This is a genomic window from Clostridium sp. (assembly GCF_050717535.1).
Taxonomy (GTDB): Bacteria; Bacillota; Clostridia; order Clostridiales; family Clostridiaceae; genus Clostridium_AD.
This window is the reverse complement of the sequence record NZ_JBOITM010000003.1, coordinates 1-53,421: the sequence shown is the minus strand read 5'-3', so window position 1 is coordinate 53,421 and position 53,421 is coordinate 1. Positions and strand designations below refer to the sequence as shown.

The 53,421-nt window shown below is 29.9% G+C and carries 48 protein-coding genes and 2 other annotated features; of the genes, 17 read left to right on the top strand and 31 right to left on the bottom strand.

The annotated features are described in order from the left end of the window. The first annotated feature begins 855 nt into the window (after positions 1-855). Complete coding sequence (locus tag ACREVU_RS00870) at positions 856-1,536, top strand: TetR/AcrR family transcriptional regulator (protein ID WP_431549749.1); 681 nt, start codon at positions 856-858, stop codon at positions 1,534-1,536. Positions 1,537-1,565: 29 nt separating this feature from the next. Further along, positions 1,566-2,348 carry an alpha/beta hydrolase family protein gene (locus ACREVU_RS00865; protein ID WP_431549748.1) on the top strand — a complete coding sequence of 261 codons (783 nt, stop codon included), beginning with the start codon at positions 1,566-1,568 and terminating at the stop codon, positions 2,346-2,348. A 387-nt stretch (positions 2,349-2,735) separates the two neighbouring features. Here the strand turns inward: ACREVU_RS00865 and ACREVU_RS00860 are convergent, their stop codons facing one another. The 5 genes from ACREVU_RS00860 to ACREVU_RS00840 all read right to left on the bottom strand — a co-directional run bounded on the left by ACREVU_RS00860 (position 2,736) and on the right by ACREVU_RS00840 (position 9,077). Beyond that, positions 2,736-3,053 carry a hypothetical protein gene (locus tag ACREVU_RS00860; RefSeq protein WP_431549747.1) on the bottom strand — a complete coding sequence of 106 codons (318 nt, stop codon included), beginning with the start codon at positions 3,051-3,053 and terminating at the stop codon, positions 2,736-2,738. Positions 3,054-3,618: 565 nt separating this feature from the next. Continuing rightward, positions 3,619-4,446, bottom strand: coding sequence for a Cof-type HAD-IIB family hydrolase (locus ACREVU_RS00855; protein ID WP_431549746.1), 828 nt, complete (start codon positions 4,444-4,446; stop codon positions 3,619-3,621). Between the two features lie 120 nt (positions 4,447-4,566). Further along, positions 4,567-6,330, bottom strand: coding sequence for a transglutaminase-like domain-containing protein (locus ACREVU_RS00850; protein WP_431549745.1), 1,764 nt, complete (start codon positions 6,328-6,330; stop codon positions 4,567-4,569). A 610-nt stretch (positions 6,331-6,940) separates the two neighbouring features. Continuing rightward, positions 6,941-8,134: a DUF58 domain-containing protein gene (locus ACREVU_RS00845; protein ID WP_431549744.1), complete on the bottom strand. Its 1,194-nt coding sequence runs from the start codon at positions 8,132-8,134 to the stop codon at positions 6,941-6,943. Position 8,135: 1 nt separating this feature from the next. After that, a complete protein-coding gene (locus tag ACREVU_RS00840; RefSeq protein ID WP_431549743.1) occupies positions 8,136-9,077 on the bottom strand; it encodes an AAA family ATPase in 942 nt (313 codons plus the stop codon). A 289-nt stretch (positions 9,078-9,366) separates the two neighbouring features. Here ACREVU_RS00840 and ACREVU_RS00835 point away from each other — a divergent pair, with 289 nt between their 5' ends. Beyond that, positions 9,367-9,978, top strand: a complete 612-nt coding sequence (locus ACREVU_RS00835) for a hypothetical protein (protein ID WP_431549742.1) — start codon at positions 9,367-9,369, stop codon at positions 9,976-9,978. Positions 9,979-10,382: 404 nt separating this feature from the next. Here the strand turns inward: ACREVU_RS00835 and ACREVU_RS00830 are convergent, their stop codons facing one another. Then, complete coding sequence (locus ACREVU_RS00830) at positions 10,383-11,828, bottom strand: VanW family protein (RefSeq protein WP_431549741.1); 1,446 nt, start codon at positions 11,826-11,828, stop codon at positions 10,383-10,385. 189 nt (positions 11,829-12,017) lie between these two features. On the opposite strand from ACREVU_RS00830, the gene ACREVU_RS00825 reads away from it, so the two are divergent. Continuing rightward, a complete protein-coding gene (locus tag ACREVU_RS00825; protein ID WP_431549740.1) occupies positions 12,018-13,058 on the top strand; it encodes a M42 family metallopeptidase in 1,041 nt (346 codons plus the stop codon). 54 nt (positions 13,059-13,112) lie between these two features. On the opposite strand, the gene ACREVU_RS00820 is transcribed toward ACREVU_RS00825, so the two are convergent. The 4 genes from ACREVU_RS00820 to ACREVU_RS00805 form a co-directional block, all read right to left on the bottom strand. Next, the gene (locus ACREVU_RS00820) at positions 13,113-14,537 is read right to left on the bottom strand and encodes a TolB family protein (RefSeq protein WP_431549739.1); all 1,425 of its coding nucleotides are present in this window, start codon (positions 14,535-14,537) and stop codon (positions 13,113-13,115) included. Next, entirely contained in the window at positions 14,530-15,036 is a 507-nt protein-coding gene (locus ACREVU_RS00815; RefSeq protein ID WP_431549738.1) for an RNA polymerase sigma factor, read from the bottom strand. The genes ACREVU_RS00820 and ACREVU_RS00815 overlap by 8 nt, the downstream gene beginning before the upstream one ends. A gap of 347 nt (positions 15,037-15,383) precedes the next feature. Continuing rightward, positions 15,384-16,094: a spore cortex-lytic enzyme gene (gene sleB / locus ACREVU_RS00810; RefSeq protein WP_431549751.1), complete on the bottom strand. Its 711-nt coding sequence runs from the start codon at positions 16,092-16,094 to the stop codon at positions 15,384-15,386. Positions 16,095-16,264: 170 nt separating this feature from the next. Next, positions 16,265-17,527, bottom strand: coding sequence for a magnesium transporter (locus tag ACREVU_RS00805; RefSeq protein WP_431549737.1), 1,263 nt, complete (start codon positions 17,525-17,527; stop codon positions 16,265-16,267). 874 nt (positions 17,528-18,401) lie between these two features. Here ACREVU_RS00805 and ACREVU_RS00800 point away from each other — a divergent pair. Beyond that, on the top strand, positions 18,402-20,243 hold the full coding sequence (locus ACREVU_RS00800) for a YgiQ family radical SAM protein (RefSeq protein WP_431549750.1): 1,842 nt from the start codon (positions 18,402-18,404) through the stop codon (positions 20,241-20,243). A gap of 369 nt (positions 20,244-20,612) precedes the next feature. Here ACREVU_RS00800 and ACREVU_RS00795 read toward each other — a convergent pair whose 3' ends face one another. The 3 genes from ACREVU_RS00795 to ACREVU_RS00785 all read right to left on the bottom strand — a co-directional run bounded on the left by ACREVU_RS00795 (position 20,613) and on the right by ACREVU_RS00785 (position 22,757). After that, positions 20,613-21,248 (bottom strand): hypothetical protein, encoded by a 636-nt coding sequence (locus ACREVU_RS00795; protein WP_431549736.1) that lies wholly within the window; start codon positions 21,246-21,248, stop codon positions 20,613-20,615. A gap of 91 nt (positions 21,249-21,339) precedes the next feature. Beyond that, positions 21,340-22,224 carry a YegS/Rv2252/BmrU family lipid kinase gene (locus ACREVU_RS00790; protein ID WP_431549735.1) on the bottom strand — a complete coding sequence of 295 codons (885 nt, stop codon included), beginning with the start codon at positions 22,222-22,224 and terminating at the stop codon, positions 21,340-21,342. A 104-nt stretch (positions 22,225-22,328) separates the two neighbouring features. After that, entirely contained in the window at positions 22,329-22,757 is a 429-nt protein-coding gene (locus ACREVU_RS00785; protein WP_431549734.1) for a CBS domain-containing protein, read from the bottom strand. Positions 22,758-22,979: 222 nt separating this feature from the next. On the opposite strand from ACREVU_RS00785, the gene pssA reads away from it, so the two are divergent. Next, a complete protein-coding gene (pssA, locus tag ACREVU_RS00780; RefSeq protein WP_431549733.1) occupies positions 22,980-23,492 on the top strand; it encodes a CDP-diacylglycerol--serine O-phosphatidyltransferase in 513 nt (170 codons plus the stop codon). A gap of 26 nt (positions 23,493-23,518) precedes the next feature. On the opposite strand, the gene ACREVU_RS00775 is transcribed toward pssA, so the two are convergent. The 7 genes from ACREVU_RS00775 to ACREVU_RS00745 all read right to left on the bottom strand — a co-directional run bounded on the left by ACREVU_RS00775 (position 23,519) and on the right by ACREVU_RS00745 (position 29,436). Beyond that, positions 23,519-23,848 (bottom strand): hypothetical protein, encoded by a 330-nt coding sequence (locus ACREVU_RS00775; protein ID WP_431549732.1) that lies wholly within the window; start codon positions 23,846-23,848, stop codon positions 23,519-23,521. Between the two features lie 102 nt (positions 23,849-23,950). Continuing rightward, positions 23,951-25,039, bottom strand: coding sequence for a calcium/proton exchanger (gene cax / locus ACREVU_RS00770; RefSeq protein WP_431549731.1), 1,089 nt, complete (start codon positions 25,037-25,039; stop codon positions 23,951-23,953). A 19-nt stretch (positions 25,040-25,058) separates the two neighbouring features. Beyond that, on the bottom strand, positions 25,059-25,367 hold the full coding sequence (locus tag ACREVU_RS00765) for a hypothetical protein (RefSeq protein ID WP_431549730.1): 309 nt from the start codon (positions 25,365-25,367) through the stop codon (positions 25,059-25,061). An 11-nt stretch (positions 25,368-25,378) separates the two neighbouring features. Further along, positions 25,379-25,918, bottom strand: a complete 540-nt coding sequence (gene rbr / locus ACREVU_RS00760) for a rubrerythrin (RefSeq protein ID WP_431549729.1) — start codon at positions 25,916-25,918, stop codon at positions 25,379-25,381. Positions 25,919-26,073: 155 nt separating this feature from the next. Beyond that, positions 26,074-26,949 carry an L-serine ammonia-lyase, iron-sulfur-dependent, subunit alpha gene (gene sdaAA / locus ACREVU_RS00755; RefSeq protein ID WP_431549728.1) on the bottom strand — a complete coding sequence of 292 codons (876 nt, stop codon included), beginning with the start codon at positions 26,947-26,949 and terminating at the stop codon, positions 26,074-26,076. 43 nt (positions 26,950-26,992) lie between these two features. Continuing rightward, positions 26,993-27,670 carry an L-serine ammonia-lyase, iron-sulfur-dependent subunit beta gene (gene sdaAB, locus ACREVU_RS00750; protein ID WP_431549727.1) on the bottom strand — a complete coding sequence of 226 codons (678 nt, stop codon included), beginning with the start codon at positions 27,668-27,670 and terminating at the stop codon, positions 26,993-26,995. A 107-nt stretch (positions 27,671-27,777) separates the two neighbouring features. Further along, positions 27,778-29,436 (bottom strand): nucleoside kinase, encoded by a 1,659-nt coding sequence (locus ACREVU_RS00745; RefSeq protein WP_431549726.1) that lies wholly within the window; start codon positions 29,434-29,436, stop codon positions 27,778-27,780. Between the two features lie 239 nt (positions 29,437-29,675). On the opposite strand from ACREVU_RS00745, the gene ACREVU_RS00740 reads away from it, so the two are divergent. From ACREVU_RS00740 to ACREVU_RS00730, 3 genes are all read left to right on the top strand, one after another. Beyond that, on the top strand, positions 29,676-30,305 hold the full coding sequence (locus tag ACREVU_RS00740) for a DUF421 domain-containing protein (RefSeq protein ID WP_431549725.1): 630 nt from the start codon (positions 29,676-29,678) through the stop codon (positions 30,303-30,305). After that, positions 30,302-30,682: a DUF4363 family protein gene (locus ACREVU_RS00735; protein ID WP_431549724.1), complete on the top strand. Its 381-nt coding sequence runs from the start codon at positions 30,302-30,304 to the stop codon at positions 30,680-30,682. The genes ACREVU_RS00740 and ACREVU_RS00735 overlap by 4 nt, the downstream gene beginning before the upstream one ends. Before the next feature lie 137 nt (positions 30,683-30,819). Further along, positions 30,820-31,767, top strand: a complete 948-nt coding sequence (locus ACREVU_RS00730; protein ID WP_431549723.1) for a ketose-bisphosphate aldolase — start codon at positions 30,820-30,822, stop codon at positions 31,765-31,767. Between the two features lie 360 nt (positions 31,768-32,127). Here ACREVU_RS00730 and ACREVU_RS00725 read toward each other — a convergent pair whose 3' ends face one another. Next, a complete protein-coding gene (locus tag ACREVU_RS00725) occupies positions 32,128-33,195 on the bottom strand; it encodes a nucleoid-associated protein (protein WP_431549722.1) in 1,068 nt (355 codons plus the stop codon). Positions 33,196-33,484: 289 nt separating this feature from the next. Between ACREVU_RS00725 and ACREVU_RS00720 the strand changes: the two genes are divergently transcribed. The 5 genes from ACREVU_RS00720 (at position 33,485) to leuS (ending at position 39,015) form a co-directional block, all read left to right on the top strand. Continuing rightward, positions 33,485-34,033, top strand: a complete 549-nt coding sequence (locus tag ACREVU_RS00720) for a class IV adenylate cyclase (protein ID WP_431549721.1) — start codon at positions 33,485-33,487, stop codon at positions 34,031-34,033. Next, positions 34,033-34,950 (top strand): DUF5685 family protein, encoded by a 918-nt coding sequence (locus tag ACREVU_RS00715; protein ID WP_431549720.1) that lies wholly within the window; start codon positions 34,033-34,035, stop codon positions 34,948-34,950. Before ACREVU_RS00720 ends, ACREVU_RS00715 begins: the two co-directional genes overlap by 1 nt. Further along, positions 34,943-35,575, top strand: coding sequence for a J domain-containing protein (locus tag ACREVU_RS00710; RefSeq protein ID WP_431549719.1), 633 nt, complete (start codon positions 34,943-34,945; stop codon positions 35,573-35,575). The genes ACREVU_RS00715 and ACREVU_RS00710 overlap by 8 nt, the downstream gene beginning before the upstream one ends. 26 nt (positions 35,576-35,601) lie before the next feature. After that, entirely contained in the window at positions 35,602-36,114 is a 513-nt protein-coding gene (locus tag ACREVU_RS00705) for a hypothetical protein (protein ID WP_431549718.1), read from the top strand. Between the two features lie 117 nt (positions 36,115-36,231). Continuing rightward, positions 36,232-36,499: a binding site (T-box leader), on the top strand. Between the two features lie 53 nt (positions 36,500-36,552). Continuing rightward, the gene (gene leuS / locus ACREVU_RS00700; protein ID WP_431549717.1) at positions 36,553-39,015 is read left to right on the top strand and encodes a leucine--tRNA ligase; all 2,463 of its coding nucleotides are present in this window, start codon (positions 36,553-36,555) and stop codon (positions 39,013-39,015) included. Positions 39,016-39,125: 110 nt separating this feature from the next. Here leuS and yjbM read toward each other — a convergent pair whose 3' ends face one another. Beyond that, positions 39,126-39,920: a GTP diphosphokinase gene (yjbM, locus tag ACREVU_RS00695; protein WP_431549716.1), complete on the bottom strand. Its 795-nt coding sequence runs from the start codon at positions 39,918-39,920 to the stop codon at positions 39,126-39,128. Positions 39,921-40,139: 219 nt separating this feature from the next. Here yjbM and ACREVU_RS00690 point away from each other — a divergent pair, with 219 nt between their 5' ends. After that, entirely contained in the window at positions 40,140-40,937 is a 798-nt protein-coding gene (locus ACREVU_RS00690; RefSeq protein ID WP_431549715.1) for a DUF2225 domain-containing protein, read from the top strand. 338 nt (positions 40,938-41,275) lie between these two features. On the opposite strand, the gene ACREVU_RS00685 is transcribed toward ACREVU_RS00690, so the two are convergent. From ACREVU_RS00685 to ACREVU_RS00650, 8 genes are all read right to left on the bottom strand, one after another. Next, complete coding sequence (locus ACREVU_RS00685) at positions 41,276-41,965, bottom strand: metallophosphoesterase (protein ID WP_431549714.1); 690 nt, start codon at positions 41,963-41,965, stop codon at positions 41,276-41,278. Positions 41,966-42,021: 56 nt separating this feature from the next. Next, entirely contained in the window at positions 42,022-42,288 is a 267-nt protein-coding gene (locus ACREVU_RS00680; protein ID WP_431549713.1) for an EscU/YscU/HrcU family type III secretion system export apparatus switch protein, read from the bottom strand. 148 nt (positions 42,289-42,436) lie between these two features. Further along, the gene (locus ACREVU_RS00675) at positions 42,437-44,602 is read right to left on the bottom strand and encodes a hypothetical protein (RefSeq protein ID WP_431549712.1); all 2,166 of its coding nucleotides are present in this window, start codon (positions 44,600-44,602) and stop codon (positions 42,437-42,439) included. 167 nt (positions 44,603-44,769) lie between these two features. Then, positions 44,770-45,990: a tyrosine--tRNA ligase gene (gene tyrS / locus ACREVU_RS00670; protein WP_431549711.1), complete on the bottom strand. Its 1,221-nt coding sequence runs from the start codon at positions 45,988-45,990 to the stop codon at positions 44,770-44,772. A gap of 60 nt (positions 45,991-46,050) precedes the next feature. Beyond that, positions 46,051-46,268: a binding site (T-box leader), on the bottom strand. 244 nt (positions 46,269-46,512) lie between these two features. Then, positions 46,513-46,923: a hypothetical protein gene (locus ACREVU_RS00665; protein ID WP_431549710.1), complete on the bottom strand. Its 411-nt coding sequence runs from the start codon at positions 46,921-46,923 to the stop codon at positions 46,513-46,515. 117 nt (positions 46,924-47,040) lie between these two features. After that, positions 47,041-48,186, bottom strand: a complete 1,146-nt coding sequence (locus ACREVU_RS00660; protein WP_431549709.1) for an AlbA family DNA-binding domain-containing protein — start codon at positions 48,184-48,186, stop codon at positions 47,041-47,043. A gap of 200 nt (positions 48,187-48,386) precedes the next feature. Then, on the bottom strand, positions 48,387-49,505 hold the full coding sequence (locus ACREVU_RS00655) for a Ger(x)C family spore germination protein (RefSeq protein WP_431549708.1): 1,119 nt from the start codon (positions 49,503-49,505) through the stop codon (positions 48,387-48,389). Further along, positions 49,492-50,904: a spore germination protein gene (locus ACREVU_RS00650; protein ID WP_431549707.1), complete on the bottom strand. Its 1,413-nt coding sequence runs from the start codon at positions 50,902-50,904 to the stop codon at positions 49,492-49,494. The genes ACREVU_RS00655 and ACREVU_RS00650 overlap by 14 nt, the downstream gene beginning before the upstream one ends. A 151-nt stretch (positions 50,905-51,055) precedes the next feature. Between ACREVU_RS00650 and ACREVU_RS00645 the strand changes: the two genes are divergently transcribed. After that, on the top strand, positions 51,056-52,153 hold the full coding sequence (locus ACREVU_RS00645; RefSeq protein WP_431549706.1) for a GerAB/ArcD/ProY family transporter: 1,098 nt from the start codon (positions 51,056-51,058) through the stop codon (positions 52,151-52,153). Positions 52,154-52,213: 60 nt separating this feature from the next. Here the strand turns inward: ACREVU_RS00645 and ACREVU_RS00640 are convergent, their stop codons facing one another. Continuing rightward, entirely contained in the window at positions 52,214-52,759 is a 546-nt protein-coding gene (locus ACREVU_RS00640; RefSeq protein ID WP_431549705.1) for an ECF transporter S component, read from the bottom strand. Between the two features lie 309 nt (positions 52,760-53,068). Here ACREVU_RS00640 and ACREVU_RS00635 point away from each other — a divergent pair, with 309 nt between their 5' ends. Next, entirely contained in the window at positions 53,069-53,224 is a 156-nt protein-coding gene (locus ACREVU_RS00635; RefSeq protein ID WP_431549704.1) for a hypothetical protein, read from the top strand. Positions 53,225-53,421: the final 197 nt, after the last annotated feature.

The following is a 53,421-nucleotide window of genomic DNA, read 5'->3' as shown; positions in this document are numbered from 1 at the left end:
CCATAATTAAAGTATATCTCAAAACGTGTATGTTAACAATGCTTATATATCCTATAAACAAAATTAGTTTCTTATGCTATCCATCCCACACCTGAAGGAGTGGGCTTTACGCACAAATATTGTAATCAATCATATTATTTCTATTTTCTTTTGTAATACATGCTACGTTTATATATTTGGGTATCATTTTATCACCTCAATTGAATTAAGACATAAAAAATTATATCTTAATTATACTACTATTGCCTTATACAATGATGAAATGCATACATCATAATAAAATATTATCTCTAACAAAAAGAAAGAACTATCTAACTTTATTTAGATAGTTCTTTCTTTGTTCTATAAATGTATGTTTTTAGTCAAAATCATGCATTTGGTTAAGACGTAGTTAAATACGATTCCGACATAAATATATGGTTAATTATACTATTTTTACTACAAATTATATATAAAATAAAAATATTTTATAATCAAAAAAAATGACAATGCCGTGAAACCAAAAATTTCACGACATTTGTTATGTTCCTGAAACTAGCTTATATCCTCATTCATGCTTTAATATATGCATTAACCTACTATAATCACTGCATAAAACCTATCTAATTGAGAAAATCCCCACTATTTATGCATTATCCATTACTTTAAAATACATTTTTTATTACAATCTTGATCATAGAATTCTACAACATAACAAATGAAAATCGTATCTTGTAATTTATTTTTCAACTTACTATGGAAATGGGCTGATACACCAATTATATATTCTTTTTTTCTAAAACATGTTGAACTTTAATATTAATACGCATATAATGAATATGAATTCAAATTCATTATATTGAAATAGGAGGTATTATGAAGGGTATTGATTTTACTAAACCAGAAAGTAAAAAGGATTTAAAAAGAAAGACTATTATTAAAGCCGCTACAAAGGTCTTTTCACAGAAAGGATACATTGATTCTTCAATAAAAGATATTACTGATGAAGCCTCTGTAGCAGTAGGTACATTTTATTCGTACTTTAATAATAAAGAAGAAGTATTAGAGCAGATTTACGAAGAAATTTCCGATATGAGTCTGAAAATCGCTTCTGATGTTTCTATGGGCGAAAATGATAGTATTCCTAAAAAATTCACTTTAGCAATGACCTGTGCAATTTGCACATATGTAAGCAATAAAGAGCTGTCAAAGTTACTATTTGTAAAATCGATGGCAATTAATGAATCATTTGAAAAGAAACGTTGGGAGACATTAGACAAGACAAATAGTTATTTAAAAGGAATACTGGAACATTTAAATGAAGTCCACTCATTGGGTATCAATGATATCAATGTAACTTCGGTTTTACTTACTAGTAGCATATTTGGTGTTATAACCTACTGGATTGATGAAAGGCTTACAAGTAATTTGAAAGATACGATTTTCTCTTTGTGTACTTATCACCTTAGAGCATTGAATATTGATTTTACAGATAATGAGGTAAATCAGTATATCACTGAAGTGCTCATATCAGATTATGAAGAACTTTTGAAATAGAAGAATTTAAATTTATGGAGGTAATTATAATGCAAGAATATAGGACAAAGGAAACTTATGGTGATTTTTATGAAAATGAGGGAAAGCCACTAGTTGTTATTTTAGGCGGTAGTAGATCTGGCCTTCCATCTCCTTTAAGTGAAGACTTATTGGATTATTTAAAGCCAAATTATAATGTTTTACTACTAGCATATTTTGGTGTTGGGGATCTCCCTAAGACGTTAGAAAGGATTTCAATGGAATACTTTGTGAATGCTATTAGTTTTGTAAAAGAAAAGTATAAAATAGCTGATAATCAAGTAGTTCTTATTGGTCAATCTAAAGGAGGAGAAGCTGCTTTACTATTATCTAATTACATGAAATCAGCAATTACTATTGCTTGTGTCCCTAGTTGCTATGTATTTCAAGGTTTACCAGTTACTCCTTCTAACCTGAAATCTCCTAAATCTTCATGGTCATTTAATAATTATGATTTACCATATATTAAATTTTATTTAGATAAGAATGCTATGAAAGAAGCAGAAAAAAAGAATTATTGTAAATGTTATGAAATGTCTATAGAAAACAGTTTAAATAAAAATGCATTAATCAATATTAACAACTATAAAGGAAAAATATTATTGCTTTCAGCTGAAAATGACAATTATTGGCCAAGTAAAAAGATGTGTAATATACTAGTTAAAAATAGCACTAACAAAGATAATATAAATCATATTGTTTTAGACTTAGAGGGACATTACTTTTTAAGCTATAAACAATCAGTTAATGAAATAATTAACTTTTTAAAGACAAATGCACCCTTCTTAGCTTAATCTTTAAGCCGACTTTGAAAAACTATTTTTTTGTGTAACTGCTTAAAGTACCACATAAAATTAAAATAATAAAAAGAGGCATACAATATAATGAAAATTATATTGTATGTCTTCTAACTATAATATGCTTACATTTGATTTTCTTGTTGCACCTTCACAACACCTTTAATCCTTCTTTTGAAGTATTTAGCATTTAATGTTTTGGTGTGATTGTAATACCACCACTTTTGTTTTTGACTTGTGGGGCTAACATTTAATAAGCATTTTTACTATATCATGTTTAGGACAAATTCAAAAAATATTTTTATAACTTCACAACTTAACTAGTACCATAAAAAAATGTTTTTTCAACCTTTTAGTTAAAATAAGTGAAATATCCTTTTATTATTATCCAACCGAACTCTCAAAATACATTATCCAAGTCCAAATAAATAAAAGTGAATAAAACGATATCTCTTGAATCTTTCTAAATATTCCCTTCAGCCTTACAGAAAATAACATTCCTAAAATAACTGACACAAATATAAAAACAAAAAAATATTGATGATTAATAAATAACTGATCCCGAATTTGCCAATACACTACTATATGTAATGATGCTGTAGGATAATTAAATGGTATCCACTGTATACTCAGTGAAGTTAACAAAACAAAACTAATTATTGTAATAATCAAAAACCTTTTTAAATCAATTTTCTTCCTCATATTGAGAATCTCCTTTGCTTACCTCACAATACGATATTATATAGTCCCTGTTCCTATTTGTATTTTATATATTGTTTACTTCTACTTATTGGCCTTATCATATAATTTATTAATTGAAATAATATCGGATATGCTACTACATATGAATTTGGTAAATTATATATAATTACTATAATACCGAAAACACTCATGCACATTGAATTCAAAATTGAAATATACAACTGAAGTTTTAAAAATCCTTCTTTATTTACAATAATGAACTTTTCACTTCAATTAATAATATTCATTTTCAAACTTAGGTATTTTTTCTTGGATTATGCTAACAAAAGTATAGATTGCGCAGAATGCATTTGAATAAGCCTTAGTAATTCAAAATTTATTTTATTTGCAGATGCATATAGAAAAATGCATGTTTGAGCAAAGCGAGTTTGCATTTTTTAGCAGATGCAGATAAAATGAATTTTAGAATTACTTGGCGATATGAAAGCATTCTAGCAATCTATACTTTTCGTTATAGCATAATCTAAGAAAAAACTCTTAACTTGAATTTTTAGATTATCTCCTTTTATACCTCTAACACAAATTTCTGAATAACCTTTGCTACTCCATCGCAATTATTACTATCAGTAATATACTGCGCAGCCTCTTTCACAAGCTCACTCCCATTTGCCATAGCAACTCCAAGCCCCGCAAACTCAATCATAGACAAATCATTTTCGCTATCCCCAATACAAATAATCTGTTCACTTTTTATTCCATAATACTCTCCTAAAATTTTAACCGCACTTCCCTTAGATACGCCCCTATTCATTACTTCAAAATTGTTAAAACGAGAACTTACCACTTCAAACTCATCCATGGTTTTTAGCTCCATTTTTGCACACTGCAATCTATCTAAATCTTCCTCCACTGCTATACCCTTAAAAATTTCGCTTTCATATTCTTTAAATACCTCATCCCAATCTTCAACAAGTATTATTTTAACCTGCTTATCCTTTGGTAGTGTTTTATTAACTTCCTCATAAAAACGAGAAGAATATATTAGTTTTTCCGTAAAGACTATATCGCTAGTATAAAAGTGTGGATATAGACTGTACTTCTTAAAAACTTCTAAAAGTTTATTGCACTTTTCTATCCCCAATGTTGATTTGTAAACTATCTCATCTTTATCTTTTTCCCTAATGTAAGCACCATTAGATGCTATTACCGGTGACTTAACCCCCAAAAGTTCAGAGAAAAAATCTGCAGAAGTAAAAATTCTTCCCGTACACACTGCAATTCTTACACCCTTTTCACTGGCTAACTTTATAGCTTTATGATTTTCCTCACTAATAATTTTTTTATCATTTAACAAGGTACCATCCATATCTATACATATTAATTTATAATCCATATTTTTGCCTTCCTTCTTTGTTTTTTATTAATTTTTTCTTGATTATATAGGAGATATCTCTGTCCATTATTAATAGTGTATACTATAAAATATCTTTTACCTATACTAGTCTAATTGCTTTTATTTAAATGTTCCTAAGTACTTATTCAATAAATATTGAACCCTTCCTTCATAATCTTTCAAATATCTCTCCAAAAAATCATAGTATTCAACATTATTTAACGTCACCACTGAATGTTTACCATAAAATTCCTCATATGCTCCTGCAACTAAAATTTTCATTCTTTCTTTAAGCTTCCAATTTGTTATGCCCTCCGCAAACTCCAGATCACCTAAGTATTCTGGCTTAATTATCTGAATCACAGCTAATCTATAAAGATAATAATTATATATTGGTGCTACCTTTTTAGATTTTAATAGCCTTCTCCGCCTTTTAAACACTTTTATGATTCTCATCATCAAAAATAATATAATTACAGTTAATATGTTTATTGTCCTAAGCTGCACATCTGAAAATAAAACCACTTTACCTGCAGCTGATCCTCCTGTAGGTTCAATATCTCCTATAATATTTTGTGGTTTGCGAGTCATACTTATGTCAACTTCACCAGTATCTGCAGTATTTTTCTGATTTTCTTCAAGCTGCATTAGTTTTCTTTGTATGTCCTCTGAAGCAGTTGGTGATGCATCTGCTATTGTCCATAAATTTGAATATCCAGAAGCTCCAAGTAAAACTTCACACCATGCATGAGCATCTGAATTAGAAACACTATATAATCCACTAGAATCTTTTTTGTCAGGGGTTTTGAATCCCTCTACGTACCTTGCAGGGACCCCTGCCATCCTACACATCACAGTCATTGCTGTATTAAAATAAGTGCAGTACCCTTTTTTCTCCTTGAATAAGAAATAATCAATAAATTCACTATCCTTTGGTATCACTGAAACCTGTAAATCATATACATAGTTTTTAACTAAATAATTTTTAATTTTCAATACCTTTTCTATACTGGTATTAGAATCTTTTGTGATATCCACAACTAAATCATAAGTCCTTTTAGAAATGTTTTGGGGTACTTGAAGATATTCTGCATAATCATTCACTATTTTATAATCCTCATTGTTCCTAAATTTAAATTTATCTTCAATTAGAGTATTTTTATCAATAAATATATTTATATCCTTAGGCCTTAGCAAATAATCCATAGGAAAATCATATTTCACTACCACACTTATTGCAGAGTTCTTCTTCTGATTACTCTTCTCTAAAATTTTTGCTGTGGAGTCTCTTACATCTTCAATTGTATCAATTGCATCGTTATATCTATAAAATTCCACATTATAAGGTTTTGTAACTGCATCTTCACTTAAAACCGTTGGTGCCTTATCATAAAATAAAGCTCCCTCCATATCCACACTAAAAACATAGTTAGGTACGAATATTGTATTAGTTTTAAATTTTTTATCTGGATATATAGTTAGTGTATTTTTCATATCAATTGAGCTTTTCCCATAATTTAAAAACTCCATATCACTACCGTCAATTTTTCTATAATAATTTTCATTAGTTTTAGTCCACTTGTTTCCATCATAAAAATTCATAACTTTGCCCTTTAAATAATATGATCTATCACTTTTGACCTTAAAAACTTCCCTATAATTCAAGGAAATAGGTCCACCCAATCTTTTATCATTACTACTATACCCAGAAGCAGATAAACTATATCTATCTTTATTTAATGGGAAAGGTTCAGCAGTATCTGATCCAAACTTATTCTCAAAATAATTACCAAAACGGGTTAAGTCTTGCCCCTTAATCTCCTGTGGTAGCATAAGGGTTGTTTTAGAAATTGCTAGAGAGATTATAATTCCATAGATTAACATGGGAACAAATTTTAAAGATACTATCACTCCATCATTCTTATATTTCTCAATCCTTTTTATGTAACTAATAATAAAGAAAGTCATTAGGGAGATAAATAGATATAGGAACAAATACTGTTTAACCACAGCATAAGAATTAGAAAACCATAATGAAATAACCACTCCAAGAGATATAATTAAAATGAAACTCTTCATAAACCTAAATGTTATCCATAAAATTAGTGCAATAAATAAAGGTATAATTATAATTAATATATACTTATATTGATAAAAATAAGTAATAGCCCCTTCATATATAAGGTCATTTAGACTGATAATATTTTTAATAATATATCGATTTACTATGTCATTAACAAATTCAGTTTTTTTAAGATAAGAGGCACCGCATATCCCAAAAATAAATAATGTAAACAAGACTCTATACATTCTTTTTCTGAGAACATAATCATAAAACCAATAAATCAAAAGGCCTATTAAAAATAACAAGCTTGTAAATACATAATTAAAATTTATAACATATACACCCTTTTCTAAGAGTCTTAAAATGAAATTAAAGTTTATAATAATCAGAACTATATATGTGAACTTTTTTCTAATCCACTGCATTGCTTCACCTCTCTATGAGTTCCTTAAAATTAATGCATTCTATTCTTAAATTTTTAAGAAGGGTAATATTTTTATTAAAATCCTTATTTTTAACAATATTATTGTCTTTAAATTCCCGTAAGGATTTTGCATAATAAAACACACTAACTCTATATCCCATTTCTTTTAAATTCATAAGGGCATTTCTTAATTTATCATCAACAGATATACTTACAATTCCTATCCAATTACCTTTAGATATATATTTTAAATTTGATCTTATAAAGCTAGTAAATTCAAAATTCCCATCACTTTTAGTTTTTAAGAACAATTCCATTATCCCCAGAAAATCTTCCTTGCATTCCACTTGCATTTTTTTTTGCTCCTTTGCATTTATAAACAAAGCAGTTTTAATTCTATTATTCATCATATATTTAGTTAAAGATAAAGAAAAATCTACCATCTCTTCCTCAATAATTTCATTTAATCCTTCTTTCACGTTATCAATATGCATATTCATAAATAAATTGCATTCTTTTCCAGAAACCGAATCAAAATTCTTCACATACAGTTCTCCATGCTTAGCACTTAATTTCCAATGTACTTTTTTAAGATTATCCCCTGTATTATACTTTCTTATATCTTTAATCAATGTAAAATCATCAATTCCACTTTTGCTATTAATAAGATTTTCATAACTATCCTGCCCGCACAAATTTATATTACTTAAATCATATAACTTAGGATATACCTTAATATCCAGTTGCTTGTGAATATTTTTTATTGATTTAAAAATACAAAATAAATCACTTACTTCTAAATATATATCTCCGAAATCATAGATTCCCCTTTTTTTTAAAATCATCTTATTAACAATCCATTTACTCTTATCCATACCAATAAATATCAAATCTCCACAGTATCCTTGTACTAATGAACGTAACGCTTTACTTTCCACAAAAACATAGGGTGTGGGTATTATCCCTGAATTTTCTACTATTATTGTAATATTAGCATTGTCTCCAACATTATAAAATCTACTGTCATATTTTATTTTAGCATTCAAGCTCTTTTTAGTTGTATGCATATAAATTTTTCCTAAAATCATGGTAACTGATAATAAATAAAATATTGAATAGGGTAGATTACCCCCTGACATATAAGCAAAAACAAAAGCCCCTATACTAAGAAATATTATTTTTTTATCAACCTTAATCATGTTATTTCACCTTAGGAACTTGAATTGTTTTTAAAATATCTAAAATCACCTGCTGCGTTGTATAATTATTAGCTCTAGCGGATGAAGTCAATGTTATTCTATGACTTAAGACAATTAATACATTTACCCGTATATCTTCTGGTATAATATAATCTCGTCCATTTATAAGTGCAGTGGCTTGTGCAACTCTTTGAAGCGCTAAGGATGCTCTTATACTCCCACCTAACAATATCAAGCTATTATGCCTAGTTGCATTAACTATCTTCACTATATATTCATTTAACTCTTTTTCTACATGCACATCCCTAACTTTTTTTTGTAAATATAAAATATCCTCCTCTGTGGCAACAGATTCTAATTCTTCAAAAGGATTACTTTGCCTATATAAATCTAATATATTCACTTCAGAATCTGGCTGAGGGTAACCTATTTTTACCTTAATCATAAACCTATCTAGCTGCGCCTCGGGTAATGAAAATGTTCCTTCGTACTCTATAGGATTTTCAGTTGCTAAGACTAAAAACGGCTCTTTTAGTTTATATGTAACCCCATTTTCAGAAACCTGTTTTTCTTCCATTGCTTCAAGTAGTGCAGACTGTGTTTTAGGTGATGTCCTATTTATCTCATCTGCCAATATTATATTAGAAAAAATAGGTCCCTTTTTATATTCAAACTCCATGGTTTTTTGACTATATATAGAAACCCCAATAATATCTGAAGGTAAAAGATCTGGTGTAAATTGGATTCTATTATATGACAGATTTAATGATTTTGCCAAAGCTTTAATAAGTGTGGTTTTTCCTACCCCCGGAACATCTTCAATTAAAATATGACCATTGGCTAATATCCCTTTTAATATATTGTAAATTTCAAGTCTCTTTCCCAATATAACTTTTCCAATGTTATCTGCAATTTTTTGTACTAATTCCACATCATTTGTCATAACTTATCCTCCTCCCATGCTTTAGGCTATAAAACCTATAATATTATAATAATTATATAATATCATCATTTTCATGATATATCCATTAATTCAATTATTAAACTTAGATTTAATTCTGAATTTTCAATTTATATTATATTAAAAAAAGTAAGGATACATTTCCTTTTAATTTTTTCAAAATAACACAATATTCACATATTTTCTTGATAATTATGCAACAATTACAAGATACAATGAAGTTAGTGAAAAGTTAACAACAAATAAAAAATAAACTATAGGAGTGATATTAATGAAAAGTAAAAATATTAAAAGTAAGATTATGGCAGGACTCGTTTTAGCATGTATGACTATATCAACTGCTAGTGCAGCATTTGGTGCTACTACAGCACCTGTAAATACTAATATTGAAACTAAGTTAAGTGCGTTGGTAACGGCAGGAACAATAACATCATCACAACTAACTTCGATAGAAACAGCAATAATGCCTTCAGGTAATATCAGCGGAGAAAAGGGTTCTCATGGTTCTAATTTAGATGCTTTAGTAACAGACGGAACAATAACAGCAGCACAACAAACTGCAATAGAAACTGCTTTAATGCCTTCAGATAATGTCGATGGAGAAAAGGTTGGTCATGGCTCTAATTTAGATGCTTTAGTGACAGACGGAACAATAACAGCAGCACAACAGACTGCAATAGAAACTGCTTTAAAATCAGCAGATAAAACTGAAGCAGGAAGAAAAACCACACTAGATACCTTAGTAACATCTGGTACAATAACATCGGCTCAAGAAACCTCAATAATAGCAGCCCCTGCTAAAGAACTTAATGATGGTGGACAAAATGGTGGTAGACAAATGGGTGGTCATGGTGATAATCAACCACAAATGAAACAACAGTAACAAAAACTCAATCATGTTCAATAAATGCAGTTTTACATTCTAAATAATTTAAGTTGCATAAGAAGTTTTAAAAAATAACATACTAATATAATCTAAATATATTAACCCCCACATCATTAGATGTGGGGGTTAATTGTGACTATATATGATCACATTACTAAACAATGATAAAACCTGAGTCATTAACTATAGCCAGATTAGTTACGTTCACTTCTCTAAACTCAACATTCTTTAGAATTCACCTGAAGTGACTTGCAATATGAAACGTAGAAACTATTAAATTTGATTTAAAAATTCTTACTTAGCGAATGTAAGAACCTCGTATATTTCACGATTACTAACTATTAAGAATAATTACACGTTTTAAAAAAACACATTTCTCAAATGAGGAATTTTTTCTTATATTATTGAGGTGTTACAACGGGCGGTACCACTGGTGGCACTACTGGTGGTACTACTACTGGTGGTACTACTACTGGCGGTACTACTGGAGCTATTGTGGTCTTCTTCTTAGTACCAACTTTTATAACACCATTGATAACGTTAAATGTATCATTATTTATAACAGTAGTGTTAATTAGCTTACCATTTTCATAGGTTTTTCTAGATACCCTAACTTTATATCCATTATAACCTGTTTTAACAATTTCAGTTTCACCCTCATACATAGTTGAATCTTTTATTGTTTCAGTGGTAGGTTGAGTAACTTCCAATATTTCACTTACTATTTCATAAGATTTTTTAGTTAATGCTGAATTAGAATAAACATTAAAATATATATTTCTATCTGATACAAAGCCTTCAATATATACTGGATACTTAAAAGTATTTTTAAACTTATAATCAAGATTACCATAATCAACTGTGGCATCCTGTCCTTTTGGTATGTATCCTGAAGAAATTGTATGATGAGTTCTTTCTACAGAATTAAGTCCAGTACCCAGTATTGCATTATATAAAGTAGATGAAACCTGGCATATTCCTCCACCTAGACCTTGCTCTATTTTATCTCCAATAATTACACCCGCACTTTGATATCCTCTTTCTGAGGTTCTCTCACCTACAGTACCATTAAAGCTAAAGACATCACCAGGCATAAGTAACGTACCATTAATGCTTTTAGTAGATAGTCCTATGTTAGTTGATCTACCTTCTGCAGAGCTTGAAAAGTTCGTAGAATAGCTAGATATTTTTGTGTTTATTGGTTTTAAAACAGCTGCTGTTACTTTCGGCTTTAATTGTGTTACTGGGGCCTCAATACTTACAATATTTTCTGAAATAACACCATTGATTTTATTTTTAATATCTTTTTTTAATTTATCTTCTTCGAGTTTCCTTCCCATAATCTCATTCGCAACATTAAGTTTACCATTATTAGCAATAATTATAGTTGCATTTACAGCCTTTTTATTTGTATCTTTAGCTATTTCTCCTAACATTTTATCAACAATTTTATCATTATATTCTAAAGTCAGTTTTATTGACTTCTCTACAGGAAAAGTTATAGCTTTATATTTTTGAAACATATTCATGTCTCTTCCATAAGCATATGCCTTATCTATCGCTTCATTAATATCATACTTAGCATCTAACATTGCATAGTCTAAGATATATTTTTTCTCCTCAGTTTTTATCTCTATCTTTTTCTTACCCGCTTGACTTGAATACTTGTCCATCATTATCTTTTGGGCTTCTTCCTTGGTCTTACCTGTTAAATCTTCATCCTCTATTTTAACTGTAGGTAAAATTAGTAAATTCCAATGTTTTACTTTAACATAAGAATAGCTTGTAAAAACAATAGTACCTACCAAAATTAAAATTCCAATTATCATAATTTTTTTTTTCTTCATGTGAAATCTCCTTTTCTACTCCTTGACATTATACTACAAACATACTAATAAGCCTATACACTTTTATTATTTCTAAGTCTGTTTTTCCACGTATATTTATTATTTTCTATGCTTTATGTTTAAGTTTAAATTTAACATTTTTTATGGTAGTATTATCTCATACTAATTTCGTATCAAAGGAGTGATAATATGAACTATAACGAAGATAAAATTAAATATTATTTGAAGAACATTTTATCAATATCCAGCCCTTCAGGTTATACTGAAAAAATTATGGACTACATAAAGGAAGAGCTTGATACTCTAAATGTCCCACATTTCACCACAAATAAAGGTGCAGTTGTGGCTACCTTAAAGGGTAAAAACAATGATTATCAAAGAACTCTTTCTGCTCATGTAGATACCCTTGGAGCAATGGTTAAAAAAATCAATTCCAGCGGTTCATTGGCATTAGACCCTATAGGTGGGTACATGATGAATTCAATAGAAGGAGAAAACTGTACAATAGAGACTGTCCTTGGTAAAATTTTTACCGGCACTATTCAAAGCACAAAGCCTTCAGTACATATTAGCGGTAATGATGCACGTGAGCTTAAAAGAGATCCCGAAAATATGGAGGTTATTCTTGATGAAAAAATTTCTTCTAAAAAAGAAGTTGAAGAATTAGGAATAAGCGTTGGTGATTTCATTTGCTTTGATACAAGAACACGCTTTACTGAAAAGGGCTTTATAAAATCTAGACACCTAGATGACAAAGCTTCAGTTGCTATTCTACTTTATGCCATCAAATATATAGTGGACAATAGCATTGAGCTACCATATACAACCAATATATTCATTAGCAATTATGAAGAAGTTGGGCATGGTGCTTCTGCCGCATTACCCGAAAACACTAAAGAATTTTTATCTGTAGATATGGGTTGCCCAGGGCTTGATCAAAATTCTTCTGAATATAGTGTATGTATCTGTGCTAAAGACTCCAGTGGTCCTTATGATTTAGGACTTCGAAAAAAGCTAACAGAAATTTGTAAAAAAGAAAATATAGATTATAAAATAGATGTTTATCCACACTATGGTTCCGATGCTTCAGCTGCTCTAAGAGCTGGGTATGACATAAAAACGGCACTAATTGGAGCTGGTATTTTTGCGTCACATGGCTATGAGAGAACTCATATGGATTCCATATTATGTACTTTAAAATTAATAATTTCATACTGTTCACAAGAATAATAAGCAAAAAAAATTGGTAGTAGAAAAATTTCTACTACCAATTTTATATTCTCATTACTTACGCAATTCTACCTTAATAAGCTCAAATATTTTTAAATCATTGTTTTTTCTAATAACATAAATTTCTTTATTATCAGAAGACCAGACACTCTCAAAGTAGCTGTATTTACTATTTACTTCAAGGTCACTAGTAATCGTTCCATTTTTTACAGCAGTTGCCCAAGACTGAATATTTTTGTTATTGATGTTTACTTCATTATCCGTTAAACTATGTGTTTTTTCAGTTGCTAAATCAAAAACCCATAAACTTGAAAATGTCTTTTGAATATAAACATCTTTTTTACCAGTACTAGCATCATAGTTCTGAGTTTCTTTACCTTCTTTTACATAGCTTATTGTGTTACCATTATCAGAAAACGCAGGTTCTTTGCCTTCATCTACAAATCTTTTATCTCTTGATGCTAAATTCAGAATATATATTTTGCCATCAATTTCATAAACTAAATTCTTACCATCTTTAGATATCATAGGATTTTTCCCATCTACGATTTTACTAGACTCCTGGCCATTTTTATCAGTTAAGTAGATAGCTCCATTTTTTGCTACACTATCTCCATTATCTGCCGTTACCTTTTCTGCTTTATAATAGATTATTTCATTATTGGGTGTAAAATTAGGCTTTTCAACTATTTGAGTCTCCTCATTATAGGCTATTAATTTTTTTTCTTTTGAAGATTCTACATCCTTCACATATATAGCGCCTTCTTTAACATTAACTAGACTCTTTTCACCAAGTGAATAACTTGAGTCATAAATTTTCAAACTAGAACTTACATCCTCTTTAACATTTTCCATTTTTGGTATATTGGTTGAATTAGATACATTAGATGCCTTTATAGATACCATAACTTCTGTTAAAACACCATCATCTTTACCAGGTTTATCCACACTATTAGGTACAACAGCATTCTTATCTACAGGATTTACTTTGTCAGTGTCTTTATTTATTGTAGCATCATTTACTTTGCTATCTTTTTCCGAAGTATTAGCAATAGTGCTACTTTTACTGTCCTTTACTACAACTGGTATCTTATTCCCACTATTTTTACTTGCTAATGCTTCTTTAGATTTTAAAGCATCTGTTTTTTCACTTTCAATTTCAGCTAAAGTTTTTCCAGTAACTATTGGTGTAATAACATCTGGAGTTAATTTGTTCTTTGTAAATATACTCATGCTTGGAACATCTATAGCCTTAAATATTGTCCCACTTACAACTACGCAAATTACAAAACCTGAAGCAATTTTCAAATATTTATTTTTCTTAAATCTATTTTTGTATTTAGGTAGTTGTGTAACGTTGCTATGTTTTTCACCAAACATTATCTTATTTTTCAAATCACATTTGAATTCCTCATCAATAACAATCTTTTCTGCATCCTTACACAATAACTTTTCTACATAAAAATCATTGCTAACCACTTACATCACCTCTTAAACTATGTTCATAATTTTTTTTGATTTTCTTTATAGCTCTTGAAATAGTTGACTTAACAGTGTTTTCTGTTATATTTACTACTTCTGCGATTTCTCTAAATTTTAGGCCCCCATAAAATCTTAAATAAAGCATTTTTTTAGTTTCTTCTGGTAAGACATCAATTATTTTGCTTACTCCATTAAACTCATCTCTTATAACAATATCTTCATATCCAAAATCTTCATCCCCTATATCCAAAAAGTTTTCAATAGGAATTACTTTACTGTTTTTTCTATAAAAATCTATAATAGTGTTATGAGCTATACGAAAAATCCAATTTTTACTGTCTTCTACCTCAGTGATTTTATCCTTGTTTTCAAATATTTTAGTAAATACAGTGGCTATTATATCTTCTGCATTCCACTTATTTTTTACCGAAACAAAAATATATCTGTAAACACAATCATAGTACGTATCATAAAGCTGTTCGAACTTACTTTGCATTAAGCGGTACCCCCATTATAATTTGTTGTTCTAATACCACTGATTATTAAAAAAACATATCGATTAATATACGTGGTTTTTTATATTTAGTTGCATATTTTACTAAATTTTATGTAATTTATTTAGAAACATCTAAAATTATTATACCATATATTGAATAATACTAATTATATTCCCAAAATTTTTTTTTATTATAAAAAAATAAACAAAAATTCTACAATAAACATAAAATTTTGTAATTTCATATAAAAAACTACCTAGTAATCTTAATAAAATTACTGGGTAGTCCTTTATTATAAACTTGCAATGAAATAATGTGCAACATATTTTACTTTAGATATTTTTAACTAGCTACAAAATCTATGCTTACCAATTATTTTTATAAGTGGTCGTGACCATATCCACTTATTGGTGCTTGTTGCGGGATTAAAATAAAATACTGCTCCCCCGGAAGGATCCCATCCATTTATTGCATCCCTGGCAGCTCTTATAGAATTGGCTTCAATTTTTGCATTTATTTGTCCATCTACTATAGCCGTAAATGCCCCCGGTTGATAAATCACTCCTGCTATTGTGGATGGAAATCTTGCATCTGTGGTTCTATTTAAAATTACGGCTCCAACAGCCACTTGGCCTTCATAAGGCTCGCCTCTAGCCTCACCATTTATTAGTCTCGCTATTAAATCCACATCCTTATTGTTTGTTACGTTATTGCTAGATGCCGTTCCACTAGAAGATGCCGCACTAGGATTAATGCCTATTGCTGCTAGTGTTTGACTTCCTGCTATTCCATCTATCTTAAGTCCATTACTCTTTTGAAATGACTTAACAGAAAGATAGGTATTGTAGCCGTATATTCCATCAACACCATTATTATAATATCCCCAATTTTTTAATTTTGATTGTATTTGTTTAACTTGCTCTCCCCGTGACCCATACTTGTAAACTTCTGCTATAACTGCCTTACTAGAAATATTAAAATAAGCTTCATTTGCAAAATATGCAATTAAAATAATCATAGTTACAGCAATACATCTTTTGAGTATATGTTTATTAATCTTCAAAAGTATTCCTCCTCAAAATTAAGCATTTTCGAGTAAATAACACATTAGTATGCTATTTATTTTATATGCCTAATATCTACACTTTATAATGTTGTTAGTTTGTGCCTAATTTCAAAAAAAATACACTGTGCTACTTTAATCTAATTTAGCAGCACAATGTATTTTTATATGATTTTTTTAAGTTTTCTTTTTAATCTAGGTGACATTAATTCTTCAACTATATCATTCATAATTACTATTCCACATAATTTCTCGTCTAAGTCCACTACTGGCAGTGATATTAAATCATATTTTAATGCCACTTCAATAGCATCCTCAATATCTTGGCAATCTTTAATTTTAATAACTTTTTCATCCATAATGTCTTTCAATTTCTGCACTGGAGCTGAAAGCACTAAGTTTCTGAGTGAAATAAAACCTTGAAGTTTCTCATCTTCATCTACAATATAAATATAATGCATTACCTCATCATCTGGCTTAAGTTCCCTTAAAATTTCTATAGTTTCACTAGCTGTAATATTTACATTAAAAGATATAAAATCTTTATTCATTATGCTTCCCACAACTTCATCTGGATACTCCATAAGATTTCTAATTTCTTCTTCATCCTCTTTACTAAAATTCAGAAGAATTTTTTCTGCATCTACTTCCTTCATCTCATCTAAAATATCCGCAATTTCATCATTGGGCATCTCATCTAAAATCTCTTGTGCACGTATGTTGTTTATAGTGCTTAAAATATCTGCTTGAACCTCTGGTTGTAATTCCTCAAGGGTATCCGCCGCCAAATCTTTATCTAAGCTTTCAAAAATTTTATTACGAGCTTCAGTATCGAGTCCCTCTAAAATATCTGCAAGGTCTGCCGGATGGAGCTTAGTTAATTTCCCGTAAGGCTCAGTTAGTTTTAGGGAATCAGCTACCATTTCTAAAGATTGAACACTTTCCCAGGTTATACTATTCTCCCTAGGTTTTCTGCCTAATATATCATATAAGAATCTAATTATACCATCTAATTTGTATTTTCTAGCAGCTGCAATAATACCGGATTCTACGGTGACAACCCTTATTTCTCCACCAATCTTATTCATAGTTAAATCATTTACTTTAACAACTTTCTTCCCGTTAACATCAACTATTTGTTTGTTTAACAAGTTTTTAGACAAAAGGTAAGAGAATTTCCTAGGAATTATATCTTTAACTCCTCTTACTCTTATATTTATTCCTTTTTCTTCTTTATATATTTCAACATTTCTAAATTCATAATTATAAATTTCTCTTCCCTTTTTAATTTTATATCCTATAACTCTTGGATATCCCTGCTCCGTAGTAACATAAATATCATACAGCTTCCCAATATTATCCTCAAACTCATCATACACATTTTGATTTAATACTTTACTTAAAAAAAACACAGAAATTTTTTCCATAAAATATCCCTCCTATTTTGCAGAGAAATATTTAGTTATAATTAGTGACACTTTGATTATTAATCACTACTTACACTATATCATTAGCTATTATAACAATTCCTCTGCATTTTAGTATTAAATTTTGAATCAATTTTGACCTTCTACTCCGAGGGCCATTTTCCATTTAGCTTCACCACCTATAAAATTTTTATCTATATATGTACATTTTTACATGTTAATTTAAACTAAAAAAATTAATCTCTATATAATTATATTATATATACTTCAAAATGCAACTATAAAAGAGAAATTCAATTGAAATTGTCCATTATACTCTTTTAAATAGTCCTAGTGTATTATCTATCATTCTTTCTCATTATTACTTAGAAATACATGTATTTTTTTAATATTTCACTTCTGATAATCACATTTTATTATTTATAAATTTTTATAGTTCATATTTTTCAGTAGTTATGTTAATATTATTATGTACATTAAACTTAAGTTCACCTAATCTGTTGGGAGGATTATGTCAACTAACCCACGACTAAAGTCGTAGACATAGGGAAGAAATTTTCCAATGTCTTAGTTGATTAGACTAAGCGAAAGCTACGTTGTTTAGGTCATGATACCTACAAATATTTATCCTAGTTTGTAGCTCTATCGTATAATATTAAAAACTTCAAGGGTAAGAAGTGGTGTGTTATACCTAAAAAGCCTTTACAACATTGTCGAAGGGTAAATAACGGGTTTGGTAGTTCCTGACAAGAGGTTGCGACTATCTTGTTTAAAAATTACTATTTTAAAATAAGGAGGCAAACTGGATTTGAGTGTTTATGGCATTCCACTCATGATTGAAATCACGAGTGTCCAGCCACAAGAAATGACAATGATATTAAACAAGCAATTTTTACCTATTAGCATGGCCGATTTAAAAGAAAGAAATATATCTCAATTAGATTTTATAATAATCACAGGGGATGCATATATTGATCATCCATCCTTTGGAACTGCTATAATAGGAAGAACCTTAGAAAATCAAGGATTTTCAGTAGGCATTATAGCCCAGCCTAATTGGGAAAGCATAGATGATTTTAGAAAACTTGGAAAACCTAAATACGGTTTTCTTATAAATTCAGGTAATATAGATTCTATGGTTAATCACTATACCGCAGCAAAGAAAAAGAGGCATACTGACCTTTATTCACCAGGTGGAGAATCAGGTCACAGACCAGATAGAGCAGTTATTGTATATTGTAATAGAGCTAGGGAGGCTTTTAAAAATGTTCCCATTATAATTGGTGGCATAGAAGCAAGTCTTAGACGTTTTGCTCATTACGATTATTGGGACAATAAGGTGAGAAGAAGTCTATTAATCGATGCTAAAGCAGATTTACTAATCTATGGTATGGGAGAAAAAACTGTAGTTGAAATTGCTAATCTTTTTAGGTATGGCATGACCATAGATAAAATGACTTCTATAAAAGGTACAGTTTATGCCTCAAAAGAAATTGGAGAACTTAAAGATTTTATAGAAGTACCATCTTTTGAAATTGTTAAAACTGACAAAGAAGCTTATGGAGAAAGCTATAGATTACAGTCATTAGAGCAAGATGATATAAGGGGAAAGATTGTAGTTCAAAAGCATAACGATAGATATGTGGTGCAAAACCCACCCCAAATTTCACTAACTCAAAATGAAATGGATATAACTTATGGTCTCCCTTACACTAGAACCTATCATCCTATATATGAAGAAAAAGGCGGTATTCCCGCAATAACTGAAGTTGAATTTTCTATAACTAGCCACAGAGGTTGTTTTGGTAGTTGTTCATTTTGTGCACTAACCTATCATCAAGGAAGAGTTATTCAAAATAGAAGCCAGAATTCCATTATAGAGGAAGCAAAGCTTTTAACTACCTTAAAGAATTACAAAGGATACATTCACGATATTGGTGGCCCTACAGCTAACTTTAGACATAGGGCTTGCAAGATTCAAGAAAGTGTAGGTGTGTGCAAAGATAGGCAATGTATGTACCCAACTCCTTGTAAAAATCTTATTATCGATCACACGGAATATCTAGATTTATTAAGAAAAGTTAGAGCACTACCAAATATTAAAAAAGTCTTCATTCGTTCCGGAATAAGATACGATTATTTGATTTTTGATAAAAATACTACTTTTTTTGAAGAATTATGCCAGTATCATATTAGCGGACAATTAAAAGTAGCACCTGAACACATTAGTGATAAGGTACTCACTCAAATGGGCAAATCAAAAAAAGAAGTCTATGACCGTTTCGTTAAAAAATATTTTGAGATAGACAAAAAATTTAATAAAAATCAATTTTTGGTTCCCTACCTTATGTCAAGCCACCCTGGAAGTGACCTTACGGAATCAATTAAACTATCAGAATATATAAAAGAAATGGGATATACTCCAGAACAGGTGCAAGATTTTTACCCAACACCAGGTAGTTTATCTACTACAATCTACTACACAGGAATTAACCCCTACACTAAAGAGAAAGTTTATGTTCCAACTCAGCAAAAAGAAAAAAATATGCAAAGAGCACTGCTTCAATTTAAAAATCCTGCAAACTATAACCTGGTTAAAGAAGCTTTAATAGAGGCTCATAGAGAAGATTTAATTGGTTTTGATAGAAAATCTTTGATACCACCAAGACCTCTAAGATCAACTAGTAACATGAAATTTTCTCGAAATAAAAGATAAAAAAAAGATATATATTACTACTAATGCAGTCGCTTCGCTAAGAACTACTAATTTTATTTTTAATTAAGATGCTAAGAAACATAAACTCGCTTCGCTCAAACATATGTTTCTCTTAACGCATCTTAATTAAAAATAAAATAAGTAGTTCTAATGCTTGCTCCAATGCATTATACGTAATATATATCTTTTTTTTTGCGTAAAAGAAAAAAATAAAATAAGGAGTTCTAACGCTTATTCAAATGCACTATACGTAATATATACCTTTTTTTTGCGTAAAAGGAAAAAAATAAAATAACGAGTTCTAATGCTTATTCAAATGCACTATACGTAATATATATCTTTTTTTTACGTATAAATGAACTCAGGATTTTACCTTTTAAACTTTGAAAGACCATAATCCATTGTTGCAAGCCAAGAAATATCTCCTAATAATAGCCATGTAAAATTAGAATTTATTGAAGTTAGAAGTACTGATACTATAGTTATACTCGCAGATATTATAATTAATATAGCCCCAGGTTTACTAGAATAAATCATGCTATATAGCTTTATTGCCTTTATACCAAGAATTACATTAATTATAAGTAGCATAGTATTACAGTATGCTTCTAATTGTAATTCCATGGTGTAGCCACAATAATTTGATATATTAATATTTGTAGTGGATTTATATATAACAATAAAATAGGCTACAAATAATATAATACATCCCAAAAAAAGCTTTTTAAGTTTAATTTTATTATTCCTAGAAAAAATTAGAAATGAAAGAATACCACATAATGGTATACAAATTAAATTTGTATACACTAGTGGTTTTAATAAATACAAATAATTTTGATTTTTTATAATAAAAAGAATCATTAATGCTATCCATCTAAAGGTCATTAAAATTAAAGCCAGAATACTTATTAGCTTAATTTTTTTAGGTGAATAAACCAAACTAGAAATTATACCTTTGTATAATAAAAGAGCCATCACAAGCAGTAGTAAAAAATATATATTCACTGATATACTCTCCCTAAAATTGCTACTGTTAATATTTATTAATCTATTTTAAAAAATATGCACAAGGCAAATTAAAATAAATATTAAATGACTATATTTTAGCCCCTAATATGGATATACCACCTTTTTCACATTCTATAAGTAGTGGGAAATCGGGACCCCGTTCTCCATCTATATCTGTAACAATATCTTCGAAACATTCTATTTTTAATTTACTAGTCTTAAAATAAACGATACCCTCCACATTTTCCAGGTGCTCATTTCTTATCATCTTAATAAAAATATTCAAAATATTTTTTACGTTTCCAGCCTTTACTATAATTACGTCTAAAAGCCCATCATCTATTTTAGCCTTGTATGCAAATTTTAAATTCCCGGCTGTTTGTCCATTAAACACTAACATTAAATACATATAATCATCAAACGAAATCTCATCTGAATCAACTTTTATTTTCAACTTTCTAAAATTAGGCAATTGCTCTAACCCTTTTACATAATATGCTAATTTTCCGATAGTGTTTTTCAAATTCACATCCATTTTTTGTGATATATCTGTGAATAAACCTGTACTTGCTACATTTAAAAAATATTTATGATTTATCTTTCCTATATCAATCTTTTTTACTTTACCTTTTAATATTTGCTCACAAGCTTCTTCAACATCTTGAGGCATTCCTATGTAATTGGCAAAATCATTTGCAGTACCTACTGGGATGATTGCTATAGGTAAATTAACATTTCTTTTTTTCATTTCATTTACTACATTATCTACGGTTCCATCTCCACCGGCTATTAAAATGTATCTGTAGCTTCCATCTATATCAAAAAAAGCATTTGATATAGGATTTTCGTAGGATATTCTATGAGGCACTAATATATGGTCATATTTCTGATGAATCATTATTATAGTATCTAAATCTGATACTATTGTATTCCCTCCAGAATATGGATTGTAAATAAATTTTACCTTATGCATTGCATTCTCTCCTATTTTAACCTTAATTTTTACATATATTTATGTATATTATACCCCTTTAAAAATAAATCCACAAGATTCACCTTTTCCTGTGGACATCCATTCTAAATATTGTGTATGGAGGGTATAGAAATTTGAGATAAAGCATTCTCAGCTTCTCCTCTGAGATTTGGTTCTACTGCTAAATCCCCTAAGGCAACCATTCCAACTAATGTATTATTTTCAACTACTGGTAGTCTTCTTATTTGCCTTTCACTCATTATTCTAGCGGCATCATCCACACTTAGGCTCTCATTTGCTACTACTGGATTTGTTGTCATAATTTCTCTTACCTTTTGAACTTTCAAATCCTTTCCTTCAGCCACGCATCTAAGTATTATGTCCCTATCAGTTACAATACCAACTACTTTTTCCTCTGTACTTACAGGAAGGGAACCTATATTATGTTCCTTCATAAGCTCAGCTGCATGCTTAACTGTATCCTCTACAGACAAACACACAACATCTTTAGTCATTATTTCAGAAATTTTCATTTTATAATCCTCCTTACTATTTAGGTATATTACAATTAATATTATTTTAACCATAAAGAAAAATTAATATTAATATTCTTTTATAAAAAGAATAAATATATGGTTTTTCTACTTAAAAATTGCTGTAAAATGATGTATACTTAAAAAGATGATTTTTGTAAATGCTATATTAGTATAAAGCTATTTTATAATTCAATTTTATTATTTTAGGAGTGATGCGCAATGAAGAAATCCTCTATCCCAAATATCCTTACATTTGGAAATTTAGTTTTTGGTTTATTATCCTTACTGATGACTTTTCAAGCTAATTACAAGCTATCCATTATTTTTATATTATTAGCCGGACTTATGGATAGATACGACGGCCAACTAGCACGGTTTTTACAAGTATCTAGTGAACTAGGAAAACAATTAGATTCACTATCGGACCTAGTTTCTTTTGGTGTTGCGCCTTCTATGCTTATATTCAATTTATATAATTTCATATCACTTGGCTATTTCGCCTATGTTTGTTTCTTAGTTTTCCCTGTGGCTGGTGCATATAGACTTGCACGGTATAATAGTTGTAAATTTGATAATGTTTATACTGGAATTCCTATCACCCTGGCTGGAATGCTATTGGCACTTTATGCTTTAGTCACTTTAAACTCTCCAAATAATTTTCCACTTACTATCATTATAATGTTTATACTCTCTTATCTTATGGTAAGTAAATTTAAAATGAAGAAAGTGTGAGAAAAATTCTCTCACACTTTCACTATTTACTCTCGTAATTTTAACTCTTCATCGATTTCTGTTTCTATATACTCTATTTGAAGTTTACATTTCATAACTTCGGTTTTCATTGTACAATAAGACATATAACTATAACTGGCATTATCTAATACCTTTATTGTTTCATCAATAATGTCTCCCAAATTGTCTGCTCTTTTAAGGGCATCCTTAACCTCACTTTTTTTAGATAGTGCAATTTTATTTAATTCATCTGCTCCACCTATGAGTAACCTATAAGAACTAACTAGTTTTGTTAAAATGTCCGCCAAATTATTTATATCATTATAATAATTTTGAATTACTCTTCTATGTGCCAAATAATCACCTTTTAAGTTTTGATATTCATTAATTATACTGTTATAAAAATTAAATTATGCTAAGGCACTAGGAAATAAATATTTCTATTTATTTAAAGCTCCCTATACAATGTAATAATATGCTAAAGTAATTATGATATAGGAGGTGATTAAAATACTACCTTCTAGCCAATAGGTTTTACCATCTTGAAATACTAAAAAGGACATGCCTACTGCTATACCACACATTATTATGTGAAAAACGGGAAATAAAAGTGTCATATTTAGGCCCATAAAGCAAGAAAATATTACAAGCACAGGGGTAACAAAAAGTGAAATTTGAATACTTGACCCTATAGCCGTTTCTAGGCTCATATCTACTTTGTTTTTCATTGCACTCATTATGGTAGAAACATTTTCTCCTATGTTTCCTAAAAATGGAATTAAGATAATTCCTATGAATTCTTGGGATATATTGTAGTTTTTTATAAAATCTCTAATATTATAAATCAATTTATCACTTATAAAATAAAGTAATACAGATATACTAATTAAAGATATTGTACTTTCTATAACTCTTTTATTTATCGTAATTCTTTTTTCTTTTACAGTATTTATTTTGTTGCTTATGGTGATTTTCTCCTCTTCATTATCCTCACTAATAACAAATAAATTATTATGAGTATATAATGAAAAGACTAGCCCTAGGATGTAAATACCTATGAGTAAAAAAGCAACCTTCACACTTATGGATATCAGCACTGAATCCACAACTACAGAGTATCTATTTAATGTAGCTATAACTATCATAGAGGACATAGCTAGTAATAACATATTAAAATTTGTTCGTGCTATTATACTACTAAAGCTTTGCTGCCTAAACTTAAAACCTCCAAACACTACTGCAATACCAAGACCTAAAAGCATATTATTTATTATTGACCCAATTAAGGAAGCTTGAACCAGTGGTATCATCCCATACTTAATTGACCATATTCCCATCATAAGTTCTGGAACATTACCCACAGTAGCGGCGAGTAACCCACCTTTTTTTTGTCCTATATAATCTGATATTCTAGTGGTTTGGTCTCCTAGTAAAATAGCTAGTGGAACTATAGCTAATGAATATATTATTGTATTTACTAAACTTGATGAAGTACTTATAAACATTGTGATAATTACAACAATTATAAAAATGTAGGTTTTTTTCATTCAAAACACCAGACTATCATTATTTTGTACTTTCATTTACGTAATCTTCATCAACCTCTTCAAAAATATCTACATGACCTTGTATATTATGCACCCCTTTTTCCTCCGTGTTGTAGCGAAGGCAATATTCATTATTGTCCTGAAGACAGTATTCATCGTTATATCTATTGCTATATTCCTCATTACCATTTAAGCTATATTCATCATTGTACCTAGTGCCGTATTCATCATTACCTTGAATTCTATACTCATCATCGTATTCATCCTCGTCTATTGATATCACAGGTACTACTGGCACTAAATAATAGGTTGGATAATAAATTATCATATTCGCCCCTCCTATTTGTAGTCTTCGCAGTATATTTTAAAGTAAGCTCTTGGAAACTTGCATAGAGGACAAAAGGCTGGCGCTTCTTTTCCTATATGAATATACCCACAATTCATACATTGCCATTTAACCTCATTATTACGTTTAAACATCATATCAGCCACAAGATTTTCATATATTTTCATAAATCTCATTTCATGACTTTCTTCTACTTCTTGTATTTCCTTATAGAAATCTGCAATCTCTATAAAGCCTTCATCTCTGGCCTCTTTTTCAAATTGTTTATATAACCTGCTACTTTCTAAAGCTTCTCCCGCTGCAGCATCCATCAAGTTTTCTTCTGTATTTTTATTCATCTTTAAAAACTTATCAAAAACTACTCTTGCATGAGCTTTTTCATTGTTTGCAGTAGCTTCAAAAATAGAGGCTACATACTCATATCCCTCCTGCTCCGCTTTTTCAGCATAAAATGTATATTTATTTCTAGCCCTTGACTCTCCAGCAAAAGTTTTGAGAAGATTTTTCTCTGTTTTGCTACCCTTTAATTGCATTCTTATTCCTCCATATAATTGTTTATCTTCTTTATTATTCTATTCATTATGTTTTTAAAGGTTACTTAAAAAAAGAGGCACATCCCCTTGGGATATACCTCTCATATTTTAATATAGTTTATTATTCATTAAAAAGTTATTGTTAAAAATTTTATTTATTTACCTAAAATTTCTTTCGCCAGTCTAAGTCCTGTAGGTGTAGTTGCAAGCCCGCCCATAGCAGTTTCTCTTAATTCGCAAGGCATTTGCTTTCCAACCTTATACATAGCAATTACTGTGTCATCAAACGGTATTCTACTAGTTACACCACTCATAACCAAATCTGCAGTGGTTAGTGCACTTACTGTTCCCGCTATGTTTCGTTTTGCACAAGGAACCTCAACTAGCCCTGCCACGGGGTCGCATATTAGTCCTAATACATTCTTTATTACAATAGCAGCTGCGTCTAATGCCATTGAAGCACTACCACCCATCATTTCTACTACAGCCGCAGCTCCCATGGCTGCAGCAGATCCACACTCAGCTTGACATCCACCTTCTGCTCCTGATAATGTAGCATTTTTTGCAATTATAATACCTACACCAGAAGCCGTGAACAGAGCATTAATTAGCTCATCTTCAGTTTTATTTAATTTTTCTCCTGCTGTAATAATCACTGCTGGAATTATTCCACAAGAACCCGCTGTAGGTGCTGCAACTATTTTTCCCATAGCCGCGTTAACTTCTGAGCACGAAAGAGCTCTGGCCATTGCTTTTGTCATAAATTCCCCTGTCAGTGTATTTTTAGAACTGGAATACCTATTAAGTTTAATTGAATCTCCACCAATTAGACCACTTATAGACCTAGTTACATTTGTAAGCCCATATTCTGCAGCTTCCTTCATTATATTTAAATTTTTTCTCATCTTTTCAATAACTTCTTGGCGCGAAAGACCACTTTCTTCCTCTTCACACATTATGGTATATTCAGAAATTGTCATATTTTTTTCTTCACATATACTTACAAGGTTTATTCCTTTGTTTACAAACACAATTATTGCCTCCTCCAGGTTTTTCTTTGGTAAATAATAATCATTAAGACTGTTTTACTGGTGATATTTCTCTTATACTATAAATATTTCCTAAACATCTAATCTTGTCTAATACATTTTGAGGCACTATGCTATCTGTTTCAAACACCATAGCTGCCTTTAACCCTTTGCTATTTCTATACACATTCATAGTTGCTATATTAACATTATCATCAAATAATATGGTACTTACTCTTGAAATCATACCTGGAATATCTTTATGGCTAATTATTATTGTTGGATAATTACCCGTAAATTTAAGTGGCTGACCATCAACTTCAAAGATTAAAATATTTCCTCCGCCAACAGATGAACCAATAACTTCAACAACTTTACCACTTTCTTTTGTTATAATAAACTTCACTGTATTAGGATGAACATCTCCCAAATCTGCACAAGCAAACTCTATTTTGAGGCCTTTTTCTTTAGCTATGTCCATAGCTTTTTTAAGCCTATCATCCCAAGGATCCATCCCTAAAATTCCTGCCACCAATGCTCTATCTGTTCCGTGACCTTTATAAGTTTTAGCAAAAGAACCATGTAAAACAAATTTAACAGATGCAATATGCTCCCCCGCAATTATAGAAGCAATTTTACCAAGCCTTGCTGCCCCCGCCGTATGGGAACTTGATGGCCCTATCATAATTGGACCCAATATATCAAAAACACTATACTCTTTCATTATTTCCTCCTTATCCATCTTTGAGTAACAAAATAATTATAATTATTTTGCCACACATCAACATATGCTATTCTTTTGTGATAATAGTAAGTATAAATTTTTCCATCCTAATATTTATAGAAACAACTCCCCCCAGTGAATTCTCGAATTATTGAATTATCTGGTACTAAATCTTTGTCTACATCTACAAAGAAATTTAAAAAACTTCTTAACCTACTTGCCTCATAGTATACTGAACTTTCTGGTCCAATCTTATTAAGCTCCGCCAATGCAAATTTCTTAAGAACACAAAGCTCATAAACTAGATTTGAGTTAAACATTGCATCTGCCTGTTCTTGGAATACAAAAATATTTTTTTCTTCTCCACGTTTTACAGATGGCCACATTTTCAGTGTATCTTCGACTCCATACCCTCTAGATAAATAGTCTCTAACTATTCTCCTTGTCATTCTTACATCCGTTGTAGAAATTCTGTTATGGTCGTCTAAATTAATCTGAGTTAATGGACTTATATATATTTTAAACTTACTCTCCTTAGCAATTGAAGCAGTTAAAATTTCATTTAACCCATGTATTCCCTCTACAATCACAACTCCATTTTCAGGCATTTTAATCTTATTTTCTTGCCATTCCCTTTTTCCTGTCTTAAAATTAAAACTTGGTATATTAGCCTCATACCCCTGCATTAACAATTCTAAATCCTTGTTGAAAAGCTCTAAATCCAAAGCATATATTGATTCGAAATCATATTCTCCATTTTCATCCCTTGGAGTGAATTCTCTATCAACAAAATAATCATCTAAAGAAATAAATGTTGGTATTAAACCATTTACTCTTAATTGAATACCTAGCCTCTTTGAAAAAGTAGTTTTTCCTGAAGATGATGGTCCTGCTATAAGCACTAATTTCACCTTAGTATCCTGATGAATCATATCCGCAATGTAGGCTATTTTCTTTTCATGAAGAGCTTCTGCCACTCTAATTAAATTAACAATATCACCATTTACTACTTCATCATTTAAAGCCCCAACACTTCCAACACCTAATATTTCTCCACATTGCTCTGCTTCATAAAATATTTTAGCTAGTTTTTGGTGTTTTTGAAATTTAGGAATTTTATCTGGAGCCTCACTTGTAGGATATCTTAATATAAAACCTGGCTCATAATATATTAAATCAAAGGTTTTTAATATTCCTGTTGAATAAGCCATAGGTCCATAAAAATAGTCATATACCCCATCTAGTTCATAAAGTTTTACTCCTTCTGAGTTAACATATTTTAAAAGTTTAACTTTATCTTGCATATTATATCCTATAAAAATTTCTGCTGCTTTAACTTTTGATACCGTTATCTTTTTTATAGGAATATCGGCTTTTATTATTTCTCTCATTCTACCTTTAATTTCATATATATCATCAATATCTAATGCAATAGGTTTATGAATCTCTCCAAATAAGCCTTTACTTAAAGAATGCTCGATGGTAGTTTTAGCTTCAGGAAACAATTCGAGCACTGCTTTTATTAGCACAAATTGAAGGGTCCTAACATATGTCATCATTCCAATTTTACTTGTAATGTCTACAGTTTCAAAATTACCATCTTGCGTGATAATTTCACCTAACTCATAAAGTTTATTATTGAAATTACCTAAAACTATTGGTATATCATTAAATAAACTATTATCTTTAATAATATCATTTAATATAGCTCCCTCTTGTGCTAAAACCTTCCTACCATCTTTAAGGCCTATATTGAAATTATTCATACCATCATCCCCTATTTTTTAGTGCTTACTACTATTATACTGTAATTCTAAAAAAATGTATCATATACACCTTATAATTTTTGTATTTAACTTTTTCATATTAAAAGATAAACATATCTATATTTTTCATCTAAATTGCTTATACTAATAAACAGATAAAATAGCAATGAGGTGATAATACGTTTATTTTAATAATCAGAACTTGTTTCCTATACTTTGCGGTAATTTTCATTATGAGAATGATGGGGAAAAAACAAATAGGTGAACTGGAGCCTTTTGAACTAGTAATTGCATTGATGATTTCTGAACTTGCAACTTTTCCAATGCAAGATATAAGAATACCAATTATACATGCCATTGTTCCAATAGTTACTTTACTATTTCTACAAGTGTCTACTTCTCTTCTTGAACTCAAAAGCGAAAAGGCTAGGAGAATATTAACAGGCGCTCCAAGTATATTAATAAAAAATGGGAAAATCGATATTGCAGAACTAAGATATCAAAGATTTAATATTAATGATTTATTAGAAGAACTTAGATTAAAGGGATATTTTAATTTGTCAGATATTCAATATGCTATTTTAGAAACTAGTGGAGAACTTTCTATTTTACCAAAAACTGAAAAATCCAATACAACTAAGGAAGATTTATTAGTAAAAATAACTCAAGAGGCTTTACCTATACCACTAATTATGGATGGTAATATAAACTATAAAAATTTAAAACTTTTATCTAAAGACGAAACTTGGTTAAGTAGTATCCTGAAAAAAAATAAGATTTCCTCTGCAAAAGATGTTTTCATAGGAATGCTAGATTCTAAAAATAAGTTTTTTTATCAACTTAAGGAAGGGAAAGATAAAACCAAATGAAAAATGTTTACATAGCCTTTAGCCTATTCATTGCAATGATTATAGGAATATTTTTTTCTATAAATCTTATAAACCGAAGTTGCGATCATTTGCAAAGTTTGAATTGTACCCTAGAAAGTTATATACTTAAAGAGAATTATAAAGCTGCATATACCTTATCTCTAGATTATATAACTCAGTGGAAAAGTGACTCTAAATTTTTAACCATTTATATACATCATGAAGACTTAGACCATGTAGACAATGAGCTATTAAAATTAACTCAATATATAAAAATTAAAGATAAATCCGAATCTTTAGCCACTGTGCATGTTATGAAATATCTTGTAGATCATATAAAATGTCATGAAAAGGTTTCTATAAGCAATATCTTTTAATTCTTTATGTTTATAGAATCATTTATCATAAAAGGGTAGAAAATACTCAATTTATAGCTTATAATTAGATTATACAATAAAAAGTCCCACAGGGACAATATATGTCCCTGTTACAAAATTTGAAAGGTGGAATTAATATGGCTTTAGTTACTACTACAAAAATGTTTAAAAAAGCTTTAGAAGGAAAATACGCAATTGGTGCTTTCAACATCAATAATATGGAGATAATTCAAGGAGTTGTAGATGCATGCGCAACTCACAAATCAGCTGTTATACTTCAAGTATCCGGCGGAGCAATGAAATATGCTAGACCTACATATCTTAGAAAAATGGTTGAGGCAGCTGTAGAAGACACAGGTCTTGATATAGCACTTCACTTAGATCACGGTTCAGATTTAGCACAATGTAAACTTGCAATAGCTTCTGGATTTACTTCAGTAATGTATGATGGTTCTCATCTTGATTATGAAGAAAACGTAAGAACAACTAAAGAAGTAGTTGATTTTGCTCATTCTAAAGGTGTTGTAGTTGAAGCTGAACTTGGAAAACTTGCTGGAGTCGAAGATGCTGTTAATGTTTCTGCAGCTGACGCAACATATACTGACCCAGAACAAGCAGTAGATTATGTAAAGAGAACTGGTATTGATTCTTTAGCTGTAGCTATAGGAACAAGCCATGGTGCATATAAATTCAAAGGTGAAGCTAAACTCGATTTTGAAAGATTAGCTTTAATTACCAAAAAATTAGAAGAAGCAGGCTTCAATAATTTCCCAATAGTTCTTCACGGAGCATCTGCTGTAGATCAAAGTTTTGTTACTATGATCAATGAATTTGGCGGAGAAATGAAAGGTGCAAAAGGAATTCCACTAGAAATGCTTAGAAAAGCAGCTTCTATGGCTGTTTGTAAAATAAACATGGATACTGATTTAAGACTTGCTATGACAGGTTCAGTAAGAAAAGTATTAAATAAAAATCTTGGCGAAATAGATCCAAGAAAATATCTTGGAGAAGCAAGAACTAACATAACTAAATTAGTTGAAGGTAAAATCACTAATGTTTTAGGTTCTGCTAATTCATCTAAATAATTTAAATTAAATTATTTTAAACAAAAGACTCACAGTATATTATTATACTGTGAGTCTTTTTGTTTTATTTCTCATTATATGGGAAACTAGCAGAGGTTCTTATATTTTTCCACTTTTTTTATTATATAAGAAGCTATAATGTTCTTATATGCCAAAAAAGGTATATATTACGTATAATGCATTTGAATAAGCTTTAGAACTGCTTATTTTATTTTAAATTAAGCTGCGTTAAGAAAAAAATATGTTTGAGCGTAGCGAGTTTATTTTTTTTAGCAGCACAATTCAAAATATAATTAGCAGTTCTTAGCTAAATGAATGCATTAGTAGTATTGTAATACGCGTAATATATACTTTTTTCACCTACTTTTGCACATAATTACTTACATGTTTGATTACCATATTAATTGTTCCATCGCCATTCCTTTGTATTTCAAAGCGGCTATTATCATTATAGGTTTCTTCGTTTACATATAAATCTATATCTTTATCAATTTTAAGTCTAACTCTTTTTAGTTTTTTATCTATCCATTCTTTGTCAAGACTAATATTCTCTGAAATTCCTTGGTCCTTAATGAATTCCACAAATTTATCCTTAGTATCAGGATTTTCAGAAAACATTTCTTCGGATAATTCTTTAATATCGATATTATCTTCTTCTTTAAGCTTTCTTTTTACAGTACTTCTAACAGCCTCTGCTTTATCTGCGTTTTCCGGGAAGGTATTCTGAGTAAATTTTTCAGCAGCCTTCACAAAATTTTTAGTAATGTCTCTTTTATTATCAAACGTTGTACAACCTAAATAATCATTAATAAAATAATTTAGCCCGTATTCTTGGTCATCTTTACTACTTGATTGTTCAGTACTAGAATCTTTATTTTTTGTTATTTTATCAATAACCATTAAATCAAACCCATTCTCTTTTCTAATAGGTTTTAAAAAAGCACATTTTTGTATTTTTTGCGAACTACCTGGAAGACCTGTGAATTGTGGTACTATATCAATACCTAGTTTATTATCTACAAAATCAATAGTGTGTACATAATTCTTTATATAATCCATTTTAAATATACCCAGCATTGGTCCAAACTCCGTAGTAAAAGAAATTATTATCAAATCGCAGGAAGGAATATTTCCTTTAGTTCTCATCAAAATAAACATCTGTGTTGCTAATTCTTTAGATACAACTAAGAGATTGTTCTCACCATTTAAATATTCTTGTGATAAATCTTTTACTATGTTTTTCTCTTCATTAAATACTCCATATTTTAAATCTTCATCTTTCAAACATTTTTGAATATGTTTAAGTAAAAAATTATATTTTTCTTCGTCTAAATCTAAAGCATATTCATTCAAGATAGGTTCATCCGCATTATTATCTAAAACATGAATTATAGCCTCATTTATGCTAACTTCTTTTATATACTCCAAAAAAACACCACCTTGTTATTTATCTAACACACATTAAAATAATTAAATCATCATCTGTGATGCTGCAATATTAATTTTAATATGCCTAATTATTATACTATCTAACCATGATTATAACAAATTCCTAATTTACAATATTCTTAGTTAAAGAAGAATATTATTGCCATTATTTAATCACCTATATTGAAATCTACAATTTTAATGAAATATTAATGATACTTTATTTAGATATATGATATAATCACAATTAATAGTTATTATGTGTCCCAGAGGACTACAGGAGGAAAATATGAAAGAAATAGAAACTAAAATTATAGATATTGATGTAGACGAAATTCGCAGTAAACTATCCGACTTAAATGCCCCAAAGGTAAAACAAGAAAATCAAATAAATAATATTTATGATTTCTCGGATAAAAAACTAATAAGCAGCAAAGGCTATGCAAGAATTCGAACTATCCATGATGAATTAACAAATTCTACGATTCACTATATGACCACAAAAAAACTTATAAGCCAAGAAAAATTCAAAATCATGGATGAGCATGAAACAGAAATTAAAGATGAAGCTGCAGCTATTGGTATATTTGAATCCTTAGGTCTTATACTTATACAATCCATTAAAAAATATAGAGAAAGTTATAAATATAAAAATACTCTTATAGAAATAGACATAAATGAGAAGCAGTTCTGTCCTTTCCCCTATATAGAAATTGAAAGTCCTGATGAAGAGCAGCTAGAAGAAGTTTTAACTCTCCTAGGTTACCGCTTAGAAGATACTACCTCTAAGACTCTTTATGAAATACTAGAACTAAAAGGATTAGGTAAGAATTTATAATGTTTGGATATGTAACTCCATGTAAAATGGAAATGAAGATAAAAGATTACGAGAAATTCAAAGCTTATTATTGTGGTCTATGCAATTCCATTAAAAATAACTATGGCAACCTACCAAGACTTACTCTAAATTTTGATATGACTTTTCTAGCGATACTTTTAGATTCACTTAGGGATAATAAAAGTAATTTTACTGAATTTAGATGTTTAATTCATCCACTAAAAAAAAGAGTTATGGTTGTTAATAATAATGCTTTAGATTATGCGGCTTTTTCTAATACCACATTAGCCTATTATAAACTAATGGATGATGCCTGCGATGATAAAACAATGAAAAGCAAAGTTTTTTCATTGTTTTTAAGGAACTATTTGTCAAAATCTAAAGTAGAATATACTGATGTAATGAAATATACTAAAAAAAAGCTTTTATTACTAAATACTCTAGAAGCAAATCACGGGGGTATTTCATTAGATGAACAGCTATCCATAGATGAATTGTCTCACGTTTTTGCTGACCTTACGGGTTTTATAGTATCCTTTTATTATAAGGATGCACCCTTTAAAGATGATTTGTATTGGCTTGGATATAATTTAGGTAAATGGATATATATTATAGATGCTTATGATGATTTAGAAAAAGATATGAAAAGTAATTCTTTTAATGCTATAAATTCCTTATTTAATGTGGATAAATTGGATTTTAAAAGCTTTTCTAAATGTATAAAACCAAGAATTGATTATATATTAACTACTTGTGCCCAGCAATGTTTGAAAAATTTAAGTTCATTACCCTTAATAAAAAATGAAGATATATTATATAATATACTTGAACTGGGACTAATGGAAAAAATGGATAAGGTTTTTAACAGAAAATTCAATATTGATTATTTAAAAGGAGAGGAATATAAAAATGACTAATCCCTATGAAGTACTTGGTGTGCGCGAAGGTGCCTCTAAAGAAGATATAAAAAAAGCCTATAGAGAACAAGCAAAAAAATATCACCCTGATCAGTATGGTGATAATCCACTAAAAGACTTAGCCGAAGAAAAAATGCAGGAACTAAATGAAGCCTATGATTCACTTATGAAGAACAATAGTTCCTCTAACAACTATCAGTCTTCAAATACTTATAATGCTTCTAACAATTATAATTCTTCTTCAAATGATGACTATGTCAATAGAGACATATATCAATCTATAAGGATGGATTTAAATAATGGAAACCTTTCTTCAGCTGAGCAGAAATTAGGTTCAATGAATACAAAAACTGCTGAATGGAATTATTTAATGGGAATGGTTCACCTTAAAAAAAGCTGGCATGATAGTGCTTACAATTTCATTAGCAAAGCCTGCTCCATGGAGCCTAATAACGTTGAATATAGACAAAGCTTTAATAACCTAAATACTAGAAACACAAACTATAGAGGCAACTATTATGGCAGACGAAACAGGGATTCTGATATGGGTAATATGTGTGTAAACTTGTGGTGTGCAGATAGTCTTTGTGAATGTTTAGGTGGAGATCTTATTTCTTGTTGCTAAGCACATTAAATTAGGAGATGGTTCTTATGAAGTCTAATAATATTGCTAAAGGTGGCATATTCGCAGCCCTTAGTTTGATATTACTATATCTTTCTTCTGTATTTCCAACAAATAGATTATTTATATTAGTCATAGCTTCTTGCATCATCCCACTTTCCATTCTACTTACTGGAATAAAAAATACTGTCATAGTATATGGTGCTGTTTCAATGCTTAGTTTGTTTATTATACCTTCAAAGCTTATAGCTATTTCCTATATACTAATTTTTGGATCCTATGGCTTTGTAAAATATTTCATAGAAAAATTAAGAAATATTCCTATAGAATTTGTACTTAAGCTATTATACTTTAATATGAGTTCAGCTATAATTATATTTATATATAAATTGCTATTATTAAAAATCCCTAATGTAAATATATACTTGCTTATATTTTTTATGGAATTTAGCTTCCTAGTATACGATTATACCCTTACGATTTTTATCGTCTATGCAAATAATAATCTTCTTAAAAAGTTTGATAAAAAAAGACTGGGTTAAAATAGCCCAATATAATAACTTCTTGTTTGTTTTACTGTGAATAAAGCATTTCCTTGACACAAAATTTTATTTAAATTATAATAAGTAATAATAAAGACTAAATAAACCAAAAAATAATAAATTGCTTTGATTAGGAGTAGTAGTATTTATAGCATTTAAAAGAGAGCTGCTGTTAGGGTCATGAAAATAACTATTTGAGTGACCCTTAGGTGTAAAGCAGTAATGATATAATAATGAACTTACCTAAGAGCTTATTTGTAAGTAAAGACTTACTTGTAAGTATGAGCTTACTTGTAAAACAAGTACGGTTAAAACCGTTATATTCGTAAGTGAGGTGTAATGCCTAATTAGAGTGGTACCGCGGAATTTTACTTTCGTCTCTTTGTTGAGATGAGGGTTTTTTTTATTTTCTGCTTTATAATATGAGGAGGAATTTAAATGGCAAAATACAGTACAATCATCGATGAAAAGTGGCAAAAAAAATGGGAAGAAACTAATTTATATAAATTTGATGAGAGTAAAATCGATAAGAAACTATATGTACTTGAAATGTTCTCTTATCCATCTGGAAGCCAATTACATGCTGGGCACTGGTTTAACTATGGTCCTGTAGATACTTGGGCTAGAATGAAGAAAATGCAGGGATACAATGTATTCCAGCCAATGGGCTTCGATGCTTTTGGTCTACCTGCGGAAAATTATGCAATAAAAACAGGTGTACATCCAAAGGATTCTACAAATCAAAATATTAGTAATATGGAAAAACAATTAAAAGCTATGGGAGCTATGTTTAATTGGGATCATGAAGTAGTAACTTGTCGTCCAGACTATTATAAATGGACTCAATGGTTATTCTTAAAACTTTTTGAAAAAGGTCTTGCTTACAGAAAAAAAGCACCTGTAAATTGGTGTCCTAGTTGCAATACAGTACTTGCAAATGAACAAGTACTCGCAGATGGTTCTTGCGAGCGGTGTGGCACTGAAGTCACTAAAAAGAATTTAACTCAATGGTTTTTAAAAATTACTGATTATGCTGAGGAACTACTTGAAAAACTTGATACCTTGGATTGGCCTGAAAAAACTAAAGCAATGCAAAAACATTGGATAGGTAAATCTACTGGTGCTGACGTCATTTTTAAGGTAGTAGATTCAGATGTAGACTTTAGTGTATTCACTACAAGAGTTGATACTCTATATGGTGTTACGTATGTAGTTATAGCCCCTGAAAATGATCTTGTAGATATCTACACTAAGAAGGAATACAAAGAGGCTGTTGAAACTTATAAATATGAAGCTAGAAAACAAACCGATATAGAAAGGCAATCTATATCAAGAGATAAAACTGGTGTATTTACTGGTTCCTATGCTATTAATCCTATCAATGGGCGCAAAGTTCCAATTTGGATTGCGGACTATGTTCTAAACACTTATGGAACAGGTGCAGTAATGGCTGTTCCTGCACATGATGATAGAGATTTTGCCTTTGCTACTAAATACAATTTGCCTATTGAAAGGGTAATTATTGGCTATAAGAGTGTAATTGAACATCCAGAAAACCTTCCATATACTGAGCATGGTAAAATGGTAAATAGTGGTGAGTTTGATGGTTTATCTACGGAAGACGGAAAAGAAGCAATTGTTAAAAAATTAGAAAGCATGAACTTAGGTTCAGGCAAAGTAAACTTTAGACTTCGTGATTGGTTAGTTTCAAGGCAAAGGTATTGGGGCGCTCCTATTCCAATAATTCATTGTGATAAATGTGGAACTGTCCCTGTTCCTGAGGATCAGCTACCTGTAGAGCTTCCTTATAACGTAGAATTTACTCCAGATGGAGAATCTCCATTAGCTAAATGCAAAGAATTTATGAATGTACCTTGCCCGGTTTGTGGAGCTCCAGCTCATCGTGAGGCTGATACTCTAGATACCTTCGTTTGTTCTTCTTTCTACGAATTTAGATATGTAGATAACAAAAATAGTGAAAAGATCTTTGATACAGATTTAGTAAATAAAATGCTTCCTGTAGACAAATATGTAGGTGGACCTGAACATGCATGTGGTCATCTGCTTTATTCAAGATTTATATCCAAAGCTCTTCGTGATATGGGATATTTAAACTTTGATGAGCCCTTCTTATCTCTTACGCACCAAGGTTTAATTTTAGGAGAAGATGGCCTTAAAATGAGTAAATCAAAGGGAAATACCATTTCTCCAGATAAGTATATAAAAGAGTATGGTGCAGATGTATTTAGAATGTACCTAATGTTTGGTTTTGGTTATACTGATGGTGGTGCTTGGAGTGATGATGGTATAAAAGCCATTGGAAGATTCGTGGATAGAATTGAAAGAGCCATCGACACCGGTATTGAAGAAATGCTAAAACAAAGCAATACTGATTCTCCTTCCACTGATGCTGAAAAAGAATTAAACTACTGGAGAAATTTTGCAATAAAAGGTGTTACTGAAGATACAGAAAAACTTCAATTTAATACTGCTATTGCAAGACTTATGGAATTTACAAATGCTCTATCAAAATATGTTAATGAAGAAACAGTAAATAGTAATTTCTTAAAAGAAGTTCTAGTAGATTATCTTTTACTTATAGCTCCCTTTGCTCCTCACTTTGCAGAAGAAAAGTGGGAAACCTTAGGTATGGATTACTCTATATTTAATCAAAGTTGGCCTATATATGATGCTAAAGCTCTAATAAAAGATGAAATAGAGATAGCTATTCAAGTAAACGGTAAAATTAAATCTAGAATAACTATAGCTTCAGATTTAGATGAAGAAGGTATAAAAGCAGCAGCTCTTAAGGATGAAGCATTAATCACTTCCCTGGAAGGCAAGACTGTCAGAAAGGTTATTGTAATTAAGGGCAGACTAGTTAATATAGTTGCTTCTTAACCTTTTGTTAGGTCCATAAAAATAATTATTGTGCAGCTTAGAAAATGAGAGTAGAAAGTCTTAGCTAAAGACAATCTACTCTCATTCTTTAATTTTTGAGTGTTTTTATATTATGAAACCCCATACACATCTAGGGTTTTTTGAGTTGCTTTAAGGAGACTACTAAGCTCAAAAACTTCTCCCTCTTCCAATAACTTATTTAATTGTTCTCTATACCTAGTTGCATCCATTAATTTTCCAAGAGAAGAAATCATAAGAATATTATTCATAATATCTGATACCAAATTAGATTTAACCTCAAAGAGTTTTTGTGCATCTTTAATCTCATCTTTAATTTCTAGCATCTGCTGATCTAACTTAAAAGCAGCATCTGCGGCATTTTTAAGTTTTTCTCTTATATACTCTGGTATATCATGTTTATATTTATAATTTAAAGAATGCTCTACAGTAGCCCAAAAATTCATTGCCATGGTTCTAATTTGAAATTCTGCTAGTATTTCCGTTTGACCATCCACTAAATTCACAGGATACTTTATAATCATGTGATAACTTCTATATCCACTCTCTTTTACATTTGCCACATAATCTTTTTCATAAACTATCTTCATATCACTTCTTGCACGAATTAAATTTACCACCTTATCAATGTCATCAACAAATTGACACATTATTCTTATCCCTGTAATATCCTCCATTTCGAATTCGATTCTATCCAAAGGAATAGAGAACTTGTTAGCTTTCTCAAGAATACTAGATATTTCTTTAACCCTCCCTGTAACAAACTCTACAGGTGAATAATCATTTTTACCTCTATATTCCCGCCTAATACTTTTAAATTTAACTTTTAGCTCTTCTACTGCTTGTTCATAAGGGATTAAGAATTTTTTCCACTCTCTTATTGCCATATAATCAGTCCTTTACATAGTATTTCATGCTTTCCATTAACATATCAAATTTTAGAGTTATGGTTTATAATAAAAATATTTTATTAAATTTCAATTATAATTAATTTTCTGTTATAATTAATTTACTACTAAATTAACATAAAAGCAATTATTTTAGAAAAATGTACCAATTAATATAGCCTAGTGCTACCACATTAAATTTTATTTTGGGGTGATTAAATGGAAAAGAATAAAGATAACACAGGAAAGTCTCTTTTATATAGTAAAAAAGTTACATGTCCTGTATGTAACAATGTTTTTAAAGCTAGTACAGTAAAATCATCGGCTTATCGGATGATAAAAAAAGATAGTGACTTTTTCATTAGATATTCACTAATTAATCCCTATTTCTATGATGTTTGGGTTTGCAATTCTTGCGGATATTCAGCTATGAAATCAGATTTCCCTACTTTAAGAAGTATGGAAATAGAACAAATACAAAAGTCTATATCTCCAAAATGGAAGGGAAGAGTCTATCCAGAAGTTTATAGTGTATCTGTTGCTATTGAAAGGTACAAGCTATCCCTCTTAAATTACATAACAATTAATTCAAAATCAAGTAAGAAGGCAATAAACTGCCTTAAACTAGCCTGGATGTACAGGCTTTTAGACACTGATGAGTCCCAGGAAATGGAGCCTATATTTTTAAAGCAGGCCTTAGAAGGGCTAAGTGACGCATATTACTCAGAAGACTTCCCCATATATGGCATGGATAAATACAGTGTTATGTATCTTATTGGAGAATTAAATAGACGTTTAGGTAATACTGAAAATTCACTAATCTGGTTTAGTAATGTTATAACAACACCTAATGTAAAACAGAGTTTAAAAGAACTTGCACGAGATATGAAAGACTTAATTAAAGAAGAATCCGTATTAGTAACTACTTCTGCTAATCTTAGCGATGCTTCTACAGAGAACTTTGAGACAATAAAACCAACTAAGAAATCACGATTCTTTTCTAAAATATTCAAATAAAAAAAAGTATATATTACTACAACTTCTGTTCGCTGCGCTAAGTAATTCTAAACTGATTTTAATGAAAGATGCTAAAAATTGCAAACTCGCTATCCCCTTAGTATTCCTCATGGGCACACAACAATTCTCAATTGTTATGTGCTCAAACATGCACTTTTCTGAGCGCATCTCCCATTAAAATCATTTAAGAATTACTAGAGCTCGCTCAAATGAAGTTTACGTAATATATACTTTCTTTACCGTGTAAAGAACGAATTCTCCCTACAGTCGAGTATAAATGTTATCCACATAAATAAATTTAATAGTCACACTTATCCACAGTTAATTAACCTTTTGTGCTATTCTAATATTTTTAGTGGATCAAAATCCAAATAATCACAAGAAGTTACTATATACTCTACACCCTCTATATTTCCTTCATATAATCTATTTAAAGATGGACCATGCAAATGTCCATATATGACCTTTGATACATTATATTCTTTTATTATGCTTATAAGTTTAGTCTCCTCGAACTTATCATTAGTGGGTGGATAATGAAGCATTACAATAAACTTGTTATATCCCTTCTTCACTGCCTCATCTAATGAAATTCTTAGCCTTATTAACTCTCTATTATATATTTTTTCATCATGCTCTGTAAATCTTGCAGATCCTGGGCAATTCCAACCCCTAGTTCCGCATATAGCAAAATCTTTATAATTAAAAAAGTTATTTTGAATAAAATCCATGTCTTCATAAAGAGAATTCAGCTTGGTAATACTGCCCCACCAATAGTCGTGATTTCCTTTAATAAGTATCTTTTTACCGGGCAGATTATGAACCCATTCCAAATCCGACCCTCCCTCGGAAATATTCATAGACCATGAAATATCCCCTGCAATTAATACTGTATCATTAGTAGAAACCTTTTTCAGCCAATTTTCTTTTATTTTCTCATGATGGTTCTCCCATTTTTCTCCAAATATATCCATGGGTTTATCTGAATTTATGGCTAAATGAAGATCAGATATTGCCCACAATGCCATAATGTACCTCCTTATCAATTAGTATGTTTTTATTAATTATAATTTTCAATTGTCTTTCAGTCTTTTTTCATCAAGGCATCTATATCCATTACATAGGCAATGACCTTTGCTATTGCATCATATAATTCGAAAGGGATTTCTGATCCTATATCAATATTCAATAGTATATTAGCCAATTCCTCATTTTTCACTATGGCCACCTTACTCTCCTCAGCCTTCTTCATAATTTTGTCTGCAATGTAGCCCATTCCTGCTGCAGTTACAATAGGCACGTCATATCCTTGTTCATATTTTATAGCAACAGCCTTCTTTACCTTTTTCATGGTTTTTATGGCTGAACACTCGTGATTTTAACCATGAGAGGAGTGCCATAAGCACTCAAATCCAACCTACCTCCTTCTTATATTTTAAAATAGTAGTTTTTAAATAAGTTAGTCACAACTTCTTGCCAGAAATTATACCTCCATACTATTATACCTTTATATTGATTGTATTAAAACTTCTATCATCAAAAAATTCTCCGCAATTTGATAATGTAAACTCTTTAGCCTTTTTATTAACATCAATACTAACTCTATAATTCAGATTAGATAGTTCCATAATTAATTTCTGTTTGCCAAGTTCTAAAACTTTAACCCAAGACTTATCACAATTAATATCAATATTCATATTATTACTATTAATTTTAATATATGTATCTACAGTCCCCATATTAATAGTTTTGACACTAGTAGCAATTTTCACATTCTTACTATCAATTTTTTTATTCTTTTTTCTATCATCTTTAATAATAAGCTTCAATTGATATTCATCTTCTTTAACATTTATAGGCAAATCTAAATAATAATATTGCTCTGAAATAGAATTAAACATTTTAAAATCATTAAGTTTTTCGTGGAATAAATCCATAACCTTGTCATAAGTCTCTGGCTTTAGATTAAGCTTATTTTCGATAACATCTTTAATTATACCTTTAATCTCATCTGTTTTTAATTTAATTTGCTCTTTAATGAGAATATCTGTAGTTATCTTTTCTATATCCTCTTCCACATTATTTATAATTCCCTTATTTACCTCTGAAATATTCAATTCCTTTTTTATCATATTTATAATTTCATTAAGTGAATTATTTTTTCCATACGCATTAGCCTTAGTATTACTAGGTCTTTTACTATTTACTTCAACTTGATTAACCTTATCATTTTTTAGCATGTTTAAAGGCAATTCTTCGCTTTGCACCGTATGCTCTAAGTTAACATTGCTAGCCTCGGCCTGTTTTGTATTTAACTTGATTTCCAAATTTTCTATTAATTTAATATAGCTATCTGGATTTAAGGATATTCCATCCATCTTAAAAATTTTATCCACCAAAACCTTTATTGCACTACTATGCTCACTGTTATTTTCTGCATTTAAATTTTTATCTGTTGCTAAATTTTTATCTAATTGTATATTTTTATCTGGCTCCAAATCTTTATCCAATTTCAAATTTTTATTTGTCTCTAAATCCACATCTAATTCCAAATTTTTATTGGGTTGTAAATTTTCATCCATGTTTAAACTTTTACCTAAATCTAAACTTTTATCTAAGCCTAAATTTTTATCTAAGCTTAAACTTTTATCTAAACCTAAACTTTTATCTAAACCTAAACTTTTATCTAAACCTAAACTTTTATCTAAACCTAAACTTTTATCTAAACCTAAACCTTTATCTAAACCTAAACTTTTAATCGTGGAGTTTAAGACCCTATAGTTTATGTCTAAATCCTTTAACTCATTATTTATTAAATTAGCCACTCCTTTTATATTGCTATTTTTAAGTTCCACATTATTTAACCCTTCATTATTTTGATCTATTGCGGTAAAACTATTTTCGTCCATGACTATTGAATTTTTCTGCAAATTTTTAGTTGTATCACTATTTAAAAGATAGTTACTAATATCTTTTAAATTATTATATACAGCTGAGCTACCTTTAAACAACTTTATAAAGCTTTCTAAATTTCCTTTAGTAAGCTCTATATTATTTTCTTTAAATAATAATATCTCATCAACATTTAGATTTTTTAAGGCTTGAAAAAAATTTTTTAAAGTTTTTGTCATTTCATTAGCTTTTTCACTTTGAGGATCAATACCTCTACTATTAAGATATTTAGCAATAAATATTTCTTCTTTATTAGAATTCAAAGATATTTTCTCTCTAAAATCAACTAAATTTTTTATGGAAGCTATATTATCTTTAGTTAGTGGCATATCATGTTTTATCATTTTTTCAAATATTAAGGCATCTGCTTTCTCACTACTTAAGGTCTTACCCTTAATGAAGTCTCCTATTACATCATTGGTGGCAGTTTTACCTTCTTTATCTTCATATACTAATTTTATTTTAAGCTTATCATCTTCAAACCCTTCTACTTCAAATTTTAACACACTACCACTGGTACCCTGTTCCAGTGGCTTATCAATCTTTGCAGAAAACTGCCATCCATCCGCTAACTTTAAATTAACCTCTCCCGTTTGGGAATCCATACTTACTATTCTTGCATTGAACTTTTCTCCAGGTTCAAAGGATATTTTACTAAAAGATTTTTTAGCTTGTGGATTCTGTAATATTGCAACATTATTGATTGTTGACATAAGCCACCTCCCATAGGTTTGCCATAATAACCTCCATAAAAGTTATCAATACTTAATTATCGTATAAAACTTTCTTTTTTAAAGGGCAGGGTTAATAATTTTAAGTGTTTTTTAAAAAAATAACAAAGCTAAAATATTAACTTTAGCTTTGCTATTTTAAAACATTGCTATTCTATTATTAAAGAATAATATTTTTTCTTTCCTTTTTTAATAAGTACATTACCATTTTTAAAATCTGAATCTATTAGTGTTTCATTTTTATCTTCAATCTTTTTATCTCCAATAGTTAAGCCGCCCTGCTCAATTAATCTTCTAGCTTCCGCTTTTGATGCAGTTATATCAGTGTAGACTAATATATCCATTAATCCTGCATTCTTCATGTTTACTGGTATAGATACTGTAGGCACGTTACTCATATTAGTTCCACCACCAAATAATGCCTCTGCAGCGCTCTGAGCCTTTATAGCTTCTTCTTCTCCATGAATAAGTTTTGTAACCTCAAAAGCTAAAACCTTTTTAGCCTGGTTAATTTTTTCATCCTTTAGTGCACCTAGACGCCTAACTTCATCCATTGGCAGAAAAGTGAGTAATGCTAAACATTTTTCTACATCAGAGTCTTCAACATTTCTCCAGTACTGGTAGAAATCATAAGGCGATGTTTTATTAGCATCAAGCCATAATGCACCATTTTCTGTTTTACCCATCTTCTTGCCTTCACTATTGGTAAGTAGCGCACAAGTCATTCCATAAGCAGCTTTTCCTTCTTTTTTTCTAATTAATTCCATGCCAGCAATTATGTTAGACCATTGATCGTCTCCACCTAACTGCATAGTGCATCCATGTTTTTTATTTAAAACTAAAAAATCATATCCTTGCATAAGCATGTAGTTAAACTCAAAGAAGGATAAGCCTTTTTCTAATCTTTGTTTAAAACACTCAGCAGTTAACATTTTATTTACTGAAAAATGTACTCCTATATCTCTTATAAAATCTACATAATTTAAATTTAAAAGCCAATCTGCATTGTTTTCCAGTATTGCTTTACCATCACTAAAATCTATAAGTTTTGAAAGCTGAGTTTTTATGCAAGATATATTGTAATCAATTTCTTCCTTTGATAACATCTTTCTCATATCTGTTTTACCAGATGGATCGCCTATCATTGCAGTTCCACCACCAACTAAGGCTATAGGTCTATGACCAGCTCTTTGCATATGAGCCATAAACATCATAGCAATAAAATGGCCAATGTGTAGACTATCAGCTGTTGGGTCAAACCCAATATAAAAAGTAACCTTTTCAGTTTCAAATATTTTCTTCATTTCCTCCTCGTGAGTAACTTGTTTAATGTATCCTCGCTCTACCAGTGTATCATATACATTCGTCATAAATTATTCCTCCTAATATTGATTTTCTATTATTTTTGGGAAATAAAAAAACGCCCCTATGAAAGGGACGAAATAATTCCGTGGTACCACCCAAATTGATTTAACAATCCGCTCATTCCTTATAACGTAAGGTCAACCCGTCTCAGCCTAATCTAAAAATAATTTTATTTCAGCTTGAAGCTCCAGAATGTATTTCACTATGTTCATTAACTAGTTCACACCTACCACTAGCTCTCTTAATAATTCCTATAGTTACTTCTTTCTATCGTAGCTTTTTAAATATAATTTTTCATTATTCTAATTGTAATGGTATATCTAAAGTATATCAAGTGAACTAATACTTCATTTACTGCGTTTATGTAGTATTTATTAGCTGTTTATGCTAATTTGCAACTAATTGCTCAAATTGCAATTAATCTAGTTCTACGGACTCTTCATTATACTTAAGGCACATTCAAATAATATTGAATAATCCTTCTAGCTTATTCTCATGTGCCTAGTATTCAAATCTATTTCACATCTTTATGCGATATAGTCTTTTAAAAATGCTGGCGGGTTAGTGTATTCGCAACTAACATTCACATAGAATTCCACATTGTATTTTTCAGCTAAGGATTGCATTTTAGAAAACAATTGTGCCGTATGCTCAAGTTTATCATCCACAATATTAAATACACCATCAACAAAAATGGTATCAATATCGTAATCTCTTGAAAGCATACCGCACAAAAAACCATAAAAATCATTATGACTTTTTAAGTTAAACTCATTTGTAGCTACAAATCTCATTTTTCTATTCAATTGCAGTGCAGCTTTAGTGTCATCATCAATATAAACTATGTTTCCTTTGACTTCATCAACCTTTTCATTAGCTAATTTAATCAGTGCCTTAGTTTTACCTGAACCTTTTCTACCGCAAAATACATGAATCATGTTAACCCCTCCTATTTATCTAAACTTAACAGATAATTATTAAACAGGTCTTCACAGTGCGCAATATAGTTATATACATTATATAATATTCAGAATATTTTTGCAATATTATAGTTACTAAATAAAATTTTTAATTCCTGGAAAAATAACTTTAAAACTATTGTCCTCCTTTGAATCCACATATATTACTTTTCCGTATTTTATAAAAGCCTTTTTCATTCGTGCAAAACCTTTTCCCGATTTTACAAATCTTTTTTTATCATCTAAGGCAATTAACTTATCATATATCCACATATTTCTTTTCGAGTAATTATGGGCATTAATTTTAGTTGAAAATAATAGATTTCCTGGACTAATCACACTCACACTATTGTAGTTTATAGCTATTTCAATTTCCTTATAAAAAATAGTATAATCTCTATAAAGTATTGCATTTTTTACTGCTTCATGTACGGCTACTATTGGATAATTAATCGGAAATATACTTTTAAACAATTCTTCTACTCTATCTAAAATATCTAATAGGCTTCCTTGTACAATAATAACCTCATCAATTTTATTATTAACTTTATTTACTATTTTAATCATATTATGAGGTATATAAATACTATTAATTTGAGAAAATACTAATAACCCACCTAGTGTCACAACTCTCTTATTATAATCCCTCTCAACAAAGGTTATTCCCGTATTATCCATGAATGATAATCTATTGGTGTCGTCAACTACAATTCCCTTATTTAAAAAGTATTTATTAACAATACTAAGATCCAAACTATTAATATCACTATTTATAAGAGGCATGGTCTCAATATTAAGGCTGAGATTCTCTTGTAAACAAGAAATCAATTCATCTTTTCGCATAGTATCTGTTGTAGAACCTCGCCTAATATAAAAAGCACCATTTTCCCTTAATTGATAAGGCTTCTGGCCACCATCGTATATAGTTATAATTGCCAATCTTTTGCTTTGGTATATTACAAAATCTAAGGATATTGGAATAGGTGGCTCACATCTTGAACTTATAATTTGTTGAAACTGCTCTTCCATAAATTCATCTGCATTAATGCCAACAACTCTTTTAGTTTTATCTTCCACCCCAATAACAATGTATCCTCTTCCCCCTCGAGAATTAGCTATAGCACATACATCTTTAGCTAATTCTTTTTTACCACTTTCAAATAATATATCAATTTTTAACTTAAAATCTAATTTTGTACCTTCTTCCCTCTTAAGTAATATGCTAATTTTTTTCGCATCCATAGATTCCACCCCAACCGCACTATAATAATATACTATGTTTAAAGTTATACAATGTTTCAGAATTAATTATATTTTATAAATTTAACATTCCTTATAGCTCAAAGTATTATAACTCAATTATCTTATAATTAGTATACAACTAAATCTCATGATTTCCTAGCTTGTTTTATAGTTAATGCAAACCATTGCTTAAAGGATTTTTAATTAAAGTTTTTAACATCACCTGTATTCATTATATGTACCTCAGCCTCCACCTCTATATCCGTCTTACTAATTATATTTTCAATTTTTATCTTTGGATATTTACGATTAAACTCTTCGCATATATCAAAAATGTCTACTTCCATACCCTTATATTTTTGAAATACATCATTACAAGCTTTTAAAATATTTTTTTCTGATGTTTGTTGGATTTTACTAATATTTTCATCCGTAAGTGAAATACACTTTTGAGCATCTCCAAAATCTACCTTGACCACAATTTTCTTTTTTAAGTGAACAATATTGTCATAATAGCTTACTTTTGTAGTAGTTTTACTTTTTTTAATTTCTAAGGTTACAAATTTATTAATATCGCAGGGATTAGTTATTTCTAAAGTACCACCTAAAATAGTATTCATTAAAAAGTTAAACCCTTGACCTTCATCTCTTGATAATACACTTACCATTTTATCATCTTTAATCACTGCTCCACCATTAACCTCTAATTTAGGCTCTAAGGAATCCTTTGTGATATCTATTATTGTTATTACGTTTGTTTTATCCCCAACATTCCTTTGATTATAAAACTCGTTTAAGTCTAGTTCTACAGCTCTTGACGATGCTCCTATATTTTCTATAAGTTGCACTAGAAATAATCCAATATATTTTTCTTGAGCAATATTTAACTTTATAAGTTTCTCTGGATCCCCCTTATATACTGCAATATAAGGCCTTATAAGAAGTTCCTGATCACGATCCAAAAAATCTATAAAATTATCAAGGCCTAGTTCTGCAGCCTTTTGAGTAAATATTATGGCTTTATTTTGTGTATAATTCAGTTTATAACTAGAAGTAGCATTCATATTTCTGACGGCTTCAAACATTGTTTTTCCAGTTCCTTTAAATAAAATTCTTTCATCCATCCCTTGAGGTGCTACTCCTCTTAGCCCCTTAAGGGCTTCACCATATATTATAGGATTACCCGTATTATCTACATCTACTATTACTGCTGTAATAAACAAGACTTTATTAATATCCCTATAACTAAAACACGATGACATACTAAAGCAGTTCATTATTATTAAGCCTATAATCAATATCTTTCTATACTTTTTCATTAGAATCACCCTTATCAAATATACTATTAGATATCTCGCTAAGATTTTTTCTATATAGTATATCCTTAAATTTAAAAGTTTCTAGTGTCCCTAAAGGGAATAAATATGGATAGCCACAACTTTCAAGGCCCGCCAGATGTGAGATAAATATAAAGAAACCAATATAAAATCCTGGCAGCCCTAGCACTGAAGAAAACAAGATAATAATTATGTTCCATATACTTAGTGCGCCATAAAGTTTGGGAACTAAAAAAGAAGATATAGAAGAAAGCGCCACTATTACAACTGTACTTTGTGATGCCAGACCCACTCCAACCGCAGCATCTCCTAGAATTAAAGCACCAACAATACTCATTGACTGACCTATGGACTGTGGCAGTCTTATTCCCGCCTCTCTAAGTAATTGGAAGAAAAAATTCATTAGTAATAACTCTACAACCGTAGGTAGAGGAACACCTGCTCTCGATATTGTAAATTTTACAGCAAACACCGTAGGAATAAGTGAAAAGTGAAAGCAAGCAATAGCCAAATACACCCCTGACAACAAGGAAGCTATAAGGAAACTAATCACTCTAATAATTCTTGATAAATTTGCAAAGTACACATTAGAATAATAATCATCTGGTGCTTGAAAATTATCCAGGAAGAAATATGGTGCTGTAATTACAAAAGGTGTGCCATCTACAATTATTGCTATTTTACCTTCTAATAGCTTTGATGATGCTACATCTGGTTTTTCTGTAGTTCCAATCGTATCAAAAGCTGTGTTCTTATTTTTCAATTGTTCCTCAATATAATTTGTGTCTAATACAAACTCTAATTTTATATTGGACACCTTTTTTCTTATATAATCCACCAGTTTCTTCGGAGCTACCCCTTCTATATAGGATATGACAACTACTGTGTTAGATTTATTCCCCAAGATAATAGTCTCGAATTTCAAGTCTGGGTTTTTTATTTTTCTTCTTATCAGTGATACATTGTCTACAAATGCCTCTGTAAATCCTTCTCTTGGTCCTTTAATAACATTTTCTGTAACAGGAATCCCAACACCACGCCTCACATATCCCTTTGCCTCACAATAAATTGCACAGTTTGCAAAAGGAAATATAAGCACTACGTCCCCAGACAAAATATGATATATAGCCTCATCATTACTATTTATATCGCCCATGCTATTAGCTGGTAATATTTCTTTTTTTATATAATTCAAATCCATAGTTACTATGTTATTTTGAATTAAAGGGTTAAATATATATTCACTAATAAATTTAGAATCACACATATCGTCAATAAATACACCAAATATTATTCCTAATTGGCACTCTATCTCCTTATACTTTACATCGTAACTATTTTTCAATTTGTCTTTAATATAATTTATATTTATTTTCTCCATTTTAATCACCCAATTTATTATTTGTAATATTAAAGATTAATATTCTGAAATTGGTAAATACTACTAACATATTGAAAATTTTGTTTTCAATCACAACACTATGATCGAAAATCACGTTAAAATGAGAACCCGAATATTAACAGGAGGCAAAATGGATAAGCTAAATACAAAACACTTAATGTTCATAATTTGGGGCACTTGCATTATAGCAATGAAAACTTACCCCAATGTATTCATTATACAAGGAGGTAGAGATTCTTGGATTTCAGTTATTATTGCCTCTATTCTTTTATTTCTATTTTTTGCTTATATACTTTTCGTTTGTAAAAGAACCAATTGCTATAATATGGATGAAATATATCATAAAGCTTTAGGTAAATCCATAGGAAATATATTTTTAATTCTATTTATTATAACCTTAATTGTCAGCCTTATAGAAAGTTCTTCAGTAGAAGCAAATGCCCTGCATCTAAATATGCTATCAGATACTCCACCTTGGTTTTTTCTTTTGTTTATATTGATACCCGGCATTTATATTACAAAAAAAGGCACTAGGGCAATAATAATAGTTACTATTATAGGAATAAGCCTTATTATGGTGGCAGGTATAAACCTATCAGTTCTTACTGCTAAGTATAAAAACCTTAATTATCTACTTCCTATAATGGCTGATGGAGTCACCCCCTCCTTTATCTTATCTATAATAAAAGCACTTGGTTGCTATGGTGGCATAGGTATTTGTATTCCATTCTTATCTAGAGTAGCTAATAAGTCAAAAATCACAAAACATTGCTTTATTGCATTATTAATTGTTATACAAATGGAGATAGTTGCAACCATTGGTATTTTAACTACCTTTGGCATAGTTAGAGCAGTAAGTATTAACTATCCTAAACTCATACAAACTCAATTAGTTAGTTATTTCAGTTTTTTAGAGGGTGGAGAATTTTTTGTAATGCTTCAAATGGTAGGCGGGTGGTTTATAAAATATATATTAACGCTATATGCTATAGTAATTTTATTTAAAAAGCTATCTATCTTTAATAAATACTGGATATATATTATAACTTTATTTGTATTCATAGTTTCTTATTTCATTTCCGCTAAAGTATTACTTTTATATAAATTTTTAAATCTTTACACCTATTTCAACCTACTAAATTTCATACTAATTCCAACAATAGTTTTTAGTATATTTCATTTTAAAATCAAAAAAATAAATACACGTAATCACAGGACTAAACTATAAAAAGGAGCTATCTCGATATAAAATTCATTTTCTATATCGAGATAGCTCCTTATAAATTCATTATGATCTACTGATTTTTGTTTTTAAAGCTGTTATTAGTGGAAATGCTAAAATAATACCACCCACTACTTGAAGAATGTTAGTAGGTATGTCCTTTAAAGAAATAATTAATGCTTTATTAAGTGCGAAATCTTTAGAAATAAATGTTAGTATAACAGCTCCACCTATATAATATGCAACAATCATCCAAATTCCTGCCATAGCAAAGGCAAAGATATTATTGGAAAAATTATTTCCCTCATAATTTTTCCTATAAGCAATACTGCCAGCAATATACCCCATCACACCTTTAATAACAAAAGTAAATGGTGCCCACATGGTATATCCAGTCATTAAATCAAATAAACACATACCAACAGCAGATGAAATGGCTGATTTTTTTCTTCCAAATAATATAGCCGATAAAAAAATCATGCTGTCTCCCAAATGAAGTACTCCCATAAAAGTGGGTATATGTATAACTGAAGTAGCTATAAATGTAATAGCCGCCATTAAACTAATTTGTACTATATCTATTGTTTTAATTGATGATACTCTATTTTCCATACTTTTCCCCCTATAATTTAATCAGAATATATCCTACAACGTTGTTATGATATCATTATATACAAGAATAATTACTTTTTCAAATGTATGCATACACTTTTTATAATATTTTACCATATATATTTTGCATATACCTAGCTAAAATAATACATACTATATTTAGTATTCATATATATAAGGTACTTTTCTGGATTTATTTTTAATATGATTTTAGTTACTAATCTAGCTTTATCCACTAAAGTAGCTAATATGCTATAACTGATTTTAAATTTCTGTTAAACTTATATTTTGATATATGGAGGTAGGCATATGCCTTTTTTACGTTGGTTAGGTGGCTTTGTAGTATTATTTGGATTGATGGTCATTCTTTTGATCATAGGTGGAAATTTAATTAATATTCTACTAATAGTTGCTGCAATTGTGTTTGTAATCGATGCGCTATCTAGCAGGAGAAAAAGCATGTAAAAAATCAAATAAAAGAAAGAGACTATCTCAAAATAGAAAGTTATTTCTATTGAGATAGTCCCTTTTTTTCTAAATCGAGTAGGAGCTAAATAATTAATTTATTTAGCGACCTCTCACACCACCATGCATACCGTTCGGTACACGGCGGTTCAATAGAAATTAATGTTTTAATAAATATGTCTCAGATATAGAAACTA

Excerpts from the sequence above, each read along its gene's own strand:
- ACREVU_RS00640 (WP_431549705.1), bottom strand. The coding sequence starts at position 52,759 with ATGGAAAATAGAGTATCATCAATTAAAACAATAGATATAGTACAAATT.
- ACREVU_RS00870 (WP_431549749.1), top strand. The coding sequence starts at position 856 with ATGAAGGGTATTGATTTTACTAAACCAGAAAGTAAAAAGGATTTAAAA.
- ACREVU_RS00660 (WP_431549709.1), bottom strand. The coding sequence starts at position 48,186 with ATGGATGCGAAAAAAATTAGCATATTACTTAAGAGGGAAGAAGGTACA.
- ACREVU_RS00865 (WP_431549748.1), top strand. The coding sequence starts at position 1,566 with ATGCAAGAATATAGGACAAAGGAAACTTATGGTGATTTTTATGAAAAT.
- ACREVU_RS00735 (WP_431549724.1), top strand. The coding sequence starts at position 30,302 with ATGAAAAATGTTTACATAGCCTTTAGCCTATTCATTGCAATGATTATA.
- tyrS (WP_431549711.1), bottom strand. The coding sequence starts at position 45,990 with ATGACGAATGTATATGATACACTGGTAGAGCGAGGATACATTAAACAA.
- ACREVU_RS00805 (WP_431549737.1), bottom strand. The coding sequence starts at position 17,527 with ATGGAAAAAATTTCTGTGTTTTTTTTAAGTAAAGTATTAAATCAAAAT.
- ACREVU_RS00790 (WP_431549735.1), bottom strand. The coding sequence starts at position 22,224 with ATGCATAAGGTAAAATTTATTTACAATCCATATTCTGGAGGGAATACA.
- ACREVU_RS00815 (WP_431549738.1), bottom strand. The coding sequence starts at position 15,036 with ATGCAAAGTAAGTTCGAACAGCTTTATGATACGTACTATGATTGTGTT.
- ACREVU_RS00785 (WP_431549734.1), bottom strand. The coding sequence starts at position 22,757 with ATGAAAATTTCTGAAATAATGACTAAAGATGTTGTGTGTTTGTCTGTA.
- ACREVU_RS00860 (WP_431549747.1), bottom strand. The coding sequence starts at position 3,053 with ATGAGGAAGAAAATTGATTTAAAAAGGTTTTTGATTATTACAATAATT.
- ACREVU_RS00745 (WP_431549726.1), bottom strand. The coding sequence starts at position 29,436 with ATGAATAATTTCAATATAGGCCTTAAAGATGGTAGGAAGGTTTTAGCA.
- pssA (WP_431549733.1), top strand. The coding sequence starts at position 22,980 with ATGAAGAAATCCTCTATCCCAAATATCCTTACATTTGGAAATTTAGTT.
- ACREVU_RS00740 (WP_431549725.1), top strand. The coding sequence starts at position 29,676 with ATGATGGGGAAAAAACAAATAGGTGAACTGGAGCCTTTTGAACTAGTA.
- ACREVU_RS00715 (WP_431549720.1), top strand. The coding sequence starts at position 34,033 with ATGTTTGGATATGTAACTCCATGTAAAATGGAAATGAAGATAAAAGAT.
- ACREVU_RS00650 (WP_431549707.1), bottom strand. The coding sequence starts at position 50,904 with ATGGAGAAAATAAATATAAATTATATTAAAGACAAATTGAAAAATAGT.
- cax (WP_431549731.1), bottom strand. The coding sequence starts at position 25,039 with ATGAAAAAAACCTACATTTTTATAATTGTTGTAATTATCACAATGTTT.
- ACREVU_RS00840 (WP_431549743.1), bottom strand. The coding sequence starts at position 9,077 with ATGACAAATGATGTGGAATTAGTACAAAAAATTGCAGATAACATTGGA.
- ACREVU_RS00685 (WP_431549714.1), bottom strand. The coding sequence starts at position 41,965 with ATGGCATTGTGGGCAATATCTGATCTTCATTTAGCCATAAATTCAGAT.
- rbr (WP_431549729.1), bottom strand. The coding sequence starts at position 25,918 with ATGCAATTAAAGGGTAGCAAAACAGAGAAAAATCTTCTCAAAACTTTT.
- ACREVU_RS00655 (WP_431549708.1), bottom strand. The coding sequence starts at position 49,505 with ATGAAAAAGTATAGAAAGATATTGATTATAGGCTTAATAATAATGAAC.
- sdaAB (WP_431549727.1), bottom strand. The coding sequence starts at position 27,670 with ATGAAAGAGTATAGTGTTTTTGATATATTGGGTCCAATTATGATAGGG.
- ACREVU_RS00845 (WP_431549744.1), bottom strand. The coding sequence starts at position 8,134 with ATGATTAAGGTTGATAAAAAAATAATATTTCTTAGTATAGGGGCTTTT.
- ACREVU_RS00645 (WP_431549706.1), top strand. The coding sequence starts at position 51,056 with ATGGATAAGCTAAATACAAAACACTTAATGTTCATAATTTGGGGCACT.
- ACREVU_RS00765 (WP_431549730.1), bottom strand. The coding sequence starts at position 25,367 with ATGATAATTTATTATCCAACCTATTATTTAGTGCCAGTAGTACCTGTG.
- ACREVU_RS00855 (WP_431549746.1), bottom strand. The coding sequence starts at position 4,446 with ATGGATTATAAATTAATATGTATAGATATGGATGGTACCTTGTTAAAT.
- ACREVU_RS00680 (WP_431549713.1), bottom strand. The coding sequence starts at position 42,288 with ATGAAAAAGGTAAAGAAGGCTGTTGCTATAAAATATGAACAAGGATAT.
- ACREVU_RS00830 (WP_431549741.1), bottom strand. The coding sequence starts at position 11,828 with ATGAAGAAAAAAAAAATTATGATAATTGGAATTTTAATTTTGGTAGGT.
- leuS (WP_431549717.1), top strand. The coding sequence starts at position 36,553 with ATGGCAAAATACAGTACAATCATCGATGAAAAGTGGCAAAAAAAATGG.
- ACREVU_RS00710 (WP_431549719.1), top strand. The coding sequence starts at position 34,943 with ATGACTAATCCCTATGAAGTACTTGGTGTGCGCGAAGGTGCCTCTAAA.
- ACREVU_RS00730 (WP_431549723.1), top strand. The coding sequence starts at position 30,820 with ATGGCTTTAGTTACTACTACAAAAATGTTTAAAAAAGCTTTAGAAGGA.
- ACREVU_RS00705 (WP_431549718.1), top strand. The coding sequence starts at position 35,602 with ATGAAGTCTAATAATATTGCTAAAGGTGGCATATTCGCAGCCCTTAGT.
- ACREVU_RS00635 (WP_431549704.1), top strand. The coding sequence starts at position 53,069 with ATGCCTTTTTTACGTTGGTTAGGTGGCTTTGTAGTATTATTTGGATTG.
- ACREVU_RS00835 (WP_431549742.1), top strand. The coding sequence starts at position 9,367 with ATGAAAAGTAAAAATATTAAAAGTAAGATTATGGCAGGACTCGTTTTA.
- ACREVU_RS00850 (WP_431549745.1), bottom strand. The coding sequence starts at position 6,330 with ATGTTAATCTATGGAATTATAATCTCTCTAGCAATTTCTAAAACAACC.
- ACREVU_RS00675 (WP_431549712.1), bottom strand. The coding sequence starts at position 44,602 with ATGTCAACAATCAATAATGTTGCAATATTACAGAATCCACAAGCTAAA.
- yjbM (WP_431549716.1), bottom strand. The coding sequence starts at position 39,920 with ATGGCAATAAGAGAGTGGAAAAAATTCTTAATCCCTTATGAACAAGCA.
- ACREVU_RS00825 (WP_431549740.1), top strand. The coding sequence starts at position 12,018 with ATGAACTATAACGAAGATAAAATTAAATATTATTTGAAGAACATTTTA.
- ACREVU_RS00665 (WP_431549710.1), bottom strand. The coding sequence starts at position 46,923 with ATGATTCATGTATTTTGCGGTAGAAAAGGTTCAGGTAAAACTAAGGCA.
- ACREVU_RS00720 (WP_431549721.1), top strand. The coding sequence starts at position 33,485 with ATGAAAGAAATAGAAACTAAAATTATAGATATTGATGTAGACGAAATT.
- ACREVU_RS00690 (WP_431549715.1), top strand. The coding sequence starts at position 40,140 with ATGGAAAAGAATAAAGATAACACAGGAAAGTCTCTTTTATATAGTAAA.